This window comes from Streptomyces sp. NPDC043996 (genome assembly GCF_056435225.1).
The window spans coordinates 286,949-344,619 of the sequence record NZ_JBWKEY010000004.1 but is presented as its reverse complement, the minus strand read 5'-3'; the positions used below and the strand labels follow the sequence as shown (position 1 = coordinate 344,619).

General features: G+C 72.5%; 49 protein-coding genes (1 of these 49 cut by a window edge). 37 read left to right on the top strand and 12 right to left on the bottom strand.

Annotation, left to right across the window (positions count from 1 at the left end; all coding sequences use genetic code 11):
* The 3 genes from AC07A4_RS12360 to AC07A4_RS12350 all read left to right on the top strand — a co-directional run.
* A protein-coding gene (locus AC07A4_RS12360) for a trypsin-like peptidase domain-containing protein (RefSeq protein ID WP_478596595.1) crosses the window boundary here: on the top strand, positions 1-4,209 show its 3' portion. It extends 996 nt beyond the left edge of the window; the window shows 4,209 of its 5,205 coding nt (coding positions 997-5,205); the start codon falls outside the window, past its left edge; it ends in the stop codon at positions 4,207-4,209.
* Positions 4,210-4,405: 196 nt separating this feature from the next.
* Entirely contained in the window at positions 4,406-4,714 is a 309-nt protein-coding gene (locus AC07A4_RS12355; RefSeq protein WP_478596593.1) for a hypothetical protein, read from the top strand.
* Positions 4,715-4,932: 218 nt separating this feature from the next.
* Positions 4,933-5,460 carry an EF-hand domain-containing protein gene (locus tag AC07A4_RS12350; RefSeq protein WP_478596591.1) on the top strand — a complete coding sequence of 176 codons (528 nt, stop codon included), beginning with the start codon at positions 4,933-4,935 and terminating at the stop codon, positions 5,458-5,460.
* A 17-nt stretch (positions 5,461-5,477) separates the two neighbouring features.
* Here the strand turns inward: AC07A4_RS12350 and AC07A4_RS12345 are convergent, their stop codons facing one another.
* On the bottom strand, positions 5,478-6,032 hold the full coding sequence (locus tag AC07A4_RS12345) for a DM13 domain-containing protein (protein ID WP_478596588.1): 555 nt from the start codon (positions 6,030-6,032) through the stop codon (positions 5,478-5,480).
* A gap of 308 nt (positions 6,033-6,340) precedes the next feature.
* Between AC07A4_RS12345 and AC07A4_RS12340 the strand changes: the two genes are divergently transcribed.
* From AC07A4_RS12340 to AC07A4_RS12325, 4 genes are all read left to right on the top strand, one after another.
* Positions 6,341-8,248 (top strand): LamG-like jellyroll fold domain-containing protein, encoded by a 1,908-nt coding sequence (locus AC07A4_RS12340; protein ID WP_478596586.1) that lies wholly within the window; start codon positions 6,341-6,343, stop codon positions 8,246-8,248.
* A gap of 10 nt (positions 8,249-8,258) precedes the next feature.
* On the top strand, positions 8,259-9,947 hold the full coding sequence (locus tag AC07A4_RS12335; protein ID WP_478596584.1) for a PHP domain-containing protein: 1,689 nt from the start codon (positions 8,259-8,261) through the stop codon (positions 9,945-9,947).
* Positions 9,948-10,091: 144 nt separating this feature from the next.
* The gene (locus AC07A4_RS12330) at positions 10,092-10,520 is read left to right on the top strand and encodes a hypothetical protein (protein WP_478596581.1); all 429 of its coding nucleotides are present in this window, start codon (positions 10,092-10,094) and stop codon (positions 10,518-10,520) included.
* A gap of 110 nt (positions 10,521-10,630) precedes the next feature.
* The gene (locus AC07A4_RS12325) at positions 10,631-12,325 is read left to right on the top strand and encodes a peroxidase family protein (RefSeq protein WP_478596580.1); all 1,695 of its coding nucleotides are present in this window, start codon (positions 10,631-10,633) and stop codon (positions 12,323-12,325) included.
* Positions 12,326-12,362: 37 nt separating this feature from the next.
* Here AC07A4_RS12325 and AC07A4_RS12320 read toward each other — a convergent pair whose 3' ends face one another.
* Positions 12,363-12,665: a carboxypeptidase-like regulatory domain-containing protein gene (locus tag AC07A4_RS12320; protein WP_478596578.1), complete on the bottom strand. Its 303-nt coding sequence runs from the start codon at positions 12,663-12,665 to the stop codon at positions 12,363-12,365.
* A gap of 10 nt (positions 12,666-12,675) precedes the next feature.
* Positions 12,676-13,608, bottom strand: coding sequence for a trypsin-like serine peptidase (locus AC07A4_RS12315; RefSeq protein WP_478596576.1), 933 nt, complete (start codon positions 13,606-13,608; stop codon positions 12,676-12,678).
* Positions 13,609-14,017: 409 nt separating this feature from the next.
* Between AC07A4_RS12315 and AC07A4_RS12310 the strand changes: the two genes are divergently transcribed.
* A complete protein-coding gene (locus tag AC07A4_RS12310) occupies positions 14,018-14,485 on the top strand; it encodes an AQJ64_40280 family protein (RefSeq protein WP_478597497.1) in 468 nt (155 codons plus the stop codon).
* Between the two features lie 17 nt (positions 14,486-14,502).
* On the opposite strand, the gene AC07A4_RS12305 is transcribed toward AC07A4_RS12310, so the two are convergent.
* Complete coding sequence (locus AC07A4_RS12305; RefSeq protein ID WP_478596574.1) at positions 14,503-14,817, bottom strand: hypothetical protein; 315 nt, start codon at positions 14,815-14,817, stop codon at positions 14,503-14,505.
* A gap of 288 nt (positions 14,818-15,105) precedes the next feature.
* Between AC07A4_RS12305 and AC07A4_RS12300 the strand changes: the two genes are divergently transcribed.
* Positions 15,106-15,981 (top strand): NAD(P)-dependent oxidoreductase, encoded by an 876-nt coding sequence (locus AC07A4_RS12300; RefSeq protein ID WP_478596572.1) that lies wholly within the window; start codon positions 15,106-15,108, stop codon positions 15,979-15,981.
* A 111-nt stretch (positions 15,982-16,092) separates the two neighbouring features.
* Positions 16,093-16,863, top strand: coding sequence for a methyltransferase domain-containing protein (locus AC07A4_RS12295; protein ID WP_478596570.1), 771 nt, complete (start codon positions 16,093-16,095; stop codon positions 16,861-16,863).
* A gap of 8 nt (positions 16,864-16,871) precedes the next feature.
* Here the strand turns inward: AC07A4_RS12295 and AC07A4_RS12290 are convergent, their stop codons facing one another.
* The 4 genes from AC07A4_RS12290 to AC07A4_RS12275 form a co-directional block, all read right to left on the bottom strand.
* Positions 16,872-17,741, bottom strand: coding sequence for a hypothetical protein (locus AC07A4_RS12290; protein ID WP_478596569.1), 870 nt, complete (start codon positions 17,739-17,741; stop codon positions 16,872-16,874).
* Positions 17,738-19,603, bottom strand: coding sequence for an FAD-dependent oxidoreductase (locus AC07A4_RS12285; RefSeq protein WP_478596568.1), 1,866 nt, complete (start codon positions 19,601-19,603; stop codon positions 17,738-17,740). The genes AC07A4_RS12290 and AC07A4_RS12285 overlap by 4 nt, the downstream gene beginning before the upstream one ends.
* A complete protein-coding gene (locus AC07A4_RS12280; protein ID WP_478596566.1) occupies positions 19,600-20,034 on the bottom strand; it encodes a hypothetical protein in 435 nt (144 codons plus the stop codon). The genes AC07A4_RS12285 and AC07A4_RS12280 overlap by 4 nt, the downstream gene beginning before the upstream one ends.
* A 90-nt stretch (positions 20,035-20,124) precedes the next feature.
* Entirely contained in the window at positions 20,125-20,853 is a 729-nt protein-coding gene (locus tag AC07A4_RS12275) for a TetR/AcrR family transcriptional regulator (protein WP_478596564.1), read from the bottom strand.
* Positions 20,854-20,937: 84 nt separating this feature from the next.
* On the opposite strand from AC07A4_RS12275, the gene AC07A4_RS12270 reads away from it, so the two are divergent.
* The 23 genes from AC07A4_RS12270 to AC07A4_RS12160 all read left to right on the top strand — a co-directional run bounded on the left by AC07A4_RS12270 (position 20,938) and on the right by AC07A4_RS12160 (position 50,292).
* Positions 20,938-21,675, top strand: coding sequence for an SDR family NAD(P)-dependent oxidoreductase (locus tag AC07A4_RS12270; protein ID WP_478596562.1), 738 nt, complete (start codon positions 20,938-20,940; stop codon positions 21,673-21,675).
* A 29-nt stretch (positions 21,676-21,704) separates the two neighbouring features.
* Positions 21,705-21,938 carry a carbamoyltransferase C-terminal domain-containing protein gene (locus tag AC07A4_RS12265; RefSeq protein WP_478596559.1) on the top strand — a complete coding sequence of 78 codons (234 nt, stop codon included), beginning with the start codon at positions 21,705-21,707 and terminating at the stop codon, positions 21,936-21,938.
* Between the two features lie 791 nt (positions 21,939-22,729).
* Positions 22,730-24,208 carry a sugar transferase gene (locus tag AC07A4_RS12260; protein ID WP_478596556.1) on the top strand — a complete coding sequence of 493 codons (1,479 nt, stop codon included), beginning with the start codon at positions 22,730-22,732 and terminating at the stop codon, positions 24,206-24,208.
* Positions 24,209-24,281: 73 nt separating this feature from the next.
* Positions 24,282-25,598 carry a nucleotide sugar dehydrogenase gene (locus AC07A4_RS12255; protein WP_478596554.1) on the top strand — a complete coding sequence of 439 codons (1,317 nt, stop codon included), beginning with the start codon at positions 24,282-24,284 and terminating at the stop codon, positions 25,596-25,598.
* Positions 25,588-26,853, top strand: a complete 1,266-nt coding sequence (locus AC07A4_RS12250; RefSeq protein ID WP_478596551.1) for a glycosyltransferase family 4 protein — start codon at positions 25,588-25,590, stop codon at positions 26,851-26,853. Before AC07A4_RS12255 ends, AC07A4_RS12250 begins: the two co-directional genes overlap by 11 nt.
* Positions 26,850-28,214 carry a Wzz/FepE/Etk N-terminal domain-containing protein gene (locus AC07A4_RS12245; RefSeq protein ID WP_478596549.1) on the top strand — a complete coding sequence of 455 codons (1,365 nt, stop codon included), beginning with the start codon at positions 26,850-26,852 and terminating at the stop codon, positions 28,212-28,214. Before AC07A4_RS12250 ends, AC07A4_RS12245 begins: the two co-directional genes overlap by 4 nt.
* A complete protein-coding gene (locus AC07A4_RS12240) occupies positions 28,211-29,740 on the top strand; it encodes a Wzz/FepE/Etk N-terminal domain-containing protein (RefSeq protein WP_478596547.1) in 1,530 nt (509 codons plus the stop codon). The genes AC07A4_RS12245 and AC07A4_RS12240 overlap by 4 nt, the downstream gene beginning before the upstream one ends.
* A gap of 3 nt (positions 29,741-29,743) precedes the next feature.
* Positions 29,744-31,672 carry an asparagine synthase (glutamine-hydrolyzing) gene (asnB, locus tag AC07A4_RS12235; RefSeq protein ID WP_478596544.1) on the top strand — a complete coding sequence of 643 codons (1,929 nt, stop codon included), beginning with the start codon at positions 29,744-29,746 and terminating at the stop codon, positions 31,670-31,672.
* Positions 31,673-31,688: 16 nt separating this feature from the next.
* Positions 31,689-33,872, top strand: coding sequence for a bi-domain-containing oxidoreductase (locus AC07A4_RS12230; protein WP_478596541.1), 2,184 nt, complete (start codon positions 31,689-31,691; stop codon positions 33,870-33,872).
* Entirely contained in the window at positions 33,869-35,836 is a 1,968-nt protein-coding gene (locus AC07A4_RS12225; protein WP_478596538.1) for a heparinase II/III family protein, read from the top strand. Before AC07A4_RS12230 ends, AC07A4_RS12225 begins: the two co-directional genes overlap by 4 nt.
* Positions 35,837-35,850: 14 nt before the next feature.
* A complete protein-coding gene (locus tag AC07A4_RS12220; protein WP_478596536.1) occupies positions 35,851-37,377 on the top strand; it encodes a right-handed parallel beta-helix repeat-containing protein in 1,527 nt (508 codons plus the stop codon).
* Position 37,378: 1 nt separating this feature from the next.
* Positions 37,379-38,653 (top strand): O-antigen ligase domain-containing protein, encoded by a 1,275-nt coding sequence (locus AC07A4_RS12215; protein WP_478596534.1) that lies wholly within the window; start codon positions 37,379-37,381, stop codon positions 38,651-38,653.
* An 8-nt stretch (positions 38,654-38,661) separates the two neighbouring features.
* Positions 38,662-39,936, top strand: coding sequence for a glycosyltransferase (locus tag AC07A4_RS12210; protein WP_478596533.1), 1,275 nt, complete (start codon positions 38,662-38,664; stop codon positions 39,934-39,936).
* Between the two features lie 3 nt (positions 39,937-39,939).
* Positions 39,940-41,193, top strand: a complete 1,254-nt coding sequence (locus AC07A4_RS12205) for a methyltransferase domain-containing protein (protein ID WP_478596531.1) — start codon at positions 39,940-39,942, stop codon at positions 41,191-41,193.
* Entirely contained in the window at positions 41,190-41,984 is a 795-nt protein-coding gene (locus AC07A4_RS12200) for a glycosyltransferase family protein (RefSeq protein WP_478596529.1), read from the top strand. Before AC07A4_RS12205 ends, AC07A4_RS12200 begins: the two co-directional genes overlap by 4 nt.
* The gene (locus tag AC07A4_RS12195; RefSeq protein WP_478596526.1) at positions 41,981-42,631 is read left to right on the top strand and encodes a PIG-L deacetylase family protein; all 651 of its coding nucleotides are present in this window, start codon (positions 41,981-41,983) and stop codon (positions 42,629-42,631) included. Before AC07A4_RS12200 ends, AC07A4_RS12195 begins: the two co-directional genes overlap by 4 nt.
* 3 nt (positions 42,632-42,634) lie before the next feature.
* Positions 42,635-43,660 carry an NAD-dependent epimerase/dehydratase family protein gene (locus AC07A4_RS12190; RefSeq protein ID WP_478596524.1) on the top strand — a complete coding sequence of 342 codons (1,026 nt, stop codon included), beginning with the start codon at positions 42,635-42,637 and terminating at the stop codon, positions 43,658-43,660.
* Positions 43,648-44,931 (top strand): DUF4910 domain-containing protein, encoded by a 1,284-nt coding sequence (locus tag AC07A4_RS12185; RefSeq protein WP_478596521.1) that lies wholly within the window; start codon positions 43,648-43,650, stop codon positions 44,929-44,931. The genes AC07A4_RS12190 and AC07A4_RS12185 overlap by 13 nt, the downstream gene beginning before the upstream one ends.
* A gap of 5 nt (positions 44,932-44,936) precedes the next feature.
* The gene (locus tag AC07A4_RS12180) at positions 44,937-46,247 is read left to right on the top strand and encodes a hypothetical protein (RefSeq protein ID WP_478596519.1); all 1,311 of its coding nucleotides are present in this window, start codon (positions 44,937-44,939) and stop codon (positions 46,245-46,247) included.
* Entirely contained in the window at positions 46,244-47,191 is a 948-nt protein-coding gene (locus tag AC07A4_RS12175) for a glycosyltransferase family 2 protein (protein WP_478596516.1), read from the top strand. The genes AC07A4_RS12180 and AC07A4_RS12175 overlap by 4 nt, the downstream gene beginning before the upstream one ends.
* Positions 47,188-48,411, top strand: coding sequence for a polysaccharide pyruvyl transferase family protein (locus AC07A4_RS12170; protein ID WP_478596514.1), 1,224 nt, complete (start codon positions 47,188-47,190; stop codon positions 48,409-48,411). Before AC07A4_RS12175 ends, AC07A4_RS12170 begins: the two co-directional genes overlap by 4 nt.
* Complete coding sequence (rfbC, locus tag AC07A4_RS12165; protein ID WP_478596512.1) at positions 48,408-48,959, top strand: dTDP-4-dehydrorhamnose 3,5-epimerase; 552 nt, start codon at positions 48,408-48,410, stop codon at positions 48,957-48,959. Before AC07A4_RS12170 ends, rfbC begins: the two co-directional genes overlap by 4 nt.
* Before the next feature lie 7 nt (positions 48,960-48,966).
* The gene (locus AC07A4_RS12160) at positions 48,967-50,292 is read left to right on the top strand and encodes a glutamate-1-semialdehyde 2,1-aminomutase (RefSeq protein WP_478596511.1); all 1,326 of its coding nucleotides are present in this window, start codon (positions 48,967-48,969) and stop codon (positions 50,290-50,292) included.
* Positions 50,293-50,323: 31 nt separating this feature from the next.
* Here the strand turns inward: AC07A4_RS12160 and AC07A4_RS12155 are convergent, their stop codons facing one another.
* The gene (locus AC07A4_RS12155; protein WP_478596508.1) at positions 50,324-51,031 is read right to left on the bottom strand and encodes a phosphatase PAP2 family protein; all 708 of its coding nucleotides are present in this window, start codon (positions 51,029-51,031) and stop codon (positions 50,324-50,326) included.
* A 411-nt stretch (positions 51,032-51,442) separates the two neighbouring features.
* Between AC07A4_RS12155 and AC07A4_RS12150 the strand changes: the two genes are divergently transcribed.
* The 4 genes from AC07A4_RS12150 to AC07A4_RS12135 all read left to right on the top strand — a co-directional run bounded on the left by AC07A4_RS12150 (position 51,443) and on the right by AC07A4_RS12135 (position 53,681).
* On the top strand, positions 51,443-51,787 hold the full coding sequence (locus tag AC07A4_RS12150) for a peptidase inhibitor family I36 protein (RefSeq protein ID WP_478596506.1): 345 nt from the start codon (positions 51,443-51,445) through the stop codon (positions 51,785-51,787).
* 77 nt (positions 51,788-51,864) lie between these two features.
* The gene (locus AC07A4_RS12145; RefSeq protein WP_478596504.1) at positions 51,865-52,785 is read left to right on the top strand and encodes a hypothetical protein; all 921 of its coding nucleotides are present in this window, start codon (positions 51,865-51,867) and stop codon (positions 52,783-52,785) included.
* Positions 52,782-52,913: a hypothetical protein gene (locus AC07A4_RS12140; protein ID WP_478596501.1), complete on the top strand. Its 132-nt coding sequence runs from the start codon at positions 52,782-52,784 to the stop codon at positions 52,911-52,913. The genes AC07A4_RS12145 and AC07A4_RS12140 overlap by 4 nt, the downstream gene beginning before the upstream one ends.
* A 168-nt stretch (positions 52,914-53,081) precedes the next feature.
* On the top strand, positions 53,082-53,681 hold the full coding sequence (locus AC07A4_RS12135) for a lytic polysaccharide monooxygenase auxiliary activity family 9 protein (protein ID WP_478596499.1): 600 nt from the start codon (positions 53,082-53,084) through the stop codon (positions 53,679-53,681).
* Between the two features lie 437 nt (positions 53,682-54,118).
* On the opposite strand, the gene AC07A4_RS12130 is transcribed toward AC07A4_RS12135, so the two are convergent.
* The 3 genes from AC07A4_RS12130 to AC07A4_RS12120 form a co-directional block, all read right to left on the bottom strand.
* Positions 54,119-54,595: a (2Fe-2S)-binding protein gene (locus AC07A4_RS12130; RefSeq protein ID WP_478596496.1), complete on the bottom strand. Its 477-nt coding sequence runs from the start codon at positions 54,593-54,595 to the stop codon at positions 54,119-54,121.
* 14 nt (positions 54,596-54,609) lie between these two features.
* Positions 54,610-56,946, bottom strand: coding sequence for a molybdopterin cofactor-binding domain-containing protein (locus AC07A4_RS12125; RefSeq protein ID WP_478596493.1), 2,337 nt, complete (start codon positions 56,944-56,946; stop codon positions 54,610-54,612).
* Positions 56,947-57,088: 142 nt separating this feature from the next.
* Positions 57,089-57,628, bottom strand: a complete 540-nt coding sequence (locus tag AC07A4_RS12120; protein ID WP_478596491.1) for a hypothetical protein — start codon at positions 57,626-57,628, stop codon at positions 57,089-57,091.
* Between the last annotated feature and the right edge of the window lie 43 nt (positions 57,629-57,671).

Sequence of the window (57,671 nt, the reverse complement as noted above, 5' to 3'; positions counted from 1 at the left end):
GGGATGGTCCCGCGGCCCGCCCAACTGGCCGCGCCGATGGCCTGGATCGGCCCGCTGACCGACGCGCTGGAGGCACTGGACGAACCCGCCTTGCTCATCGTCGACTACGGGGAGGACCATCCGGCGCTCGTGGCGCTCACCACCGCCCTGGCTGCGGCCGCCGAGCGCACCCGCCGCCCGGTCCGGCTGCTGGTCCTCGCCCGCCAGGAACGGCACCTGCTCCGGGAGCTGAGCGAGCAGCTGGACTCCGCGCTGCGCCCGCTGACCGCCCTCGACACCGACGGGCGGCACATCCGCCTCGGCGCGCTGCCGCCCCTCGTCGACCCGCGGCGGGAGTACGAGCGCGCCGTGGCCGTCTTCGCGGACCTGCTCGGCCTGCCCGCGCGGCCGGGCCCACTCGCGCCGCCGACCGAGGGGACCACCCTGCTCCAGGTGCACGCGGCCGCCGTCGTCCGGGTGCTCGGCTGGGACGGGCCGGACGTGGGCGGCGCGCCCGGCAACGCCTTCCGGGAGCTCCTCGCCCACGAGGCGGCCTACTGGGCGTTCACCGAGCGCACCCTGATCGGCGCGGAAGGCACCCCGCTGCCCGCCGGACTGCGGCGCACCGCTGTCGCCCTCGCCGCGGTGACCGGAGCCCGCGACCGCGAGCAGGGCGCCGCCCTGCTGCGGGCGGCCCTGGACCTCGGACCCGGGCGCGCGCGGCGCACGGCCCGATGGCTGCACCAGCTGTACGAGACCGGCGCGCGCGACGGCGACGACCACTGGCCCGCGATCCAGCCCGACCCGGTCGCCGAGCTCCTGGTGGCGGACCTGTGCCGTGACGACCCTGAGCCGCTCGTGGCCGCCCTCGCGGCCCTGCCCAAGAAGCGCCTGGGACGCGCGCTCGGCGTCCTGGGCCGCAGCGCCGAACACGCCCCGGAGGCCCACGACCTCCTGGTGGAGCTCATCTGCCAGGACCCCCGACGGCGGCTGCCGCTGGCCGTCCACGAGGCGGCGCGCTCCGGCGCGGCCATGGGACGTGCCGTGCGCGACGCGCTCGAACGCACTGACGGCCGGGGCCAGTTCGACCTCCGCGTCTTCCGCCGCATCACTCGGGCCCTGCTGCGCTACGACGAGCCGAGCAACCTGCTGGACGCGTGCCTGTGGACGCACGCCACGTCCCTCCGGCTGTGGCGGGAGAACCTGCTGACCCTGACGCCGGAACAGGTGTCGGACCACCTGCTCCAACTGGTGCGCCTCGCCTGCCTCACCGGCGAGGACGAGCTGGCCGAGGCCGCGCGGGCGCAGTCGCTCGCCCTGCATCTCGCCTGGTACGACGAGGATCCGGAGACGGCGGCCCCGCACCTGGTGGGCTGCCATCTGTCCCAGGTCCGCCTGTACCTGCTCACCAACCGCTCCGCCGACGCCCTCACGGCCGCACGGGCGGCCCTGGACGTATGGCACAGGCACCCCGGCACCGCCGTACACCCCTCGGCGCTGGAGCGCCTGTACGAGTTCGCGGCCGTCCTGCCGTACCTGGGACTCGCCGACCAGGCCGAGGAGTTCACCGCACAGGCCGCCGCGGACCTGTCCGCCCTGGCGGCCACCGATCAGGTCGCCCGGGTCAACCTCGCCGTCCTGCGCGCGGCCAGTGTGGAGCGGTGGGCACTCGAGGGCCGTCCAGCGGCGGCCCTGGAGGTGCTCGACGAGAGCCTGCGCGTCCTGCGGGACACCGAGGTCCTCAACGAGCAGGAGATCCTCCTGCCGCTCGCCTTGGTGCTGGGGTCCCGGGTGGGCGCGCGCATGCTGACAGGACCCCCGCACCTCGCGCGGGAGTCCGCGCTGGAGGCGGTCGAGACGGCTCGGCGGCTGCCCCGCACCGTGGTCGCACGCCCCCTGCTGCTGTCCAACGCCCTCCAACAGGCCGCCTTGTGCGAGCAGATGGCCGAGGGCAGCCGCGAGCTGGCGCTGCGCCTTTCGGAGGCGGCCGTCGCCGTGGCCTCGGAGACGTCACAGGACGGCGCCGCGCGTCCGCTCGCGACGGCCGCCCTGGCACAGGCGCTGCACAGCCGCGCCGACGTCCTGAAGGACTACGGGGATCTGGACGGCGCGCTTCAGTGCGCGCTCACGGCGGTCGAGGTGGCCGAGTCCCTCGACGGCGGCTCCGCGGCCGGACCGGTGCTGAAACTCACAGGGCACTACGAACTCGCGCGGATCCAGCTCGCGCGCGGCGCCCCGCGCGAGGCCGGGGCCGCCGCGCAGGTGGCCCGGCGGCTGATCGACGAGGGCGGAGCGGCGGCAGCGCTGTTCGCCCCGGAGACCGACCTGGTGCTCGCGCAGGCCATCGACCGGAACGGGGAACCGGCGCGGGCGCTGCCCTACGCCGTCCGCGCGGTCCAGGGGCTGCGGGACCTGACGGCGGGGGAGGCGCTGCACGGCGCGCGTCACGAGCTGGCCCGGACGCTGTCCGTGGCCGCCACCGTCGCCTTCCGCTGCTTCGACCCCCCGTCGACGCTGCGGTACACCGAGGAGGGCCTGCCCGTGCTGCGCGCGGAGCGGGCCGCGGCGCCCGGCGACCCAGAGGTGCGGGCCTGGCTGGGACGGCTCCTGGCGCAACGGGCGTTCGCGCTGTGCGGCACCGACGACGAGGCGGCGCTGGCCTGCGCGGCGGACGCCGAAACCGAGCTCGCTGGCCTCGGCCCCGGCGAGGAGTTCACGGCGTACTGGACGACCGTGCGCCTGGTCGTGCCCTACGGCGTGTGCGTCGCCCACGGCGAGAAGGCGGCGGACGAGGCGCTGACGGCGTGCCGGGCGCACTGGGAGCGGGCCACCGGTCTGACCGGCGAGGCGGAACTGGGGCATCTGCTGGGCAGCCTGGGCCTTCAGTACGCCCGCACGCGCCGGTACGTGGAGAGCCTGCGCCTTGCCCAGGCGTCGGTGGCCGCCTACGACCGCCATCCCGTGGCCGACCTCCCGGCGCGCGGCGTGACCAAGGCACGGGTGGAAGTGGCGAGCGCGGCGCTCGCGCTGGAGCGGCCGGAGGTGGCCGAGGAGGCACTCGCGCGGGCCCTGCCCGCGGCCCGCGCCGCCTACGCCGACGACCGGACGTGGTGGCTCCAGCTGTCCCTCGCCCTCGCCCACACCGGGCAGATCCGCGAACTGCGCGGGGACTTGGCAGGCGCGGACGCGATGTACCGCGAGTACGGCGACGTGGTGGCCCATCTCGCGGACGCGGAGTGGTCGGTCCAGCACGTGCTCGCGGTGCAGGGGATGCGCCGACACTCCCTCGTCCTGGAGAAACTCGGCCGCAGGGCCGGGGCGCTGGCGGTCCTCGACCGGCTGATCGCCTGGGACCGTCGTTCGCTCGCGGCGGCCCCGGACCGGCGGCTCGCCCACGTCGCGGACCTCCATCGCCGGGTGTTCCTGCTCCTGGGCGACGGGCGGTGGCGCGCGGCCATGGCGGCGGCGGAGGACCTGGCCGAAGCGGCCCGGTACGCCGGGCAGGTGGACGGGCTGCTGCCCGACACGGCCGCCTACCTCCGCTTCCAGACCGAGCGGGCCCGCGGCCTCGCCCGGATGCACGTGCCCGGCCTCGCCACGGAGGCCCAAGACGCCTTCACCCGGGCGCTGAAGGCCCTGAAGGGGATGTCCGAACGCACGGCCGCGCTGCTGTTGCCGCAGCGGGTCGGCGCCCGCATGAGCCTGTCCAGCTGCCTCGGACTCGCCGGTGACTGGGAGGGAGCCCTGCGCCACGCCCGCAAGGCCCTGCGGGAGTGGGACGGCCGCGACCCGGGAACCCACCACGAGGCGCTGGCCGACGGCGTCGAACTGCGCGTGCAGCGGGGCTGGGTGCGCTGGCACCTGGGCGATCTGGACGGCGCCGTACGGGACACCGAGCGGGCGACGGCCGAACTGCGCGCCCTGGAACCGCCGGACAGGACCCGCCTGGCCCGCGCCCGGGCGGTGCGGGCCCTGATCCACCTGGAGCGGGGCGAGGCCGCTGAGGCACGCGAGACCGCCGAGGAAGCCGTACGCCTGTGGGAGACCGCCCGGGCCGAGAACCCGGCCCTTGAGTCGCTGCCGTACATCGGCTGCTTGCTGATCCGCGCCGCCGCGGCACCGGAGCGGGCGGCGGCCGACCGCGCCCTCGCGGCCGAGCTGACCGAGGCGCAGCACCTCGAGGAGCACCCGGGGGCGGCGGAGGTGCGCTGGGCGCTGCGGCACCGGTGACCGCCTCCGTCGGCGCGGCGCGCGGGCGTCGTACGCCGCGGACTCGGTGCTGTCCGGCGCGCGGAGGAGTTGGACGAGCGCCTGGAAGTCGCCCTGCTGGCGCGCGCCTTGGGCGATTTGGTCGTGCTCACCGCCGATCTGCCGCCCGTGCCGACCACGGTCGGCGGGACCGGAGCTCGCGGTGACGTTCTGCGACGTGACGCTCGATTTTACGGACGCGGTGATCACGCACGACACCCTGCGGATCGACGTGGGCATGGTCGGCAAGACCCTGACGCTGGTCACGAGGCCGGGCGTCGTGGTCGATGCGGACGGCCTGCGGCTGGCGCACCGCGAGCTCACGCACCGTCAGGCTCCGGCGGACCCCGGCCCGCGGATGGCCTTGCGCGTGGAACTGGTCGGCCAGAAGGCCCACGGCCGCGTGGTGGTGCGGCCCTCGCGCCGGACGCTCGGCCAGTGGCTGCTGCGCAGGCCCGCGTCCCCTTCCCCCGCCACGGGGGCCTGACACCCGCGCGGCGCGCGGACGACGTCACACCCGTACGGCGCGCGCACGACGTACGCGAAGCCCGCTCATCCCCCCTCACCGGGCCACCCTGACGGGTGAACCTTCCACGCCGTGCGTGCTCATCGAGCGCCGCGTGTGATCCGATCGGCCGCGGGCGACGGGGTCGCACGAGAGCGTGAGCGAGCACGAGAGAGCACGGGTGATCAGGGGTGAGCGGGATGGCAGAGGCGAGTGTCGCCGCGGCGTCCGACGCGGCGAAGCGCCGCATCTTCGCCATGTTGGACGTGGACGGTGACGGGGTGATCTCCCCAGCGGAGTACCTCGCCAGGGTCGACCGCGTGGCCGCGGCCCTGGGCCGCGACGCCCACCACCCGGTCGTCACCGCCGCGCGGACCGCCCATGAAGACGTCTGGCACGACATGGACGGCGACCACGACGGCCGCGTGACCTTCGAGGAGTACCGGACGTGGGCGGGCCACGACAGCTTCGAACGGTCCTGTCGGCCCGCCCTGGGCTCGCTGTTCGACATCGCCGACTTCGACGCCGACGGACGTTTGGACAAGGACGAGTTCGTACGCCTGCGGGTGGCGGCGGGCAACGCGGGCACGGACGTCGGCGCGGCCTTCGACGCCCTCGACGCCGATCACGACGGGTACGTCGACCGCGACACCTACCTCACGGGAATCCGTGACTTCGTCACCACGGGCACCTCGACGATGGCCGCGGCGTACGGAGCCGTTGAGTAGCCCGACAGGGATCACCGTCAGACGCGGGTCAGCTCGGCGGCGCCGAAGGACACGTCGAAGCGGTCGCACCAGATGGAGACGCTGCGGTAGCGGTCGAGGTCGACGTCGGCGGGCAGCGTGTAGTTCTGGTCGCCCTTGTTGCCCTTGAGCTCGCCCAGGTTGACGTACCGGCCGTCGTCGAAGACGCGCCAGCCGTCCTTGCCCGGCTTCACCTCCGCGTCGGAGAGCCACACCCGCAGGGCGGGCCCGTTGCTCGTGTCGAGGTCGGTCAGACGCAGGACGCGGGTGCCGTCCGCGAGGCGCAGGACGCTGACCTTTCCGCTGGTCTCGTGCTCGTGGCTGATCAGCTCGCCCTTGGCCAGACTCTCCGTTTTGGTCGGCGCCGACGCCCCGTCCCGGCCGGGAGCCGAGGGCGCCGAGGACGCCGCCACGGGGAACGGGTCCCGTACGGTCTCGTCCACCCACAGCTTCCACGGCTGGAACCAGTACAGGCCCGCTCCCGCGATCACCGTGGCCGTGAGCAGCACGGTGATCACCCACCGCTTGCCGAGTGCGCTCCGTACGCGTCCCATGCCGTGCCTCCGTACCGGTCGAGTGTGCTGTCGTCCTGTACGACGGCTGACCGGGTGTCCGGCACTCCCGGAATCTGATGACGAAAGTCTTACGTGGCGAGGGGCGGCGATCGGGCCGGGGCGGGTCCGCGGCCGAAGCCGGGTCCGAAGCCGGGTCCGGGGCCGGGTCCGGGGCCCGGATTCGGGGGGCGTCCCGTTCACGCAGTCTTCTTCCAGGTGTCGCCAGTGCGGAGGCATGGGGCGTGTGGGGCCCGCATAGCGTGCGGGCGTCATGCGTCAGGGGGGGGACGAGGGGTGGGGAAGTGGACATGCTCGGTTCAGAACGTACGGGAGGTACGGGCCGTCGCACGGTGCTGCGCGCCGCCACCGTCGCCGCCGCGACGGGCGTCGCGGGCACCGGCGGCACGGCGAGCGCGGCCGGGGACGCCGACCGGGCCGTACGCGCCGACAACGTTGCCGGACCACGCCACCGGCCGCGTTCCGACGAGCCGCGGTTCACGCTCGCCGTCATGCCCGACACCCAGTACCTCTTCGACGGCGCGAGCATCCACAAGGAGCCGGTCGAGGCGGCCCTGCGCTACGTGGCCGACCGCGCCCGCGACGAGAACATCGTGTTCCTCTCCCACCTGGGCGACCTCGTCGAGAACGGCCGCCCCGAGGAATTCGCCCCGGTCAGCGACGCCTTCCGCATCCTCGACCGGCGCGGTATCGGATACGGCGTCCTCGCGGGAAACCACGACATCGACGCCCGCACCGACGACCAGCGCGGCCGCACCCCCTACCTCGACGCCTTCGGCCCCCGGCGCCTGCGCGGAAAGCCCACCTTCGGCGGCGCGTCGCCGGACGGCTACAACACCTTCCACCTGTTCCGCGCCGCGGGCCGCCCGTGGCTGCTCCTCGCCCTCGACTGGCGGCCGTCAGCGGCCGGGATCGCCTGGGCGAGGAACGTCATCGCCCGGCATCCGCGCACGCCCGTCATCCTCACCACCCATGACCTCGTGTACGCCGACGCGGCTGCCGGTGCGGGTGGCGCGGGCGGCGGGGCGCGGCTCTCCGAGCACGGACAGCGCCTGTGGGACAAGCTGATCGACGGCAACGACCAGATCTTCCTCACCCTCAACGGCCACTACTGGCCCGCCGGGCGCACCGTACGCAAGAACGCGGCGGGCCACGACGTCCATCTGCACCTCACCAACTACCAGGACCGGTACTTCGGCGGCAGCGCGATGATCCGCCTCTACCGCTTCGACCTCGCCCGCGACACGATCGACGTCTCCACGTTCTCCCCCTGGCTCCTCGCCAAGGACGCGGCGGGCCGCCTCAACGCCCTGGAGCGGCGTGAAGTCGAACTCACAGGGCCGGACGACTCCTTCTCCGTCCCGCTCGACTTCGCACGACGCTTCGCCCGCTTCGCGCCCGTCGCCCCGCGACCGCCCCGCCCCGCCGCCCGGATGCTGCTCCCCGGCACGCTCGCGTACTGGCGCTTCGACAGCGGCCGCGAGGACGGCACCCCGGCCGACGACACCCTGCGCGTGCGCGACCTGTCCGGGCACGGCAACGACCTCATCCGCGTCCCCGTCCCGGGCAGCCCCGCCGACGCGCTGCGCTGGTCCGACGAGCACCACCCCGACCAGCCCGGACACGGCAGCCTCCGCTTCGACGGCGGCAGGCCCCCGCTGCGCGGGGCCTTCCTGCGCACCGTGAAGGGAGCCCCGCTGGACACCGCGACCTTCCGGTCCGGCTTCACCGTGGAGGCGTTCTTCAAACTCCCCGCCGACTGGTCGAGCTCCCGCAACGCCTGGTCGGCGATCCTCAGCCGCCAGGGCACACTCGCCGCCGCCGGAAAGCAGGGCGACCCGGCCGAACCCGTGGTCACCCTCTCGCTCTCCGACGGCCACGCCCTCCAGTGGGCGGCGGCGCCCCTCGACCAGGACCGCGTCGTCACCAACTGGAGCCACGAACTCCCGCTCGACACCTGGTGGCACACCGCCGTCGTCAACGACGGCCGCCGCACCACGCTGTACGTCGACGGCTGCCCGGTCGCCCGCAACCCCGCCACGCGCGCGGGCGGCCTCACCACGCTCGGCCTTTCCTGGCTGCTCGCCGGATACGCGTACGACGGCGACCTCGACCAGCTCTTCAGCGGCTGGATCGGAGACGTACGCGTCACCGCGCGCGCCCTGCCCGTCCGCGCGTTCATGAACGCCCACCCCTGAGGAGACCCCCGTGCACCGCCCCCAACCCCTGCCGCGCTGGGCCGACCCCGACGTGCCCGCCGCCGCCCTCGACGCACAGGGCGTCAGCCGCCGTGGACTGCTGCGCCGCGCCGGGCTCTACGGCGCCGCCTTCGCGGGCGCGGCCCACACGCTGGGCGCCGCGTCCGCCCCCGCCGAGGCGCTCCCGTACCGCCACCCCGGCGGCAACGACCCGCACCTCGTCTACCTGGTCGGGGACCACCACATCCACTCCGTCTACAGCCACGACGCCAAGTACACGTTCTCCCAGCTCGCCACCGCCGCCTCGCGCTACGGCCTGGACTGGATGGTCCTGACCGAGCACAGCAACATCGGCCACCACCAGGCGGGCGGCGCCCAGGCCGAGCACCGGGAGATCCGCAGGGCCCGCGCCGAGAACCGCCGCATGCTGATCTTCCAGGGCCTGGAGTGGTACATCCCCGGCGCCGAACACGCCACCGTCTTCGCGGCCCCCGGACGCCACGAGGTCGACCTGCTCACCCGCTTCGAGCAGGACTTCGACGGCAAGCTCCTCGGCTACACCGCGGGCGGCCCCGACCACCCCGACACGCCGCGCAACGAGGCCCACGCCGTCAAGGCCCTCCAATGGCTCGACCGGCAGCGCCGCCGCGGCTACGTCGACGACGTCCTCGTCCTCGCCAACCACCCGCTGCGCCTCGGCATCAACTCCCCGCACGAGATGCGCGCCTGGCGGGACGCCGCCCCCGAGGTCATGATCGGCATGGAGGGCGCGCCGGGCTCGCAGGGAGCGGCCCACCCCGGCCGCGGCGCGTCCAGCATCCGCGGCGGGTACGAGAACAGCCCCTCCGCGAACTCCTTCCCCGGCTATCCGCTCGACGCGTACGTCACGTACGGCGGCTTCGACTGGGCCACCGCGACCGTCGGCGGCCTGTGGGACGCGATGCTCGCCGAGGGCAAGCTCTTCTCGGTCACCTCCAACTCCGACGTCCACCGGGTGGTGTTCGACACCTGGCGCAACGGGGACTGGCCGCCCGGCCGGAACTTCGACAACACCGGCCGCCTCCCGGACCCGGTCGACACCACGGAGCCGCAGCCCGGCAGCGACCTGTGGCCCGGCCAGTTCAGCCGCACGCACGTGGGCGTCACCCGCTACGGCTACCGGCACGTCATGGCGGGGCTGCGCGCGGGCCGGGTGTGGGTGGACCACGGGCAGCTCGTCGACGGCATCGACGTCCGCGTGAGCCGCGCGCACGGCGGCGGCGGACGCGGCGTCACACTCGGCGGCCGCCTGCGCGTCCACCGCGGCGAGCGCGTGACACTGACCGTCACCGTCACCACCGCGTCCCGCCCCAACCACCACGGCCACGTGCCGCGCCTGGCCCACCTCGACGTCATCCGCGGCGCGGTGAAAGGCCCCGCCCGCGACCGCGACGCGTGGCGCGCCCCCGACACCCGCGTCGCGCACACCACCGACGTCTCCGGACGCACCGGCCGCTACACGCTGCGCGTCCCGCTCGGCAGGATCGAGGAGTCCTGCTACGTACGCCTGCGCGGCAGCGACGGCAACCGCCACGGCCCCGGGCTCCTCGGCGCCACGATCGACCCACACGGCCCGATCCGCCACAAGCCCGGCGACGGCGACCCGTGGGCCGACACATGGCTGTACACCAACCCCGTGTTCGTGGACGTCGTGCGCTGACTCCTCCGACAGCCGTCGTCAGCTGGTCCGGGCGGCCTGATCCATCGCCGAGAGCGCAGGCGTCGTACGCATGCAGCGCACGGCGGTCAGTCCGCCCCCGCCACGTCGGCGTCGGCGGTGCTGACCCTGTCCACCCTGTACCCGGTGCCGGGGCTGGAAGGGTTCACCATCCGGCCCGCCCGGGCAGAGAAGACGGAGGCCGCCCAGCGTGCTTCGCAGCGCGGCATGGGGCCCCGCACGGTGTTCCAGATCGTCGACAACGCCCTGATCCCCGCTGGGACGGTCCTCACCTTCCGCCCGTACGGCGGAACCGGCCTCGGTCCCGAAGGGGCGCTGGAAGCTTGGCTCGCGGAGGATCCCCAACGCGGCCGGGCGGTGTGGGTCGAGGACCGGAACAAGCCCCTGAAACGGGCGCTCGACGGCCGTCAGTACTCCCCGACGACCCTGGCGAAGGAGATCGCGGAACGGGTCTCCGGCACGCGCCCCGGCAACCTCTACGGCACGCGGTTCTGGGTCGACGCGGAGGGACGCGACCTCGTGGACATCGTCGGAGGAGGAGCTGACGGCGGGTGAGGGCCGCGTCGACCCGGTGCCGCGGCTGTTCTGCCTTTCCGCCTTCGGGGATTTCTCCGGCGCGCTAGAGTCCGAGACCGCCTACTCCTCGTATTCCCGGAGGATTCCTGATGGAAAGGCCCAACCCGACGAACGATCGTCCTACCGTCCCGCCGTCCGGCGAAGCCGCGACCGCTGGCGCCGAGAGCCCCGCCGCCGAGAGCACCGCCGTCGAGCCCGGGGGCGACGCGGCCGAGGCCGTCGACGGCAGACCCTCGGCGGCCAACCCGCCGGTGTACCGGTCCGTCACCGGCTACGGGAACAACCTCAGCCACCCCGCGCGCGGTGCCGCCGGATCGGTCTTCCTGCGGCGCACCCCCATCGGGTACGCCGACGGCGTGAGCGCCCCGGCGGGCGCGGACCGCCCGAGTGCCCGGGTGGTCAGCAACATCGTCTGCAAGCAGGAGACCGACACCCTCAACGCCCAGCGCCTGACGGACCTGACCTGGATGTGGGGTCAGTTCCTCAACCACGAGTTCAACCTCATCGCCGCCGCGGACCCGCTGGAGACCATCGGCATCCCGGTCCCCGCCGACGACACCGCGTTCCCGCCGGGCAGCCAGATACCGCTCACCCGCTCCGCGTACGACCCCTCCACGGGCCGGAGTCGACGCAAGCCGCGGCAGCAGCTCAACAGCTTCGGCTCGTACATCGACGGCAGCCCGGTGTACGGCCCGGACGAGGGACGGGCCGCGGCGCTGCGCGCCCTCCGGAACTTAGGGCCGGTGGCGGCCTACACCAGCGCCCTGAAGACCGGCACCGGCGTCGACGGGCCGGTCATGCCGCTGAACACGGCCGGGCTCTTCAACCAGACGGTCGGACCGGCGGCCGGGTTCTTCCTGGCCGGCGACGAGCGGGCCAACACCGGATACGGCCTGATGAGCATCCACACGCTGTTCGTCCGGGAGCACAACCGGCTGGCCGCGCAGATCGCCGCCGAGCGCCCCACCGCCAGTGCCGAGCAGGTCTTCCAGCACGCACGCAAGTGGGTCGGCGCGCTGATCGGGTCGATCACCTTCCAGGAGTTCATCCCGGCGATCCTCGGCCCGGACGCGATCGGCCCCTACGACGGCTACGACCCGCACACGGATCCGACCATGAGCGCCGAGTTCGCCACCTTCGGCTTCCGGTTCGGCCACTCGATGCTCTCCCCGGACCTGCTGGTCGTCGACAACGACGGCCAGGTCCTGCAGTCCGTGCCGCACGAGCAGGCGCTGCTGAACATCGGGATCGTCAACAAGTACGGCATCGGCCCGGTCCTCAAGGGCTTCGCGTCACAGGTCATGCAGGAGATCGACGTCTCGGTGATCGAGGCGATGCGCAGCATCCGCTTCCCCGGCGCGCCGCCCCTTGACCTGGTGGCCGTGGACATCCAGCGCGCCCGCGACCACGGCATCCCGGACTACAACCAGTGCCGCGAGGCGTACGGGCTGCCCCCGGTCCGCACCTTCGCCGAGCTCACCCCCGACCCGGCGGTGCGGGCGAAGCTGGCCACCGCGTACGGCGACATCTGCCTCCTCGACCCGCTGATCGGCGGCCTCGCCGAACCCCACGTCCCGGGTACGGCGTTCGGCCCGCTCCTCACCGCGGTGATCGTCGAGCAGCTCACCCGGACCCGGGCGGGCGACCGCCTCTGGTTCGAGAACGACCCGGCCCTCACCCCCGCCGAGGTCGCCGCGGTCAAGAGCACGAGGATGTCGGACGTGATCAGGCGGAACACACAGATCACGAACATCCAGGACGACGTCTTCCACTTGCCGCTCTGACGCCGTCCGTGTCCCGGGCGGGAGCCTTCCGGGCCGGTCAGCCGAGCGTCAGCTCGACCCAGGCGGGCCCCGCGGCGGTGGCCGACGTCGCCGGTTCGACGTAGACGGTGGCCTCGGCCGTGCCGGGCGGGCCCGTGAGGGGGTCCGCCCGGCAGGTGAGCGTGTACCGGCCCGCCGTGGGGGCGCCGAGGGAGAAGCGTCCCTCGGCGTCCGTCACGGCGGCGATGTCCGGCAGCGGCCGGGGCCCGGCGGTGAACAGGACGTGCGCGCCCGCCACCGGTGCGCCCGAGGCGCCACGGACGACACCGGTGATCTCCACTGCGGGACTGCCGTCGCTCATGAGGTCGTGCTCACGCCTTCCAGGCCACGTAGTTGTTGAAGACGGGGGTGGTGAACCGGGTGCCCGAGTTCACCCGTGCTCCGCCGTAGGCGTGGATGGCGAAGCCGTAGCGGTTGTTGTTGTCGATGCGGTAGACGGAGCTTCCGCTCTGCCCGCCTGCCGTGTCGATGTCGTAGTACACCTTGCGCGCGGCGACCGAGTCGATGCCGCGCGCCGCGTACCAGAGTGTCCCCGGCGGCTTGTCGCCCGGATAGCCCGCGATGTTCCCCGTGGTCTTGAGCAGGTCCGAGTCCGACCATACGCCGAAGCCGAACCAGCCCGTGGTGGAACCGATGTTGGAGGGCGTGATGATGGCGCCGTAGTCGAAGTTCTCGTCGCCGTCCCGGGTCCAGCCGAGCACGGAGCGGAAGCTGGTGCAGGTGATGCTGCCGTAGGGCAGCGAGCCGCCGTTGCGCCCGGGCATGACCTGGATGCTCTTCACCCAGCCGTCCCGGCCCGCCACGCCGCTGCCCTTGATGTAGACGCAGTGGCCCGCGGTGGCGAGGGTGTGGGGTCCGAGCAGCCAGCCGGTGCCCTGGTAGCGGGCGTTGTCGCGGGCCGTGATCAGCAGGTAGCAGTGGACGCGCCACGGGTACACGCTGGTGTTGGTGATCTGTACGCGGTCATCGGGCCCGTGCACCGTCTCCGGGGCCGGAGGCGGGGGGCCGAACGACGCCTCTCCGATGTCGGGCAGCACGGCGGTCGGGGCCGTCCAGGCCTCCGGCCCGAAGTGCTCGGGGCGCCGATAGCCCTCGATGTGCTCCAGGCCCTCACCGGTGGAGTGCTGGGGCTCGCCTTCCGTGCCCTGGGAGGGCGGTTGCAGGACCGTCTCCTGTTCGGCGGCCAGCGTGACGGTCGCTTCGTCGGGTTCGTTCGTCACTGCGGTGTGCGGGTCTTGCGGCATGCTGGATCACCCGGCTTCCCTGAGAGGTGCGCTGTGATGCCTTCCTGGACGCCGCGGCCGCAACGTTTCGGGTCAATGCCCCTTCTACTGCCGCCGGACAAGTGCGGCAATGAGCCTTTTGCGCCGACCACTCGTCGGCGCGCGTCCGCCGCCCGGCGCACGCCGCGTACGCCGGTGGCGGACTCCCGGGGCCCATGTGGCGGCCACCGTGCCGCACGCCTCCGCACTCCCACGACGAACGCCCCGGGCCGGGTCCCAGAGGCACCGCTTCGTCCCGGGCGTCCCATGGGTGGCGGGGGCGGGTGGGGAGATCTGTCCGTGGGCCGCGGGCTACCGTGGCGTGGTGGCCTTCACCCGGGGCGAAGGCCTGGAGGGCTGGAGGGGCTGGACGGCCGGAGCGAGGGTGGAGATGACGACGCGTCTGAACGCGGTGGTGACATGGGTCGACGCACGCGAGCGACTGCCTCGCGCGGGTGCGCCGGTGGCGGCGGCGATCACGGGGCGGTATCCGGCGGAGAGCACAGCCGAGTCAGATGAGTCTGCCGAGTCTGATGAGCCTGCCAAACCCGGTGAGCCCTGCGAGCCTGAAGAGTCCAGTGATCCCAGTGACTCCGGCGAGGCGCTGGGTGAGGAATTCTGGCTGGTGCGGCCGATGGTCTTCATGACGCTGTACTGGAGTGAGAGCGGGACGGAACACAGAGACTGCTTCGTCGACTCCGACGGGGTCGTCCGGCTGCCGTACGGCCTCAACAGCGAGGAAACGGTGACTCACTGGGCGGAGCTGCCTACGCTGCCGGGCGGGCGGACGCATGGCGTCCTGGGGGACGACGTCCGGCCGGGTCTCGAAAACGCGTGGGGCCTTCGCCCGCCTTCCTGACCCCCAGCCCGCCGCCGTCAGTCGATGATCGGGCCGCCCGCCGACCAACGCTGGCCAGGAGGCCGCTGATGACCGGACTCCAGCGGCTTGCCGTCCGCGTCGACGACCGCGTAGTCGGCGACGAACTTGAACGGGTCACCGTCCTCGTAGAGCCACACGGTGACGCAGCCCTTCGCGACCGCCGTCTCGAACAGGACGCCGACCCCGTCCACCTCGGAACGGACGGTGAACGCCTCTCCGGGCCGCATCCAGAAGTCCTCGAGGTACGGCTCGATGAAGAGACAGAGCGCGATGTCGCCTTGGTTCTCTATCGACATGCTGCTGCGACCCATCGGCCCCTCCCCAAGATCGCCATCCCCCGTACGCCGACACCTTAGCCGCCGCGGTCTCCCGCGCGGATCGTTCGGGCGGCGCTCGCGAGCGGCTGCCGCGAGAGTGCCCAGAGGCGTCGCCCTGCCAGGCGCCGAGGCAGTGCGGAGCCTGTTCCGCGCACCTTTAGGTAACCACTCACTATTTAGTGCGTACTTGAGAGATGGTGCGACGGACATGAAGGTGAAGGGGACGGCACATCCGCGTACGCACGGCACATCCGAGTACGCGGCGCACGAACAGGAGCAAGGGTGAACAACGCGGCAGCAGTCACCGTTATCGGCCTCGGTGAGATGGGACGGGCCCTGGCGGACGCGCTCATCTCCACGGGGTATCGCACGACCGTGTGGAATCGCAGCGCCGCCAAGGCCGACGAACTGGTGGCACGTGGTGCTCTGCGCGCCGAGACGGTCGAGGAAGCCCTGCTCGCCAGCCCGCTGTCACTGGTGTGCCTGCTGGATTACGACGTCGTGGACTCGGCTCTCCGGCCCGCTGCCAAAGCCCTGCGCGGTCGGACCCTGGTCAACCTCACCAATGGCACACCCGCCCAGGCCCGGGAAACCGAAGAATGGGCGGTGAGCCAGGGCGCGGCGTATCTGGACGGCGGAATCATGGCCATTCCGACGACTGTCGCGACGCCGCAGGCATTCGTTCTCTACAGCGGCCAGAAAGCACCTTTCGACACGCACAAGGAGACCTTGAGCGCACTGGGGGCGGCCACATATCTGGGCGCCGACGCCGGGATAGCCGCGCTGTACGACCTGGCGCTGCTGAGCGCGATGAACGTGATGTTCGACGGCTTCTTCCACTCGGTCGCGATGGCCACCTCGCACAAGGAAGGCAGCGCGGCCGGTTTCACGGAGCTGCTGGTGCCGTGGCTGACGAACATGGCCCAGGTGATGCCCGCGTTCGCCGCCGACATCGACTCCGACGCGGAGCCGGTGCTTTCCCAGGGCCTCGACGTGGTCCTGGCGAGTGTGCGCAACATGGCACAGGCCTCCCGCGACGCGGGCGTGCGCGCCGACCACTTCGAGCGCTCCGTGGCGGCGCTGGAGCGGCAGCGGGCCGAGGGGGTGACGGCCTACACGGGTCCGGCGGCGGTGCGAGTTCTCAGGAGCTCCCACTGACCGTGGGCCGCTGTGTCCGCCTCGCGGCGAATTCGCCGTCCCGCTGCGCGCCCGCGTCCGTGTCCCTAGGCTGACACCGAGGGCAAGACGACCTGGGGGAGGGCGTGCCTCATGGGGGCAGCGGGCAGGGGAACGTCAGTATGGAAGGCGGGAGTCAAACGGCTCCTGGGACGTGTGGGATTCGACATCGTGCGCAGCACCAACAACCGGGGCGGCGTCGACGACTTCATCCCGTTCGAGGCGACGATGCGGGCCGCGCGGGCGGCCGGGCTCTCGGTCGGGGACCATATCGACACGGTCATGAACGGGACGCCTGGCGCGACCCAGTCCACCATCGACGAACTGCGCGCTCTGGGCGTGTTCGCCGACGACCCGGACACGGTCCTTGAGATCGGCCCCGGGTCCGGACGGTATCTGGAGAAGACGCTGAAGGAATGCTCACCAGGCCGCTACGAGATCTATGAGACGGCGCAGCCATGGGCGAACTACCTGGTGGACGAGTTCAGCGTGATCGCCCAGCCGACCGCGGGCTGCAGTCTCGCGCCCACGCCCGACGGCAGCGTGGACCTCGTCCAGGCCCATAAGGTCTTCAACACCGTGACGTTCCTCTGCGCCTCCCGCTACTTCTTCGAGATGGCGCGCGTGACACGACCTGGTGGCCGGATCGTGTTCGACGTCATGACGGAGACCTGTCTGGATCCGGCCGCGGTGCGCGCCTGGGCGACGGAGGGCGAGGCGGGGCACGGCTCCTATCCGGCCGCCATGCCCCGCGGGACCTGCGTGGACCTCTTCGCGACCCTCGGCTGCAGCCTGGAGGGCAGCTTCCTGGCGCCCATGGGCGTCGCCTCCACGGAGGTGCTCGTCTTCGCGAAGGCCGCTTGACGCCAAGGTCAGGGGCGCTGCCCTGGCGGCAGGTAGTACGGGCGGTTGTGGGCGGCCACCGGGGGAGACTGGTAGGTCCAGGCGCCGACGGCCGGTGTCGCGTCGCCGAGGAGGGTGTGGAGGTCGCGGCCGAGGCCGTCGAGCGGGCTGTGGGGCGTGAGGCGCGTGCGAGCGGAGTGTGCGGAGGCGGCCAGGTCGTACCAGCGGTAGGGCTGGTAGACGTTCATGGGACCGGCGAGCAGGCGCCCCTCGCTGTCCGTGCCGTAGCCGGTGATCGGGGCGGAGTTGGCGGCGACGGCGGTGAGGCCGTCCAGCTCGGCGGTGAGGTCGAGCAGCGGTCGCGGGTCCCTCTCCAGGGTGTCGTCCGGGCCGATCGCGGCCGCCTTGCACCGCACGGTCCAGGTCTCGCCCGCCGGTCCGTTGAGGGACGGCAGGCCGACCTCGAACCAGCCGGGGTGCTTCGGTTCGGCGTAGAGCTCCTGCCCTGCCCTGATGGCGAACGGGTTGTCGCACACGACGTGGAGGCGGGCGATGCCGAGGAGCTTCGTCTGGTCCCAGCCTTGCGCGTACTGGGCGTAGGTCAGCCGCGGCAGCCGGTCGGCCTCCGCCGTCGGGAACGCGATGACGTTGAACTCGATCTCCTGGGTGACGCCGCCGCCGAACGCGTACTGCGCGAAGTACAGCTGGTAGTTGAGCGAGACCAGGGCCCGCCCGTCCTCGAAGGCGGCCGCGGTCAGGTCCGGGTGGTGCTTGGCGAGCAGGTCGCGGACCGGGCCCGGGTCGGCCAGCCAGTCGATGCCGAGCTGGTGCAAGGCCCCGTAATGGAAGGGAAGTTGGAACGGGGCGGGTACGGGCGGCAAAGGCAGGGGGGCGGTCATGCTGAGGCTCCTGGGGTCGGGGGCGTCCCGTCGGTCGCGGGGGGTGCCGGGGGCGGGGCGAGGGCGGCCGGGCGGTCGCGGGCCGCGAGATCCGCCTCGACGCGCTCCGCGCTGCGCAGGGCGAGCGCGGCCATCGTCAGCGTCGGGTTGGAGGTGGCCACCGAGGGCATGCTGCCGCAGCCGACCGCGTACAGACCGGGGTGGTCCCAGCAGCGCTGCCACGCGTCGACCACCGACGTGGCCGGGGAGTCGCCCATGATGTGGGTTCCGGCGGCATGCCCGGCGCCGCGGTAGCCGTACGTACGGCCGCCGTGCTCGAAGCGGCCCGGCCAGGCCGCCACCGGCGCGTAGTCCGTGTGGTCCTCGGCGCCGAGCAGCGCGAAGATCTGGTCGGAGACCGCGCGGGCCGCCGCCATCCCGTCCTTCACGTGCGCGTCGAGGTCGTACGTGACGAGGGGGCGGGGCAGGCCTAGGCGGTCGCGCTCGTGCGGGTGCAGGGTGACCCGGTTCGCGGGGTCGGCGCCCTGTTCCATCTCGAACTGGAGGGCGAACTGGCGGCGGACCCGGTCCCCGACCGCCCGCCGCAACTCGGTCCCGAACAGGCCCCGTTCGGTGAGGAAGTGGTGCACGTCCGCGTCGACGGACCCCTTCGCCCAGACCCAGCCCCACGCCCCGAGCTCGACGCGGAACGGCGCCCGGAGGCGGCGCGCCGCGCCGCCGCGGAAGCCCTCGAATCCCGAGACCGAGCCGGGGCCCCGGTACGGCCCGGCGTCCTCGGGCAGCAGGCCCCAGGTCAGCAGGACCGGATGGTCCATCAGATTGCGGCCCACCTGGCCGCTGCGGCCGCCGAGCCGGGACAGGAGCAGGAGCCGGGCGTTCTCCACGGCGTGCGCGGCGAGCACGACGACATCCGCGTGGGCGACGGACACCTCGCCGTCGTGGGAGTGGTACTCCACGCCCGTGGCGTGCCCCCGCCCGTCGACCAGAACGCGGCTCACCACGGACTGGTCCCGGAGCGTCACGGTCGCGCTCCAGCGGCCCTGCGTCTTGAGCGGGGTGTACTTCGCGTACGAGGGGCAGTGCGGGACGCAGCTCGCGTTGCCCACGCACCGGCTGTCCGGGGCGTCCCGGCCGTCCCGCCCGCGCGGCACATAGCCCCGGCCACCGTCGTAACGGGGATCGGGGACGCCATTGCGCGCGTGCGGGGTGCCGACCACCCTCAGCTCGACCTCGTCCAGGGAGACCGGGTCCTTGACGCGGCGCCCGTCCAGGCGGGCCGAGAGGAGCCGGTCCACACGTGAGGCGGGCAGGGCGCGCATGGGGAACACATAGCCCTCGGGGAAGGGAAGGCCGACGTGCTCGCGCTGTTCGCCGGCATCGGCGGCCACCCCCAACTCCTCCTCCGCGGCCCGGTAATGGGGCTCAAGATCGGCGTACGAGAGCGGCCAACGGCGTCCGTACCCGAAGGACTCGGTGTCGAAGTCCTCCGGGAGCATGCGGGGCGCGAGGCCGGTCCAGACGTTGCCGGTGCCGCCGTTGACGCGGACGTAACCGCTTGCGTACGGGAGCGGGCCGTCCTGCAGCAGATGGCCGGCCGCCCGGAAGGCGGGCGTTCCCTCCGTGCCGGAGAGGTCCGTCACCTCGGGCCAGGGGGCCGCCGGATCGGCGCGGTAGGGGGAGCCGGGCACCTTGGCGGCGGCCGTGAGGTAGGCGGCGAGGCGGTCGGTGGCCGGTTCGTGAGCGCCCTCGCCTGCCGCACCGGCCTCCAGGACCAGGACCCGTCGGCCGTGCCCGCCGAGCCGGTGCGCGACGAGCGAGCCCGCGACACCGGCGCCGACGACGATCACGTCGTACCGCGTCACGCGCCGCTCCCCACGGCCCAGTCGCCCGGCCCGGACCGGTCGCCCGCCCCGCTCCAACTCCCGTACCCGCCAGGCGCCGTGGCGGGCGCCTTGAGACCGGCCGCCTTCCACACCAGGCCCTCGGCGTACGCGCGCGCGGACACCACGACGGGCGGCGGGCCCGGCCAACTGCCCGTGTACCAGAGGTACGTCACCGCCCGGGCGGCCGCCCGCAGCTCGGCGTCCATGGCGTCATCGGGATCCCCCAGCTCGCACAGCAGCCGCGCGTACCGCTCTAGACCGAGCTGTTCCGCGGCGACCGTCCGGTACGCCTCCGTCAGGCCGGTGGCCTCCAGGGCGGCCGTGTCGAAACCCGTCAGCCGCGCCGACAGGGCGGTGAAGCAGGGTAAGTCGTCCGCGCTGGAGCGAGGTGAGTCGTCTGCGGTGTGCACGCGATCATCGGTGCCCAGCGGTCCGCCGGTCCATGCGTGGCGCCTGGGGAAGGGCTTGATCGCGACTGCGCGCTGGCGCCGCGCTCGTCGTTAGGCCTCGCGGGCCGGACCGCGTCCAGTCGCAGGGCCTTTCCGCCCCTCGGGCCTGGGCAGGACCGCCAGTGCGGTGTCCGCGATGTTCCGCAGCATAGCGCTTGTGCGGGGAGCGGCCCATGGCGACGATCTGGCGGAGACGTCGGCGGACGGGGACAGGCGCGGCAGGCGCACCAGCGGCGTCTCCGGGGCCAGGCCGGCCTTGCCGACCGCCTCGATGCCGCGGACCACCGTCAGCAGCAGTTCCGCCAACCGCTCCGGATCCGCGGCGCTGTCGATGTCGCCGTGGCGCTGGGCGGCGCTGATCTCCGTCCGCAGCAGCGTCAGCAGTGCCGTCATGGTCTCGGCCGACCGTTCGGCGACCGTCGGATCGTGCTGGGCCAGTTCCGCCGCGCCCTTGGCCAACAGGCACCCTCGGCGCTCGGTGTCGGAGGCGGTGTTCTCCGCCATGAGGTGTACGTATCCCGAAAGCCGGGCCATGGCCTGCGCGTCCGGGCCGCCTGTCAGCCGCCCCTCGGCCACCTCGACGACCGCGGTGCACCAGTCGCCGAACACCCGGTGGAACAGCTTGCCTTTGTCGCCGAACGCGCCGTACAGGCTGCCCTTGCCCAGGCCGGTCGCCCGGGCGATGTCGTCCATCCGGGTGCCCGCGTAGCCAGTCGCCCAGAACTGTTCCCGGGCCTGCTCCAGGACGTGGCGTTCGTCGAATGCGCGTGGTCTCGGCATGATCTCAGCCTAGCCATTCTTGACTCGATCGTCCATAACTGCCTACGTTGTGGACGATCGATTCCATAACCGAAGGGGTCCGACATGGCGGGCGTGCTGCACGAGAAGGTGGCCGTGATCACCGGAGGGACCAGCGGGATCGGGCTTGCCATCGCCCACCGCTTCGTCCGGGAGGGCGCACGGGTCTTCGTGACCGGCCGGGACGTCGGCCGTCTCGAAGCGGCGGTCAAGGAGTTGGGCCCCGCGGCCACCGGCGTACGGTCCGACGTCTCGGTCCTGGCCGACCTGGACGCGCTCTACGCGCGGGTCCGCGAGCAGGCCGGACGCATCGACGTGCTGGTGGCCAACGCGGGAATCGTCGCGGACGCCGCGCTGGGCGATCACACCGAGGCGAACGTCGACCTGACGCTCGCCGTCAACGTGAAAGGCCCGCTCTTCACCGTTCAGAAAGCGCTTCCGCTGCTGGCGGAGAACGCCTCCATCCTGGTCATCGGCTCGAGCAACAGCGTGCGCCCCAACGGGCATCTGGAGGTGTACAGCGCCTCGAAGGCGGCGGTGAGCAACCTCGTGCACAACTGGGCCCGGCAGTCGCGGGAGCGCCGATTCCGGGTCAACGTACTCAGCCCGGGGCCCACACGGACCCCTGGCCTGCTGGGCGCCGCGGGGCCGGACGTCGACCAGTTCGCCGAGGCCGCCGTACCCCTGGGGCGGCTGGCCGACGCCGAGGAAATCGCCGAGGCCGCCCTCTTCCTGGCATCGGACGCCTCGTCGTTCGTCACCGGCGCCGAACTCTTCGCCGACGGCGGCTACACGCGGGCCTGAACGACCCGGCGACAGCGGCTCCGCCATCGGTGCCGCCATCGACGGCTCGCGCCCAGACCATCGATCCGACGGCGCACCCGGCAATTGTCGAACTGCTGACGAAAGTCGGTGAGTTGACCGGCTTCAGTGTCCTCTGCAACACCTCGCTCGACTATTCAGGGTCCGGGTTCATTAACCACGGCAGTGACCTGACCGCGTACGGCGAGCGACACGGTTTTGATGGATGCGCCGTGAATGACGCCTTCGTTGCCCCGCGACGGTAAGGGGCCCGCCGCCGCTGCCGTGCGTGCGAGTGGGCCCCAGGCGGGTGTGCCGAACTGGGCTCAGTAGGCGGTCTGTCACGGTCGGCTGGGCGCTGCCGCGTGCGGGCCGCCCGCTGGGCGGTGGACCGGTGCGGTGTGGCCCGTTAGCGGTAGCGCGCGGTCCGCTCGGCGTAGACGCGCTCCGTCACCCTGCCCCGCCGGAGGGCGTCAATCGGGCCTGGGAGCGGTTCGGTTGCCAGTTCGGACGGGCCTTGGGGAGCCCGGTGTCAGTCACCCAGAGAGCATGCATCGTCACAGGTCACACGGTGTGTCCCTGTCGTTACGTCAGCTGTGGGCGGTGACCGGCTGGTGGATCAAGTCTCAAAGCTTGGGCACGAATTGCACACACCCCCTCTACATACTGACCTCGATGGTCTAAATTGACCGTGCTTCAGCTGCTCGTACGCGAAGCAACCAATGATGATCTATGGGTTCGGCGCTGCGGACAGCTGGCGGCGGCGTCCCTGGCGCCATATGTGGGGGTGATCATTCCTGGGGCCCGAGCAAGGGCTTCGGGCGCGGGGAGCGCCCGGGGTTCGACGGGTTTCCGCGTGCCTCGAGAGTCCGGCAGGACCGCGCGTCCGCCGCGACCGGGGTGGGGTGTTCAACCAGCGCTGAAAGAGCGGGACGTCATGCGCGGAGGGCGCGGACGTCCCGGGGGGAGGAACGGCGCGGCGCGGGGGGCTTGGCCTCTCGCGGAAAGCACAGTGTGACGCGAGCACGTCGAGCTACTGGTGACCTGGGGGGGTTCTGTGCAGCAGGGGGAATTAGCGAGCCCGTTTCCGTCGGCGCGCGGGCGTCTGGCGAACGGGGAGATCAGCCAGCCCGCAATTGACTGGGAGCAGCGGTACCGTCGTACCGTCATTATCAGCGATACCGTGGCCACGGCTTTTGTCGTGGCGTCGATCGGCATTTTCTTCGGGGCCCGGGACGCGGCCAACTGGCATGAGAAATGGGGAATTCTCGCATTCGGCACCGAGCTCCTCGTCTTGGGAGCACTCGCGGTGAGCCGGGCGTGGGCTCCGGCCGTGCTCGGCCAGGGCGCCGAGGAATTCCGTCGGCTCGGACGTTCACTGTTCACGGCGGTCGTCGTCCTCGCGCTCGGCGGGATCGCCCTCACCTCGCGCAACATCAAGCTCTGGATCTTCGTCGCGATCCCCGCGATCGCGCTCACCACCATGACCGCCCGGTATCTGCTGCGCCTGTGGCTGCACAAGCAGCGGAAGGAAGGCCGGTGCCTGAGACCGGTGCTCGCCGCCGGGAGTCTGGCCACCGTGCTCGACCTGATCACCCGGGCCCGCAAGTTCCCGCACCTGGGCTGGCGGGTGGACGCGGTGTGCACGACGGACGGTCACGGTCTCGACGGCGACCAGCTGGACGGCGTTCCGGTCGTCGGCCAGCTGGCCGACGTCGCCAGCCACGTCCGTCGCGACGGCTACCGCGTCGTCGCGGTCACACCGGACCCGCACTGGTCGCCGGACCGCCTGCAGCGCCTTGCCTGGAACCTCGAGGGCAGCGACGCCGAGATGGTCGTGGCCCCCGTCCTGATGGAGGTGGCGGGGCCGCGGCTGCACGTCGACGCGGTCCTCGGGATTCCCCTGCTGCGGGTCAGCATGCCGACGTTCACCGGGGGCCGCAGGGTGGTCAAGGCGGTCGTCGACCGCCTCGGCGCGGCGATCCTGCTGGTGCTGTTCGCGCCGCTGATGGTGCTCGTCGGGCTGCTCGTCCTCGTGGACAGCCGCGGCGGGGCGTTCTACCGCCAGCGCAGAGTCGGCAAGGACGGCCGCGAGTTCACCATCTACAAGTTCCGCACCATGGTCTCCGGGGCCGACCGGGCGCGGGCCGAGCTGGCCCACCGCAACGAAGGCGCGGGACTGCTGTTCAAGATGCGCAGGGACCCGCGGGTCACCAGGGTGGGAAGCGTGCTGCGCCGGTACTCGATCGACGAGCTGCCGCAGCTGTTCAACGTACTCACCGGATCGATGTCGCTCGTCGGTCCGCGGCCGCCGCTGCCGGAGGAGTCCGCCGCCTACGGCCCGGACATCCGCCGACGGCTCCTGGTCAAGCCCGGGCTCACCGGCCTGTGGCAGATCAGCGGGCGCAGTGACCTGCCGTGGGAGGAGGCCGTCCGCCTCGACCTGCGGTACGTGGAGGACTGGTCGCTCGCCCTGGACACGGTGATCTTGTGGAAGACGCTGCGTGCGGTGCTCCACGGACAGGGGGCGTACTGATGCGCGGGGGGACGACGTCCGGCCGGCGCGCGGACCGCGGGCCGACCGGGCCCGCCTGGGGGAGGGGAAGGGCATGAGAGTCAGCGTCTTCGGGCTCGGCTACGTGGGCTGCGTGTCGGCCGCGTGCCTGGCCAGCATGGGGCACGAGGTCATCGGGGTGGACGTGAACCCGGTGAAGGTCGACCTGGTCAACGACGGCAAGGCCCCGGTGGTCGAGGAACGGATCGGCGAGCTCATCGCCGACGTCGTGCGAACCGGTGCGTTACGCGCCACCGACGACGTCCGCGAGGCGATCATGGGCAGCGATGTGTCCCTGGTCTGCGTGGGCACGCCGTCGGAGCCCAACGGCAGCCTGTGCACCACGTACTTGGAGCGGGTCACCGAACAGATCGGCGCCGTGCTCGCCGAGGGCGGTGAGCGGCACACCGTCGTGTTCCGCAGCACCATGCTCCCGGGCACCTGCCTGAACCTGCTCGTGCCGATCCTGGAGAAGTTCGTCGGCGGCACGGCCGGGGTGGACTTCGGGGTCGCGGTCAACCCGGAGTTCCTGCGCGAGGGCACGAGCGTGCGGGACTTCTTCGACCCGCCCAAGACCGTCATCGGCGAGCTCGACGCGGCGAGCGGCGACGCGGTGCGGGCGCTGTACGACAGCCTGCCCGGCGAGGTGTTCCGGGTGCCGGTCCCGACCGCCGAGGCGATCAAGTACGCGGACAACGCGTTCCACGGCCTCAAGATCGGCTTCGCGAACGAGCTGGGCGCGGTGTGCCAGGCGCTCGGCGTCGACTCGCACCAGGTCATCGACGTGTTCCTGGCCGACCGCAAGCTGAACATCAGCCCCGCCTACCTGCGGCCCGGCTTCGCCTTCGGCGGCTCCTGCCTGCCCAAGGACCTGCGCAGCCTGGTCCACGCGGCGCGGCGGGCCGACGTCTCGGTGCCCATCCTCGCCCACGTCCTGCCCTCCAACGCCGACCACCTGCAGCGCGCGGTGGACCTCGTCGAGCGCACCGGCAAGCGCCGCGTGGGGATGTTCGGCCTCTCCTTCAAACCCGGCACCGACGACCTCCGCGAGAGCCCGCTCGTCGAACTGGCGGAGAGACTCTTCGGCAAGGGGTACGACCTGCGGATCTACGACCCCAACGTGAACGTATCGCGGCTGCTCGGCGCGAACCGCGAGTACATCGAGACCCGTCTTCCGCACCTCGCGCAGCTGCTCGCGGACTCCGTCGACGAGGTGCTCGCACATGCCGAGGTGTGCCTGGTCGGGACCAGGGAGCCGGACGTCATCGCGGCACTGCCGCATGGCGAAGGACCGGTGATCGTCGACCTCATCCGCCTTCCCGACGCCGAGGCGCGTCGGACTGAACCGGGGTACATGGGACTTGCTTGGTAACACGACCAGCTCAGACCGGCCGGGCCGGAGCGCGCTGATCCTAGTGGAGAACCTGTCGGTGCCGTTCGACCGGCGGGTGTGGCAAGAGTGCACGACGCTGCGCGACGCGGGCTGGACGGTGCACGTCATCTGTCCCCGGGGGGAGAAGCGGGACACGGAGCCGGAGGCGGTGATCGACGGGGTGCGGATCCACCGCTACCCGTTGCGCGCGGCCACCGGAGGACCGGCCGGCTACCTGCGGGAGTACGGATCGGCGCTGTGGCACACGGCCCGCCTCATCCGCAAGGTCGGCCCCGTACACGTGGTGCACGCCTGCAACCCGCCCGACCTGCTGTTCCTTTCGGCGCGGTGGCTCAAGCGGCGCGGCGCGCGGTTCGTCTTCGACCAGCACGACCTGGTGCCCGAGCTGTATCTCTCCCGGTTCGGCCGCGGCGAGGACCTGCTCTACCGCGCCGTGTGCGCGCTGGAACGCATGACCTACCGGGCCGCGGACGTCGTGCTCGCCACGAACGAAAGCTACCGGGACGTCGCGGTGCGCCGCGGCGGGCGACGGCCCGACGACGTCTTCGTGGTGCGCAGCGCGCCCGCCATCGAGCGGTTCCAACCAGTGCCGCCCGAACCGGAGTTGAAGCGCGGCAAGCCCCATCTGCTGTGCTACCTCGGCGTCATGGGACCCCAGGACGGCGTGGACTACGCCCTGCGGGCCCTGGCCAAGCTGCGCGACGAGCTCGGGCGGAGCGACTGGCACGCGGTGTTCGTCGGCGCGGGCGACGCCTTCGACGCGATGGTGGAGCTGTCCCGGACCCTCGGGCTCAGCGAGCGGGTGCAGTTCACCGGGCGCGTCCCCGACGCCGACCTGGTGCGCTACCTGTCCACCGCGGACGTGTGCCTTTCCCCCGACCCGCGCAACCCGCTGAACGACGTGTCGACCATGAACAAGGTCCTGGAGTACATGGCGATGGGCCGCCCGATCGTCTCGTTCGACCTGAAGGAAGCGCGGGTCTCCGCCGGTGACGCCGCCGTCTACGCGCCCGCCAACGACGAGGCCGCGTTCGCCCGGCACATCGCGCGGCTCCTGGACGACCCCAAGGAGCGGGCCCGGATGGGCGAGATCGGCCAGGAGCGGATCAGCGGGCCGCTGTCCTGGCGGAACTCGCAGGCGGCGCTGCTCGCCGCGTACGCCGCGGCCTGCCGTGAGCGCACTCCGGTGGCCGCGGGCGGCCGGGCCCGCACAGGGTGGAGGCCGCGCGGTTGAGCGAGGACACGATTCGCCTGGTCACGATCGGGCGGATTCTCCATCGGAGATGGCGGCTGCTCGCCGTCGTCACTGTCCTTGGCGCGCTCGTCGGGTACGGCGTCTCGGTGCTGTTCCCACCGCGCTACACGGCGTCGGTGTCGGTGCTGCTGCCGGGGCAGTGGGAGGAGCGCGAGCTGCTCACCCAGGCGGAGATCGCGACCAGTTCGTCGGTGGTCGACCGCGCGGCCACCTCGCTCGGCTGGAAGGGCGTCAGCGGCGCCGACCTGCGCGAGCGCGTGAGCGCCAAGGCCACCGACGGGAACATCATCAAGATCTCGGGTACGGACCACACCCCGGACGGCGCGCAGCGGCTCTCCGACCGGGTGGCACAGGAATTCGTCACCTTCTCCGCCCGGATCGCGGGCGACGGCAGCGACTCCGACGCGGCCACGGGGCCCGAGGCCCTGCGCAAGAAGGTGGCGCAGACCAACCGCCGCATCACCGAGCTGGCCAACGCGGCCGACCCGGGGCGGACCGTGGAGAGCGTGCAGGCCCGCACCGAACTGGAGAAGCTGCGCACCGCGCTGCAGGAGGCCATGAAGAAGCTGGACGAGACCGGGGGCGCGACCAGCAAGGCGGGCATGGTCGTCATGGGCCCGGCGCCCCGGCCGACCGGCGAGGCGCCGCCGACCAGGACGCACCTCGTCGGCGGCGGGGCGGCGCTGTTCCTCCTCGTCGCGGTCATCGGCCATCTCGCCGCGGCCCGGGTCAACCGCCGCCCGCGCACCGAACCGGAGATCGCCGCCGCCCTTGGCGCGGAGGTCCTCGGCACCGTCGACGTCCCCGACGAGCGGTCCGCCCGCCCCCGAGGCGGTGGCCCGCGGGCCTGGCTCCGCTGGCTGCTCGGCGTCGACACCCGATGGGACCTGCCGATGCCGCGGAGCTCCGGCGACGAGGCCAGCAGACGCGTCCGCTACCGGCGGGTGTGCGCGCGGCTCCGGGAGGAGCTGGCGGCCCCTCGGCGGCTGCTCGTCGTCGTACCGGACGGCGACGGCATCGCCCGCCGGGCCGCCGGGCAGCTCGTCACGGAGGCCAACAGCGATCCGGTGCTGCGCCTTGTGGACGTCTCGCTGTCCCAGCCGATGGTGCCCGACCGCGACACCGAGTCCGGTGCCCTGATCGTGCTCAGCGCGGGCAGCTGGACCTCGGGGGAACTCGCCGGGATCGCCGAGGCGTGCGCCGACGGCAGACATGAGGTCGTCGGCGTCGTCATCGCCGGCACGGTCCGGGCCCGTACGACGAAGGCCGCCGGCCAGCCTCCGGAGAACGCCGACCTGGCGCTCGCGGGGCGCGGCCAGGCGACAGGAGGTTCTGTGTGACGACGAGCACGACTTCGGAGTCGACGGCCGCGACTCCGCTGCTGGACCTGCAGGCGCTGGTGGTGGCGGTGCGCAGACGCCGCCGTCTGTGGTGCCTGCTGGCGCTCCTTGGATTCATGGCCGGTGCGGCGCTCGCCGTCCTGAAGCCGCCGCCGCCGACCGCGATGACCAAGATCCTCGTCGCGCACCAGGAGGACCAGCCCAACGACACGGGGACCCTGATCCGCACCGACGCCGAACTCCTGAAGACCACGCGGATCGCGAGCCAGGCCCTGCGGGCCCTGAAGTCAGGGGAGAACCCCGAGGACTTCATGGGGGACTACCGGGGCAGTGGCGTGACCAACAACCTGCTGCGGATCGATGTGACGGCGGACAGCGACGCGCAGGCGGTGGCCCGGGCCAAGGCGCTGGCCGACGCGTTCGTCGCCGACCATGTGCGGCGGATGCGGGAGACCGCGAAGGCCGAGGCCAAGGCCCTGCTCGAGCAGCGCGACCGCATGCGCAAGGAACTCGTCCAGGTCAACGAGGAGATCGGAGGCGGACCGCAGAGGAGCGGCCCGAAGGAGTCGGCGCGAACGGAGTCGCTCTTCGCCCGCAGGGCCGAGCTCAGCTCGCGGATCGCCGACTTCAACCAGCGCGCCGAAGAGGCACGCGTCGGCACGCCCCGGCTCATCGCGGGCACCCAGATCGTGGACTCCCCGCGCGCGGTGCGCCACTCCGTGGCCAAGGCCGCCGTGACCAACTCCGGGATCGGGCTGGTCCTCGGGCTCGTCCTGGGGATCGCGGTGGCCGCGGTCGGCTCGGTGGTGGCGGACCGCCCCGTGCTGCGCCGCGAGATCGCGGCGAACCTGGGCGCCTCGGTCATCGCGGAGCTGCGCCGGGTGTCCCGCCGACCGGCCGGGCGGTGGCAGCTCAGACGGACCCGGGCGGCAAGGACGCGGCTCACCACCACCCTGGCCCGCGCCGTGCGCGGCTCCGCGGAACCGGTGTCGCTGCTCGAACTGGGCTGCGCGCGCGCCGCGAGCGCGATCGCCCTGGACGTCGCCAGGACACTGGCGGAGGACGGGCCCGTGGTCATCGTCGACGGTCTGCCCGGCGCGCACCTCGCGGGCCGCCGCGAGCGGCCGGGAGACCCGGACGTGGTCGACGGCGAGGCCGCCGCGGCCCTGCCGCAGCAGACGCGCAGGCTCGGCGTCGGCTCGGTCGCGCCCGGCACGGCCTGGACCGACCTGCGGTTCCTCGGCGGCCAGACCGTGCTCGTCGTGCGGGCCGGGCACGGCAGCGCCGCCTGGCTGCACACCGTGGCGCGGCAGCTGGCGGAACAGGACATCCCCGTGATCGGTGTGGTGCTGATCGAACCCGATCCGCGGGACCGGACCGACGGCACCCTGTGGGACGGGCCGCACACCGCGCTGCGCGGCCCGCACCAGCGCCTCGCCCGGCAGAACGGCACGGGCCAGCGGCGCACGGAGCGGCCGCCGGTGCCGGCCGCACGGGTACCGAACAGCGACCAGGAGGCGCGGTAGCACATGTGTGGCATCGCAGGCACGTACCGATGGCCGGACGGGAAGGTCGTCACCGACCGGATCACCGAGACCCTCGCCCACCGCGGCCCGGACGGGGCGGGCCGCTACAGCCACCCCGCCGGCGACGGCGAGGTGCACCTCGGGCACCGCCGCCTGGCCATCATCGACCTGTCCGAGACCGGCGCCCAGCCGATGGTCTCGGGCGGTCTGGCCCTGACGTACAACGGTGAGCTGTACAACGCGCCCGAACTGCGGGCCGAACTGGCCGCCGCCGGGGTGCGCTTCCGCGGCACCTCCGACACCGAGGTGGTCCTGGAGGCCTGGCGGCGCTGGGGCACCGACTGTCTGCCCCGCCTTCGCGGCATGTTCGCGTTCGGGATCTTCGACGAGCGCACCGGTGAACTGGTCCTGGCCCGGGACCAGTTGGGCATCAAGCCGCTGTTCCTGCTGCGGCGCGGCGGGGGCCTGGTGTTCGCCTCCGAGCTCAAGGCGCTCGCCGCCGCCACCGGCGGGACGCTGGAGGTGGACCACGCGGCGCTGGTGGCCTCGCTCCTCTACTACTGGGTGCCGGACTCGCGCTGCGCGTACCGCGAGGCGGAGAAGCTGCCGCCGGGGAGCTGGCTCAGGTGCCGGGCCGACGGCCGGGTGGAACGCGGCCGGTACTGGCACCTGAAGGACGTCGCCGCCGAGGGCCGGGAGCGGGCCCGCGACGGCGAGCTGCCCGATCTCGCGGCCATCGTCGAGGAGTCGACGCGGCAGCACCTGCTGTCCGACGTGCCCGTGGCGACGTTCCTTTCCGGCGGTCTCGACTCCAGCTATCTGACCGCCCTCGCCGCCCGCCACCAGCCAGGGATCTCCGCTTACACGATCGGATTCCGCGCCGAGGACGCCAAGTTCGAGGCGATGCCGGACGACCTGCGCTACGCCCGGCAGGTGGCCGAGCGGTTCGGCGTCGACCTGCACGAGATCGAGATCGCGCCGAACGTGCTCGACCTGCTGCCGCACATGACGTACCACCTGGACGAGCCGATCGGCGACCCCGCCGCCATCAACACCTATCTGATCTGCCAGGCCGCCCGGGAGGCCGGGGTCAAGGTGATGCTGTCGGGGATGGGCGCCGACGAGCTGTTCGCCGGATACCGCAAGCACCTGGCCAACGTGCTCGCGCTGCGCTACCAGCGCGTCCCGCGGCCCCTGCGGCGCGGGCTGTCCAGGGCCGTGGACCGGCTGCCGGTCGCCACGGCACGGCGGGGGTACCGGTCGGTGCGCTTCGCCAAGCGGTTCCTCTCCTTCGCCGACCTGCCGGAGGAGACCGCGTTCCGGCGCAGCTACACCATGTACGACCAGGACGAACTGCTCGCCCTTGTCGATCCGGACCTGGCGGGCACGGTCGATGACGTACTGACCGAGCACGCCGACGTCTACCAGGACAACGACCTCGACGACTTCGTCAACCGCATGTGCCTGGGCGACGCCCGGATGTTCCTGCCGGGCCTGAACCTCACCTACACCGACCGCTCCAGCATGGCCGCCTCCACCGAGGTGCGGGTGCCGTACGTGGACGTCGAGGTGGTCAGGGCGGCGTTCGCCGTGCCCGGCGAACGCAAGATCGTCGGACGGCAGGGCAAGGCCGTCCTGAAGGAGGCGGCCACGTCGGTCCTGCCCCGGGAGATCGTGTACCGGCCCAAGGGCCTGTTCAGCGCTCCGCTGCGGGCCTGGATGAGCCGGGACCTCGCGCCGCTGGTGCGCGAGGTGGTCAACGACGGGGTGCTGGTGGGCTCCGGTCTCCTCCGCCGCGACGCGCTCGCGCGCATGGTCGCCGAGGACGCCGCCGGGCAGCGGGACTTCTCCAAGCACCTGTGGCATGTGCTGACGCTTGAGTACTGGTATCGCGGCGCGACCTCCGGGTCCGGGCAGAACGCTACGGCGTAGAAACAAGGGGACTTCGGTGAAACAGGTTGTGCAGAACTACAAGAGCGGCGAGTTGGCGGTCCTCGACGTGCCGGTGCCGGGGTGCAAGCCGGGCGGCGTCCTGGTCAGGACCGCCTACTCGCTGATCTCCACCGGCACCGAGATGATGAAGGTGTCCGAGGCCGGGATGTCGATGCTCGGCAAGGCCCGCTCCCGTCCCGACCAGGTGGCCAAGGTCATGCAGAGCGTGGCCACCAACGGGCTGCCCGCCACCTACCGCAAAGTGATGGGCAAGCTGGACTCCTACACGCCGCTCGGCTATTCGCTGTGCGGGGTCGTGGAGCAGGTCGGCGCCGGGATCGACGACGTGGCGGTCGGTGACCTGGTGGCCTGCGCGGGCAACGAGCACGCCCTGCACGCCGAGCTGAACTGGGTGCCGAAGAACCTCTACACCCCGGTGCCGGACGGCCTCGCGCCGGGGCACGCCGCGTTCGGCACCGTCGGGTCGATCGCGCTGCAGGGCGTCCGCCAGGGCGAGCCGCAGCTCGGCGAGGTGGCCCTGGTCATCGGCCTCGGCCTGATCGGGCAGCTGGTGGCGCAGCTCCTGACCGCGTCGGGCGTCCGCGTCGTCGGGGTCGACCCCGACCCGGCGCGCTGCGAACTCGCGCTCCGTCTGGGCGCCGCGGCCTGCGGCGATCCCGCCGACGCGGCCGTGGAGAGCGCCGTCGCCGAGCTCACCGACGGCCACGGCGTGGACCAGGTGTACTTGGCCGCGGGCGGCGCCAGCAACCAGCCCGTGGAACTGGCCGCCCAGCTCAGCCGGGACCGCGGCCGGGTCGTCGACATCGGCAAGTGCCGCCTTGACCTGCCGTGGAACGCGTACTACGAGAAGGAACTCGACGTCCGGTTCTCCCGCAGCTACGGCCCCGGGCGCTATGACCCGGAGTACGAGCTCCAGGGGCGGGACTACCCGATCGGCTACGTGCGCTGGACCGAGCGCCGCAACCTGGCGTGCTTCCTCGACCTCGCCGCGCGCGGCCGCGTCGACGTGGAGCCGCTGGTCTCCCACATCGCCGACTTCGACGACGCCGTCGAGACGTACCAGCGCCTGAAGGACGGCGACCTGAAGGCCGTGGCCGTGCTGTTCCGCTACCCCGAACACACGGAGGAGGCCAAGGCCCCGGAGGTGGCCGTGCCCGTGGTGAAGCCGCGCGTGCGCGGCGTGTCCACCCCGGCCCGGGCCAGCGCGGCGCCGGTGCGGCTCGCGTTCGTCGGCGCGGGCAACTACGCCACGTCGATGCTCCTTCCGCACCTGGCCGAGCGGGACGGCGTCGAGCTGTCGACCGTCGTCACCACGACGGCCCTCTCCGCGGCCAACGCCCAGCGGAAGTTCGGCTTCGCCGAGGCCACCACCGACCTCGACGCCGTGCTCGGCGACAAGTCCATCGACGCGGTGTTCGTGGTCACCCGGCACAGCTCGCACGCCGACCTGACCCGCAAGGCGCTCCTGGCGGGCAAGACGGTGTTCGTGGAGAAGCCCCTGGCCCTTGACCAGGACGATCTCGCCGGGGTGCTCGCGGCGGTGGAGGAGTCCGGCAACGACCGCCTCCAGGTGGGCTTCAACCGCCGGTTCGCGCCGCTCCTGCGCGAGGCCAAGCAGCGCTTCGGCGCCCGCAGCGGCCCGGCGAGCCTGCGCTATCTGGTCAACGCGGGCCGGTTGCAGCACGGCAGCTGGTACCTCCAACAGGGCACCGAGGGCTCGCGGTTCGCCGGTGAGGGCGGACACTTCATCGACACGGCGAGCTGGCTGCTCGGGGCCGACCCGGTAGCGGTGTACGCCACCGCCCCGTCCGGCACCGAGGACCTGCAGGTCGTGCTCCACTACCCGGACGGGTCCGCCGCCACCATCAGCTACGTCACCAGCGGCCCGGCCAGCCTCCCCAAGGAGACCCTCGACCTGGTCGCCGACGGCCGCGCCCTGCGGCTCGACGATTTCGTCCGCGCCTCGGTCTACGGCCGCAAGCGGTGGGTCAGCTCGCGCCTGCCCAAGGCCCGGGACAAGGGCCAGAACGCCGAACTGGCCGCGTTCATCAAGGCCGTGCGGACCGGCGGGCCGATGCCGGTGCCGCTGGACTCCCTGGTCGCCACCACGGCCGCCACCCTCGCCGTCCAGACCGGGCTTGCCAGTGGCACGCCGGTGACGTTGGCGAGGACGCGATGACGGTGAGCTCGGGGAGCGCGGGCTGGTACCTGCGGCGCTTATCCCGCATGGGACCGCGGGAGATCGGCGGCCGGGTCAGCGACACGGTGCGCAGACGGCGGTGGCGGTCGGCGCGGCCCCACTGCCCGACCGTGAGCGGCGCCCGGTTCACCGCGGTGCTGCCCGCGGGCACGCTCGCCGCCGTGCCCCCGGACGCCGCGAAACGCCTCGTCGCCGAGGCCGACCGGCTCCTTGCCGGGCACGTCGAGTACTTCGGCGTCGACCGCGACGACCTGGCCGACCCCGACTGGTGGCGCGACCCGAAGACGGGGCGCCGCGCCCCGTGGGGCTACGCCTTCGACGTGCCCTACCGCGACGAGGACGCGGTCGGGGACATCAAGCAGATCTGGGAGCTGTCCCGGCACCAGTACCTCACCGTGCTCGCCGCCGCCTACGCGGTCACCAGCAACGAGCGGTACGCCGAGCGCGTGGCCGCGCACCTGCGGTCGTGGTGGGCGGCCAACCCGCCGCTGCGCGGCGTGCACTGGATCAGCGGCATCGAGCTGGGCATCCGGCTGCTGTCCTGGGTGTGGATCCGCCGACTGCTCGACGGCTGGCCGGGCGCGGCCGCCCTGTTCGAGTCCAACCCGGTGGCGCACCACCAGATCTGGCACCACCAGCGCTGGCTCGCCGCCTTCCCCAGCCGCGGTTCCTCGGCGAACAACCACGTCATCGCCGAGGACGCCGGGCAGTTCGCCGCGGCCTGCGCGTTCGGCTGGTTCCCGTCCTCGGCGCGCTGGCGGGACGACGCGCTGCGCTCCCTGGAGCGGCAGCTGCGCGCCAATACCTACGCCTCCGGCCTCAACCGCGAGCTGGCCACCGAGTACCACGGACTCGTCCTCGAACTCGGCCTGGCCGCGGTGGCCGAAGCGGACGCCGCCGACGTGCCCGTGCCCGCCTCGCTGCGCCTGATGCTGCTTCGGATGACCGACGCGCTCGCGGCCATCGTGGACAACCGGCTGCGGCCGCCGCGCCAGGGAGACGCCGACGACGGCCACGGTCTGGTCGTGGACGGCACGGGCACCAACCGCTGGGCCTCGCTCCTGGCCACCGGTGACGCCGTGTTCGGCCGACTCGACTGGTGGCCGGACGTGACCGGCGGCGATGTGCGCACCCCGCTGCTCGCCGCGCTCATCCGCCCGTACGGCAAGGACGCGACCGCGTCGGGCACACGGCGCCCACCGAGCCGACCAGGGCACTTCGCGGACGCGGGCATGACGATCCTGCGCGGTCCGGGGGAGATCTGGTGCCGCTGCGACGGCGGCCCGCACGGCTTCTTGTCCATCGCCGCGCACGCGCACGCGGACGCGCTGTCCGTGGAGGTCCGCCACGACGGCGTCGAGGTGCTCGCCGACCCGGGGACGTACTGCTACCACGGGCAGCCCCAGTGGCGGCAGTACTTCCGGTCGACGCTCGGCCACAACACCCTGGAGCTGGACGGCGGCGACCAGTCCGTCTCCGGCGGCCCGTTCCTGTGGACCCGGCACGCCCGCACCCGCGTCCTGGCCGCGGAACCGGACGCCGAGGGCGTGGCCCGCTGGAGCGCCGAACACGACGGCTACCAGAACTCCGTGCACCGCCGCCGGGTGGAGCTGACGGCCGCGAGCCACGAACTGCGGGTGGTCGACGAGGTGCGCGGGCCGCGCCGGGCCGTGCGCCTGGCCTTCCACCTCGGCCCGGCGATCGCCGCGGACCTGATGGGCGACTGGGCCGTGCTCACCTGGACCCGCGACGGCGAGGTCCGCTCCGCGGTGCTCGACCTGCCCGGGGAGCTGACCTGGCGGGCGCACCGCGGCGAGAGCGAGCCGCCGCTCGGCTGGTACTCCGCCGGGTTCGGGCGCAAGGAACCCGCCACCACGCTGGTCGGCACCGGCTTCGCCGACGGCGCGCAGGGGTTCACCACCGTACTCAGGTTCCGCGGCTAAGGGGGCGCGTGGTGATGACGTGGCGGCACTGGGGGGTACCGGCGGCGGCGCTGGCGCTTGTCGTCCTTGCGGCGACCGGCTGCGACCGCGCTCCGCAGGCGCGGCCGGAGCCGACCACCGGGCCGTCCACGTCCACGGCCCGGTCCCTGGCCCGGGTGTGCGCCAAGCCCGCGGCCGGTCCGGCGAAGGCACCGGCGGGCGCGGTGACCGTCGACCCGGCGGTGGTCGGCGACCTGGCCGAGAAGACCAAGGACAACCCCCCGAACACCACCTTCTGGCTGGCGCCGGGCAAGCACCGGCTCGAACCCGAGCGCTACGCCCAGGTGATGACCAAGCAGGGCAACCGCTACCTCGGCGCGCCGGGCGCGGTGCTCGACGGCCGCAAGATCAACCAGTACGCGTTCAGCGGCACCGCCCGCGACGTCACCATCCGCCATCTGACCGTGGAGCGCTTCGTCGCGCCGCACGACGAGGGCGTCGTCAACCACGACATGGCCGACGGGTGGGTCATCGAGCACACGAAGATCCAGTACAACTCCGGCGCCGGGCTGATGGCCGGGGCCCGCCAGCGGGTCCGCGCCAGCTGCCTGCGCGACAACGGACAGTACGGAATGAACGCGTACAAGACCGGTGACTCCATCCGCGGACTGGTCGTCGAGGGCAACGAGATCGTCGGCAACAACACCGACGACTGGGAGCGGCGGCGGCCGGGCTGCGGCTGCACCGGCGGCATCAAGTTCTGGGCCGTCAACGGCGCCGACATCCGCGGCAACTGGGTGCACGACAACCGCGGCGTCGGGCTGTGGGCGGACAACAACAACAACGACTTCCGCTTCGAGAACAACGTCCTGGAAGCCAACGACGGTGCCGCGCTGATGTACGAGACCAGCTACAACGCGGTCATCCGCAACAACACGATCCGCCGCAACAACTGGGTGCAGGGCCGCACCTCCGCCGACCGGGACGACGACTTCCCGCACGCGACCATCTACATCTCCGAGGCCGGTGGCGAACCACGGATCAACGCCCGCACCAGCAAGATCGAGATCTATCGGAACGTCCTTGAGGACAACTGGAACGGCATCACCCTGTGGGAGAACGCCGACCGGTTCTGCAACAGCCCGGCCAACACCTCCACCGGCTACTGCACCTTGCTGGTGAAGGACACCGACCGCTGCGCGCGCCCGGGCATCACCACCCAGCCGCTCTACGCCGACTGCCGGTGGAAGACCCAGCGCGTGGACATCCACGGCAACCGCTTCCTCCTGGACACTGCCGTCGTCAAGTGCGCGGCGGAGTGCGGCCGCATGGCGGTCCTCGCCAACTACGGCACCTATCCCAAGTGGTCGCCGTACAAGGGCAAGCGGGTGGCCGACGCGATCACCCACAAGCAGCGCAACCGCTGGCACGGCAACGTCTACCGCGGGCCGTGGAGCTTCGTCGCGGGCGACCCGGGCCGGAAGCTCACCTCCGGGCAGTGGCAGAGCACGCCCTACCGGCAGGACGCGGGCAGCACCTTCGACACCCAGGCCGGTGCTTGAGATGGCCCGAGACCTCGCGCGCGGCGCTCCGCCGGGCCGACCGGACACCGCGGACGCACACCCCGGCGCCACCCCGAAGGCCGTCGGGATCGTCTGGGCGCTCCTTGCCCTGAACACGCTCGGCTCCGCCGGGGCCAAGACCGTCATCCCGCTGCCCCGCTCCCTCATCCAGATGGCCACCATGGGCGCCCTGGTCAGCGCGTTCGCCCTGGCACTCGCGCTGAACCCGCGGCTGCGGGTGCGGCCCAGCGCCTTCGTGTTCCTGCTCACCCTGCTCCTGGTGCCGAGCGTGATCTCCAGCGCGAACCTGGAGGTCGGGTACGGCGCGCTGTTCCGCTGCACCCGGCTCGCGCTGTTCGTCGGCACGCTGTGGCTGCTCAGCCGCTGGTGGAACGGCGACCTGACGTTCGTCCGCTACCACATCCGGATGTACTTCGCGGTCCTCGTCCTGGTGGCCGCGGGCCTGGCCGTCGCGCCGGGCACCGCCATGCCCGAGTACTACGGCGGCCGCCTCGTCGGCGCGCTGTGGCCGCTGACCCCGCCGCAGATCGGACAGTACGCCGCGGTGATCATCGGGCTCACCGTGCTGCTCCTGCTCGGCCGCCACACCACCAAGGGCAGCGCGGCGCTGATCATCGCGCCGTCGCTCGTCCTGCTCGTCCTGACCCATACCCGTACGGCCACGCTCGGCCTGCTCATCGGGCTCGTCCTCGCGATCGGCTCGCTCGTCCTGACCAGCGCCGCCGCCCGCCGGTTCTTCGCCTGGACGGTGGTGTGCGCCGCGGTGGCCGCGGCGGCGTTCAGCTCCGCGCTGCAGTCCTGGTACCTGCGCGGACAGGACCAGGAGAGCCTGTCCAACCTCACCGGCCGCGCCAAGGTCTGGGACGCGCTGCTCGCCGCGCCCCGGTCCACCGGCGAGAAGGTCTTCGGCGTGGGCCTGAGCGACAAGTCGTTCGGCGGCCTGCCGATCGACAACAGCTGGCTGGCCGTCTACCACGAGCAGGGCCTGATCGGCGTCACCCTCGTCGCGGTGATGATCGCCGTCCTGGGCGGCGTCGCGCTGCTGCGGCCGCCGTCGGTGCAGAGGGCCTGCGCGATCTTCCTGATCAGTTACTGCGCGATCTCGTCGTACACCGAGGCGGGTCTCGGCGACGCCTCGGCGTATCTGCTGCACCTGGCCCTGGCCGCCTCGCTGCTCGCGGCACCTGCCCAGGCCACGCCCCTGTCGACGGCCCTCGTGCCGCGACGACGTATCCCGCGATGGGCCCGGAGGTGACCCCCAGCATGCACGTGTGCGTCGTGCACAACCGCTATTCCTCGAAGCAGCCGAGCGGGGAGAACAGAGTCGTCGACGAAGAGGTGGGGCTGCTGCGCGCGGCCGGACACCGCGTCGACGTCTTCGAACGGCGCAGCGACGACATCGCCGCCCGCTCCCTGCTGGGCAAGGCCGCGGTGCCCCTGCTCGTGCCGTGGAACCCGGCGGTCCGCACGGAGCTCGCCGCCCGGCTGCGCGCCGAGCGGCCGGACGTGGTGCACGTGCACAACGTCTTCCCGCTCCTGTCGCCCGCGGTCATCGCCGCCTGCGCCGACGCCGACGTGCCCGTCGTCGCGACCCTGCACAACTACACCCAGGTGTGCCCGCCCGGCACCCTGCACCGCGACGGCAAGCAGTGCACCGAGTGCGTCGGCTCCGCGGCGTCGCTGCCCGCCGTCCGGCACGGCTGCTACCGCGACTCCCGCCTGGCGACGGTGCCGCTCGCGGCCAGCCTCCTCATCAACCGGCGGCGCTGGTGGACCGGCGTGGAGCGGTTCTTCTGCATCTCCGCGGCGCAGCGCGACGTCCTGGTGCGGTCCGGCATGCCGCCCGAGCGGCTCGCGGTGAAGCACAACTTCGTGCCCGACCCGGGCGCCCGCCGTAAGGGCGCGGGCGAGCACGTGCTGTTCCTGGGCAGGCTCGCGGAGCCCAAGGGCGTACGGCAGCTGATGGCCGCGTGGGACGAGGCCGCCGCGGCCGGGGGCGTGGGCGTACCGCTCATGCTCGCCGGTGCGGGGCCGCTGGAGCGGGAGGTGAGTGACTGGGCGGCGGGCCGCGACGACGTGCGGTACGCCGGACTCCTTGACCCGCGAGAGTGCCGCGAGGCCGTCGCGCGGTCGGTCGCCGTGGTGGCTCCGTCGATGGCCCTGGAGACGTTCGGCCTGGTGGTCGCGGAGGCGATGGCGGCGGGGGTCCCGGCCGTCGCCGCCGGTCACGGCGCCTTCGTCGAACTCATCGAGGACGGCGTGACCGGGCTGCTCCACCAGCCGGGCGATGTCACCTCGCTCGCGTCCGGGATGCGCGAGCTCGCGACCGATCCCGGCCGCAACCAGGAGATGGGCCAGGCGGCGCGGCGCCGCTACGAGCGGGGCTTCAGCCCGGCCGTCGGCCTGGAGCGCCTGGAGGAGGGGTACCGCGCCGCGATAGCGGACCGGTGGGGCGGCGCGGACGGCGCGCCGCCGGCAAGGAACGGAAACACGCGCTCGCGGTGGGGCACCCGCGCGAGCAGATCTGGGGGGAAGTAGCAGATGACAGGATGCAGACTCTGCGGCTCGGCGGCGCTGGCCAGCGTCGTCGACCTGGGGGCGACCCCGCCGTGCGAGAGCTTTCTCGCCGCGGACCAACTGGACGAGGCCGAGCCCGCGTACCCGCTGCACCTGCGGGTCTGCACGGACTGCTGGCTCGCGCAGATCCCGCCGCTGATCACGCCGGAGGAGACGTTCAAGGAGTACGCGTACTTCTCCTCCTTCTCGACGTCCTGGGTGGAGCACGCGCGGACCTTCGTCGCGGACGCAGCGGCGCGCGTGGGCCTTGGCCCCGACGCCTTCGTGGTGGAGGTCGCGAGCAACGACGGCTACCTGCTCAAGCACGTGGTGGACCGGGGGATCCGCTGCCTGGGCGTCGAGCCGTCGGTGAACGTGGGCGCCGCCGCGCGGGAGGCGGGCGTGCCCACGCTCACGGAGTTCCTGACCCCGGCCACCGGCGCTGACGTCCGCGCCGAGCACGGCCCGGCGGACCTGGTCGTGGCCAACAACGTGTACGCGCACATCCCCGACGTCGTCGGGTTCACCCAGGGGCTGCGCTCCCTGGTCGCCGACGACGGCTGGGTCTCCATCGAGGTGCAGCACCTGCTGACGCTGATCGAGCAGAACCAGTACGACACGATCTACCACGAGCACTTCCAGTACTACACGGTCGCGGCCGCGATCCGGGCCCTGGCGAGCGGCGGACTCGCCCTCGTGGACGTCGAGTTGCTGCCCACGCACGGCGGCTCCATCCGGCTGTGGGCCCGGCCCGCCGAGGCCGCGGGCGAGCCGTCCCAGAAAGTGGCCGACGTGCTGGCGCGGGAGAAGGCCGCAGGGCTGCAGGAGCTGTCCGGGTACACCGAGTTCTCCGCCCGCGTGGCCAAGGTGCGCAGGGACCTCCTGAAGTTCCTCATCACCGCGGCCGAGCGCGGCCAGACGGTCGTCGGCTACGGCGCCCCCGGCAAGGGCAACACCCTGCTGAACCACTGCGGCATCCGGCCCGACCTGCTCGCGTACACCGTCGACCGCAACCCCTACAAGCACGGCAGGTTCACCCCGGGCACCCGCATCCCGATCCTGCCGCCCGAGCGGATCGCCGCCGACAAGCCCGACTACGTCCTCGTCCTGCCGTGGAACCTGCGGGACGAACTGGTCGAGCAGCTGTCGTTCGTGCACGACTGGGGCGGCCGCCTGGTCTTCCCCATCCCGGAACTGAGCATCGTCGAGGCCGGCGTCGCGAGAGAGGTCACAGCATGAAGGTCGTCCTGTTCTGCGGCGGTTACGGGATGCGGATGCGCAGCGGCGCCGCGGACGACGTGCCCAAGCCGATGGCGATGGTCGGCCCGCGCCCGCTGATCTGGCACGTCATGCGCTACTACGCGCACTTCGGGCACAAGGAGTTCATCCTGTGCCTGGGCTACGGAGCCCACCACATCAAGGACTTCTTCCTCCACTACGAGGAGACCACGTCCAACGACTTCGTGCTGCGCGGCGGGAGGACCGAGCTGCTCTCCACCGACATAGCCGACTGGACGATCACGTTCGCGCAGACCGGCATCGAGTCACCGATCGGGGAACGCCTGCGCCGGGTGCGCCACCACCTGGACGGCGACGAGATGTTCCTCGCCAACTACGCCGACGTCCTCACCGACGCCCCGCTGCCCGAGATGATCGAGCGGTTCTCCCAGCGCGACGCCGGGGCGTCGATGATGGTGGTGCCGCCGCAGTCGTCGTTCCACTGCGTGGAGCTCGGCGAGGACGGCCTGGTGGGCGGCATCACCGCGGTGAGCGACATGCCCCTGTGGGAGAACGGCGGCTACTTCGTGCTCCGCCAGGAGGTCTTCGACCACATCCCCGGGAACGGGGACCTGGTCGCCGACGGCTGCGCCCAACTCGCCAAGCAGGGACGGCTGGTGGCGCATCAGCACCGGGGCTTCTGGAAGCCGACCGACACCGTCAAGGAACGCGCCGCCCTCGATGCCGCCTACGCCCGGGGCGACCGCCCCTGGGCCGTGTGGGAGCGCGACGGCGCGGGGGTGAGCGCGTGATCCGGCTCGGCGCCGGGCGCCGCCTGGACCAGATCGTCGCCGTGGGCGCGCACTGCGACGACATCGCCATCGGCGCGGGCGGCACCCTCCTCGCGATGTGCCGCGCGCGGCCGGGCCTGCGCGTCGACGCGCTGGTGCTCTCCGGCGGCGGCAGCGAGCGCGAGCAGGAGGAACAGGCCGCGCTCGCCGCTTTCTGCCCCGGCGCCGACCTGCGCCTGACCGTACTGAAGCTGCCCGACGGCCGGATGCCCGCGCACTGGGAGGAGGCCAAGGCCGCCGTCGAGGAGCTGCGGACGCGCACCGAGCCCGACCTGGTGCTCGCGCCGCGCACCGACGACGCGCACCAGGACCACCGCGGCCTGGCCCAGCTGATGACCACCGCGTTCCGCGACCACCTCGTGCTCGGCTACGAGATCGTCAAGTGGGACGGCGACCTCGGCCGCCCGTCGGCGTACCAGCCGCTGTCGACGGAGATCGCCGAAGACAAGGTCCGGCTGCTGCAGGAGCACTACCCCTCGCAGCGGCACCGGCCCTGGTACGACCGGGAGGCCTTCCTCGGCCTCGCGCGGATCCGCGGCATCGAATGCCACGCGCGCTACGCCGAGGCGTACGCCGTCACCAAACTCACTCTGAACCTGGGGAACTGAACCATGCGCGTACTGCTCACCGGACACCAGGGCTACCTGGGCACCGTCATGGCCCCGGTCCTGAAGGCCGCAGGACACGACGTCGTCGGCCTCGACTCCGGCCTGTTCGCCGACTGCGTCCTCGGCCCGGCCCCCGCGGACCCGCCCGGCCCCCGCGTCGACCTGCGCGACGTCACCGCCGAGCACGTGGCCGGGGTGGACGCCGTGATCCACCTGGCCGCGCTCTCCAACGACCCGCTGGGCTCCCTCGCGCCGGAGCTCACCTACGACATCAACCACCACGCGTCCGTGCACCTGGCCCGCCTCGCCCGCGACGCCGGAGCCAAGCGCTTCCTGTACGCGTCGACCTGCTCCGTGTACGGCGCCGCCGGTGGCGGTGACCTGGTGGGCGAGGACGCCCCGCTGCGCCCGGTGACGCCGTACGCGGAGTCCAAGGTGCGCGTCGAGGACGACCTGCACGCCCTGGCCGACGGCGACTTCACCCCGGTGTTCATGCGCAACGCCACCGCCTTCGGCTACTCGCCGCGCCTGCGCGCCGACATCGTCCTGAACAACCTGGTGGGCCACGCCCTGCTGTCCGGCGAGGTCCTGGTGATGTCCGACGGCACCCCCTGGCGCCCGCTCGTGCACGCCGCCGACATCGCACGGGCCTTCACGGCCGCTCTGACCGCGCCTCGCGATGCCGTGCACGACCGGGCGTTCAACATCGGCAGCGAGACCAACAACGTCACCGTCGCCGAGATCGCCGAGCAGGTCGCCGAGGCGGTGACCGGCGCGAAGGTGGTGATCACCGGGGAGACCGGCGCCGACCCGCGCTCGTACCGCGTGGACTTCTCCCGCTTCCGCGCCGCGATCCCCGGCTTCGACTGCGAGTGGACGGTCAAGCGCGGCGCCCTCGAACTCGCCGACGCCTACCGGAAGTTCGGCCTGACCCGGGAGGACTTCGAGCGGCGCTTCACCCGCCTGGCCGTGCTGCGCGCGGCTTCCGAGAACGGCGCCGTCGACGACACCCTGCGGTGGCGCCGATGACCGCCCTCGGAGCGCGGATGCACCAGCTGGTGGAGCGGCTCTACCCGCTGTGCCGGAGCATCACCGGCGACGGCGTCCGCGCCACCTTGGACATCGTCGGCGAGTACGTCCCGCTCCAGGTGCACGAGGTGGCCACCGGAACGCAGGTCCTGGACTGGACGGTGCCCCAGGAGTGGAACATCCGCGACGCGTACATCGCCGACGCCTCCGGCCGCCGCGTCGTCGACTTCGCCGCGTCGAGCCTGCACGTGCTCGGCTACAGCGTGCCGGTGGCGCGGACCATGCCGCTGTCCGAGCTGCGCGCGCACCTGCACACGCTGCCGGACCACCCGGCCTGGGTGCCCTACCGCACCAGCTACTACACCCCGGAATGGGGATTCTGCCTGGCCCAGGAGACCCTGGACGCGCTGCCGGACGGCGAGTACGAGGTGCGCGTCGACTCCACCCTCGCCGACGGCCACCTCACCTACGCCGAGCACGTGGTCCCCGGGCAGGTCTCCGACGAGGTGATCGTCTCCTGCCACGTCTGCCACCCGTCGCTGGCCAACGACAACCTCGCCGGCATCGCCGTGGCCACGTTCCTGGCCCGGGCCCTCGCCGAGGAAACGCCGTACTACACCTACCGGTTCATCTACGCGCCCGGCACCATCGGGGCCATCACCTGGCTGGCCCGCAACGCGGAGCGCATCGAGAAGGTCAAGCACGGCCTGGTCCTGGCCTGCGCCGGAGACAAGGGTCAGCTGACGTACAAACAGAGCAGGCGCGGCGACGCGGACATCGACCGGGTCCTCCGGCACGTCCTGGCCACCTCCGAACGCCCGCACCGGATCACCGAGTTCACCCCGTACGGCTACGACGAGCGGCAGTACTGCTCACCCGGGTTCGACCTCGGCGTGGGCTCGCTCAGCCGCACCCCGTACGCGGGCTACCCCGAATACCACACCTCGGCGGACAACCCGGACTTCGTCTCCCCGGAGGCGATGGCGGACACGCTCGCCGTCTGCCGCGAGGCGTTCGCCGTCCTGGACCGCGACCGCCGCTACCGCAACCTCAGCCCGTACGGCGAACCCCAGCTCGGCCGACGCGGTCTTTACGACTCGCTCGGCGGCCGCAGCGACGCGAAAGAGGCCCAGATGGCCATGCTGTGGGTGCTCAGCCTCTCCGACGGCGAGCACAGCCTCCTGGACGTCGCCGAGCGGTCCGGGCTGCCGTTCGGCGCCGTCGCCGCCGCGGCCGACGCCCTGGACGCCGCCGGACTGATCAAAGCGTGACGCCGATGTCCACCGAGGGCGAGCAGCCGACGACACCGGCGGAGGGGGCCGCACCCGCCCGGCGCACCGCCAAGCGCGCCATGGTCGGACGGCTGTCCTGGGGCCTCGCCGACCAGGCGGTCTGCAGCATGACCAACTTCGCGGTGGGCATCTACGTGGCCCGCTCCCTCGGCCTGTCCGCGTTCGGCGTGTTCAGCCTGGCCTGGGTGACCTACGGCGTGGTCCTCAGCGTCTCCCGCGGCCTGGCCACCGACCCGCTCGTGGTGCGCTTCAGCGGCGTGTCGACCGCGTCCTGGCGCGCCGCGACGGCCCGGGCGTCGGGGACCGCGCTCGGGGTCGCCGCCGCCGTCGGCGCCGCGTGCCTCGTCGTCGGCCTCGCCATCGGCGGCAGGGTGGGGCCCGCCTTCGCCTGCCTCGGCGTCGTGCTGCCGGGGCTGCTCCTTCAGGATGCCTGGCGGTTCTCGTTCTTCGCCGCGGGAACCGGGCGCAAGGCGTTCCTCAACGACCTCCTGGGAGGCCTCGCGCTCATCCCGGCCATGGTCGTCGCCGCCCGCGTGGGCAGCGTGGCCGCCTTCGTGCTCGCCTGGGGCGCCGCCGCCGCGGTGGCCGCCGCCTACGGCTGCCTCCAGTCCGGCATCCGGCCCCAGCTGACCGGAGCCCGCGCCTGGCTGCGCGAGCAGCGCGACCTCGGCTCCCGGTACCTGGTCGAGAACGTCGGCGTCAGCGGCGCGGCCCAGCTGCGGGCCTACGGCCTCGGCCTGATCGTCGGCGTCAGCGCGGTGGGCGTGGTCCGGGGCGCCGAACTCCTGCTCGGCCCCTTCCTCGCCGTGCTGATGGGCCTTTCCCTGGTCACCGTCGCGGAGGCGGCCCGCGTGCTGCGGCGGGCCCCGCACCGGCTGCGCGCCTTCTGCCTCCTGCTCGGCGGCGGGCAGGCCGCCGCCGCGCTGCTCTGGGGCGCGGCGCTGCTCCTGGTCCCCGACCGGGCCGGAGAGCTCGCGCTCGGCGACGTCTGGCGCTCCGCCTCCGAGCTCATCGTGCCCGCCACGCTCGGTGTCGCGGGCGCGAGCCTGGGCGTCGGCGCGGCGGTCGGCCTGCGCGCCCTCGCCGCGGCCCGGCGCAGCCTGCGCTGCCAGTTGTTCGCCTCCCTCTGCTACGTCGGCGGCGGGCTCGGCGGTGCGGCCCTGGGCGGCACGGTCGGCTCCGCCTGGGGCGTCGCCGCCGCCACGCTCTGCGGCTCCGCCGTGTGGTGGCTGCAGCTGCGCCTGGCCCTGCGCGAGTACCACCACCACACCATCCCCGAAGTGAGGACGTCATGACCGCTCCACCCCGGCTGAGCATCGGCCTGCCCGTGTACAACGGCGAGGAGTACCTCGCCGAGGCGCTCGACGCTCTGCTCGGCCAGACCTACGAGGACTTCGAGCTGGTCATCTCCGACAACGCCTCGACCGACGGGACCCGGGACATCTGCCGCCGGTACGCCGAGAAGGACTCGCGCATCCGCTACCTCCGGCTGCCCCGCAACATCGGCGCCGCGCCGAACCACAACTACGTGTTCACCCAGTGCCACGGCGAACTGTTCAAGTGGGCCTCGCACGACGACCTGTACGCCCGGGACCTGCTGCGCCGTTGCGTGGCGGCGCTCGACGAACGGCCCGAGGTGATCCTCGCGCACGCCGACCAGGCGGTCATCGACGAGAACGGCCAGGTGAAGGTCCCCTACGAGTACGGGCTCGCCACCCACTCGCCGAAGGCGCCGGAGCGGTTCCGCAGCATGCTGTTCGAGCCCGGCGGCGACGACTTCTACGGCGTCATGCGGGCCGACGTGCTGCGCCGGGTCAAGCCGCACGACAGCTACCACCACGCGGACCGCACGTTCGTCGCCGAGATCGGCCTGCACGGGCCCTTCCACCAGGTCCCGGAGCTGCTGTACTTCCGCCGCGACCACCCCACCCGCGCCGAGCGCGCCAACCCCTCCAAGCGCTCGCGCTGCGTCAACCTGGACCCGCGCAGGGCGGGCCCGCTGCACCCGACGCCCCGGCTGCTCGCCGAGTACGTGTGGGGCTTCGTCTCGGCGATCCGGCGGGCGCCGCTGTCCTCGGCCGACCGGCGCGCCTGCTACCGCCACCTCGCCGCGTGGGCGGCCAGCCGGGCCCGGCCGGGCGCGGGGGAGCGGGTCGAGGACCGCGCCCCGGTCGACCCGTCCCGGCTCACCGTCTCCGTGGACGCCCTCGTCGCCGGACGCGAGGGGCGACAGCCGTGACTCCGGTGCGGGTAGGGGTGTTCGGCCTGCTCGGGTCCGGCAACCTCGGCAACGACGGGTCGCTGGAGGCCGTGCTCGGCTACCTCCGCGCCCAGCATCCGGAGGCGGCCGTGGACGCGCTGTGCGGCGGACCCGAGGTCGTCACGGCCCGGTACGGGATTCCGGCGACGCGCCTGCACTGGTACCGGGGGGAGTACCGGACCGCCTCGCGCGCGGGCGCCATCGCCGGGAAGGGCCTGGGCAAACTCGTCGACGTCTTCCGCACCGCCGCCTGGGTGCGCCGGCACGACGTGGTGATCGTGCCAGGCATGGGCGTCCTGGAGGCCACACTGCCGCTGCGGCCGTGGGGCTTCCCGTACTCCCTGTTCCTGCTCTGCGCGAGCGGCCGACTGCTGCGCACCCGGGTGGCGCTGGTCAGCGTCGGTGCCGCAGCGATCGGCGAGCGGCCGACCCGGGCCCTGGTGCGCTGGTCGGCACGCCTGGCCGCGTACCGGTCGTACCGGGACGCCCCCTCGCGCGACGCGATGCGGGACATGGGCGTGGACACCGCGCGCGACGAGGTCTACCCGGACCTGGCCTTCGCCCTGCCGACGCCGCGGTCGAGCGCGTCCGAGGGTCCGCCCGGCCGGGTCTGCGTCGGCGTCATGGCCTTCCACGGCGGCAACGACGACCGCGCCCGGGCCGAGGAGATCCACCGGCGCTACCTCGAGGGAACGACCCGGTTCGTGCGCGCGCTGGTCGAGGACGGCAGGCCGGTGCGGCTGCTCACCGGCGACGCGTGCGACGCGCCGGTGGTCGCCGCGATCCTCGACGCGGTGGACTCGCCCCTGGTCACCGCCGCCGAGGCCACCTCGCTCGCCGACCTGATACGGGAGACGGCGGCCGCCGACACCGTGGTGGCGACCCGCTACCACAACCTGGTCTGCGCGCTGAAGGCCGGAACGCCGACGCTCGCCCTCAGCTACGCGGCCAAGAGCGACGCGCTCATGGAGCGGATGGGGCTCGCCGCCTACTGCCACCCGGCCCGCGAGGTCGACGCCGACCGGCTCCTGGAGCAGTTCCGGGATCTCGAGCGGCGCTCGGCGCGGCTGCGACAGACCCTCGCCGAACGCAACGAGGACGCCGCCCGGCGCCTGGAGCACCAGTTCACCGCCCTGACCTCGGCCCTGTTCCCGGCGGCCGACCCCACCCACGCCCACGCCCTGCGGGAGGCTCCATGAAAGCGACCGAAGTCCCGGAGATCGCCGGGGCGTACCTGTTCGAGCCGACGCCCTACGCCGACGAACGCGGCTTCTTCTGCCGCACCTTCGACGCCGACGTCGTCCGCTCGGTGGGGCTCGACCCGGACGCCTTCATCCAGGACAGCGTGTCCCGCTCCGTCCGGGGCGTGCTGCGCGGCCTGCACCTGCGCTCCGGCGCGGGCGAGGCCAAGCTCGTGCGCTGCTCGTACGGGAAGGTCTTCGACGTCGTCGTGGACCTGCGGCCGGACTCGCCGACCTACCTGCGCCGGGCCTTCTTCGAGCTGTCCGGCGACACACAGGCGACCGTGTACATCCCGGCGGGCTGCGCGCACGGCTTCCAGGCGCTGACGGAGACCGCCGACACCTCGTACCGCATCGACCGGCCGCACGATCCGTCCGAGGACGTGACGATCGCCTTCGACGACCCGGAGCTCGCCATCCCCTGGCCGCTTGAGGCCACGTCGATGTCCCAGCGGGACCGGGAGGCACCGAGCCTCGCCGAGGTCCTGAAGCACTTGGAAAGGTGAAGTCGGCGTGGACAGCGAAGAGTGGGAACTGCCCCGGTCGCGGCAGGCGAACGAGCGGCTGCACTCCCTCATCCCCGGGGGCGCGCACACCTACGCCAAGGGCGACGACCAGTACCCCGAGCACCTGGCTCCGGTCATCAGCCACGGCCACGGCGCCCACGTGTGGGACGTCGACGGCAACCGCTACCTCGAGTACGGGTCCGGGCTGCGGTCGGTGAGCCTCGGCCACGCCCACCCGCGCGTGCTCGAAGCGGTGCGGCGGGAGCTCGGCCGCGGCAGCAACTTCGTGCGGCCGTCCATCGTGGAGGTCGAGGCCGCGGAGCGCTTCCTGGCGACGGTGCCGACCGCGGAGATGGTGAAGTTCGCGAAGAACGGCTCGGATGCCACCACGGCGGCGGTGCGCCTCGCCCGCGCCGCCACCGGGCGCCCGAAGGTCGCGCTCTGCGCCGACCATCCGTTCTTCTCCGTCGACGACTGGTTCATCGGTACGACACCGATGTCCGCCGGTATTCCGGCGGCGACCACCGACCTCACCGTGGCCTTCCCCTACGGCGACCTGGCCGCCACACAGGAGGTGCTCAGCCGCTACCAGGACGAGATCGCCTGCCTGATCCTGGAACCCGCCACCCACACCGAGCCTCCGCCCGGCTACCTCGCCGGTCTGCGCGAGCTGGCCGACCGGCACGGCTGCGTACTGATCTTCGACGAGATGATCACCGGTTTCCGCTGGTCCGAGGCGGGCGCCCAGGGCCTGTACGGCGTCGTCCCCGACCTGTCCACGTTCGGCAAGGCGCTGGGCAACGGGTTCGCCGTCTCCGCGCTCGCCGGGCGCCGCGACCTGATGGAGCGAGGCGGCCTGCGCCACTCCGGCGACCGGGTGTTCCTGCTGTCGACGACGCACGGCGCGGAGACGCACTCCCTGGCGGCGGCGATGGCCGTGCAGAGCACGTACGTCGAGGAGGGCGTCACCGCGCGGCTGCACGCCCTCGGCGAGCGGCTGGCCGCCGGTGTCCGTGACGCGGCGGCCACCATGGGCGTCGGTGACCACCTCGTCGTGCGGGGCCGGGCCAGCAACCTGGTCTTCGCCACCCTCGACGACAAGCGGCAGCCGTCGCAGGGGTACCGCACCCTGTTCCTGCGTCAGCTCCTGGCGGGCGGGGTGCTGGCCCCGTCGTTCGTGGTGAGCAGCGCGCTCGACGACGCCGACATCGACCGTACGGTCGACGTGGTGGCCCAGGCGTGCGCGGTGTACCGGAAGGCGCTGGACGCTGGTGACCCGACGCCTTGGCTGGCCGGGCGGCCGGTGCGACCGGTATTCCGCCGCTTGGCGTGACGTAGGGGACGCGGTGTGACGAGGCGCGGTGTCAGCGGCGTTGCCGCTGACCGGCGTCGGTCGTCCGGTCGTTCGTACGGTCGGCCAGCCGGTCGGCCGTACGGTCGACCAGCCACGCGCTCGCCGGGACGACCGCAAGGGCGGTGCACCACCCGCCGAGGACGTCGGTCGGGTAGTGCGCGCTGAGGGCGACCTGCGCCCAGCCCATGGCGGCACCTGACACCAGCGCCACGCCGAGCACGAGGACCGTCCCGGCCGTTCTGCCGAGGCCGAGCAGTGCGGCCGCGAGGAGCGCCAGCGCGAGGGCGAGCGCGGTGATGAAGGCGGTGTGCCCGCTTGGGTAGGACAGGTTGTCGGGTCCGTGGATGGTGCGTCCCACCAGGGACTTGAGCAGCGTCTTCATCCCGAGGGTCAGACTGACGCCGACCACGACGAGCACCGCCGCGCGGGGGCGGCGCAGCAGCAGGCAGCCCGCCACGGCGGCCACGACCAGCGTCGCCGCCCCCGCGGGTTCCCCCAGGAAGTCAATGGCCAGGGCGACGCGCCGCCACGGCGGCCCCACGCTGTCCGCCGTCGGGTCGACGAACCACCTGTCCACCCTGCCGGGCTCGCTGTGGCCCGCGTACAGGGCCCCGATCGCGACGACCACCAGGGCGGCGAGCGCCGCGAACAGCGCGAGCGGCGCGCGCAGCGGCGCGGGCAGAGCCTCGGGGGCCGGTCGGCCCGTACCATTCCCCACCAACGCCCCCCGGCGTGTTGACGCGGCAGCTTGTCCCTCACATCGGCCAAGGGCGTCAACATCAGTCTGTAGGTGCCACCATAACGTCGAGATCGCGGGCGCCAGGGGGCTTTGCCGAAACCATGTTGTGCCGACACCGCGAACGCCCCGCAACCGTTGTCCCGCGGCTTTGTCCCGCAGCGTGAAACCGGGCTGCGGGACAACGTGTTGGCGCCCAGAGTCGACCCCGCACCGACGCACTCACACACCACTGTGGGCGTGCGAGTGCTCCATGAGCCGCACCGTGCGACTCATGGTCGAACGAGACGACCGGCCGGTTCACCACCTCGTATCGATGACCGCCTCACTTGGAGGGGGAGAACCTTGTCCATCCGCAAGCACCTGGCGCTAGCCGCCGCAGCAGGGGCACTTGTGAGCGGTGGAGTCCTCACCGCGCCGTCCGCGGGGGCCGCGGCTCCCGAAGCGCCCCAGTCGGCCGCGGCTCCGGGTAACTGCCGACCGGGGAACTACTGCGTCTACTGGGACGCGGGCTATCGCGGCCGTGTGTTCCACTTCGCGGGAGACAACCCGAGCTGGGCGCCCTGGCCGATCTTCAACGACGACTCGTCGTCGTTCAACAACGGCACGACCGGTAGGCCGGTCGCTCTCTTCGGCGAGGAGAACTACGTGCGCCGGCTGGGCTGTCTGCCGCGCGGCCAGGGATGGACCCAGCACCGTCCCAACGACGACGGCGAGAGCAACCGCTGGCGTTGCTGACGTCCTCAGTCACCACCACGTGCCTGGGCGGGTCGGCAGCGGCCCGCCCGGCGCACCACCGGCTCCGGAGGGATACCGTGCACCGTTCCGCGACCCTGGGCTGCGCGGCGCTCGCGCTCCTGATGACCTGCACCGCCTGCGCGGGCACGAGCGGCCGCGGCGGATCCGAACCGTCGGACTCCGCGTCCGCCGACGGTTCGGTCATCGCGGCTCTCAAGGGCACCCACGCCGAGCAGCGCCGACTCTTCGACGCGGAGGAACGGCTCACGGCGGCCTGCATGACCGAACGGCGCCTGCCGTACCGCCCCAACACATGGGAAGCACCCCTGAAGTCGACGGACGACCCCCGGCGCGGGGACGCGATAGCGCAGCGCCGCCGCGACGGCTACGGCGGTCGATCGGCCGCGGACGCCGATCACCCTGCACGCGACCCCAACGGCGCCTACGTACGGACCCTTTCACCCCAGGCGGGGAAGCGGTACATGTCCGCGCTGTACGGCACCGCCCCGCACAAGCTGAGCGCCGAACTCCCCGACGGAAGCGTGACGTTCATGTACGCGGACGGCTGCAACGCCCGCGCGCAGGAGCGCCTCTACGGCGACCTGAAGACGTGGATGGTCGCGAACCTCGTGGCGGCCAACCTCGCCGCCGACGTCGACCGCTACCTCCTCGCCGACCCCAAGGTCACCTCGGCGAACGCCGCCTGGAAGCGGTGCATGAGCGCCGCCGGGCACTCCTACCCCGACCCCGCCCGGGCGAGGTCGGCCGCCCTCGACGGCTATGCGCGCGGGCGCGGGAGCACGGGCGAGCTACGCCAGCGCGAACTCAAGATCGCTGTCGCCGATGCCACCTGCGACAAGAAGACCGGCCGGGCACGGCTGATCCGCGGCCTCGACCGGCGGTACCGGGAGCGGGTGGCCCGGGAGAACGCCCGGGAGATCGCCACGTATCGCGAACGGCGCGACGAGGCGTTGGCTTCGCTCAGGGAGGGCCGGTGAGGGGACCGGAGCCAGTACTGGAGCCGGAGCTGGAGCTGGAGCTGGAGCGGGAGCGGGAGCCGGAACTGGACCTGGACTTGGAGCGGGAGCGGCGCGATCCGACAGAGCCTCAATTGGTATGGACATGACCAACCCATAGGGCTACGCTCAGACTTGGTCTAGACCGCGCCGGGCGCGCGCCCTCCGGTTGGTTCCGTGCTGCCGCCACTTCCTCGCCGTTCGACCCGGCTTCGATCCGGCAGCGCATCCGAGGTGTGCGTCCCCCCACCCGCACCCTCGGACCACGGGAGCACACCATGCGCAAGCGCAAGAAGCTCACCTCGTTACTCCTCGGCTTCGGCCTCGCCGGATCGGCGGTGCTCGCCACCGGCGGCAGCGCCCAGGGCCACGGCTACACCGACTCGCCCGTCAGCCGCCAGCAGTTGTGCCGCAGCGGCGGCCCCGTCCGCGACTGCGGACAGATCCAGTGGGAGCCGCAGAGCGTGGAAGGCCCCAAGGGATTCCCGGCGCGCGGGCCCGCCGACGGCAACATCTGCTCGGGCGGCGTCGGACGCTTCCACGAACTGGACGACCCGCGAGGCGGGAACTGGCCGACCTCGAACCTGACGGCGGGCCAGAGCCACACCTTCGTCTGGCGGATCACCGCCCGCCACGCCACCACCGACTTCCGCTACTACATCACCAAGGACGGCTGGGACTCCACCAAGCCCCTGACCAGGGCCGACCTGGACCCGCAGCCGTTCCTCACGGTGGCCTTCGGCGGCCGCGTCCCCGGCTCGACCGTCTCTCACGCCGGAACCCTGCCCCAGAAGACCGGCAAGCACCTCATCCTCGGAGTCTGGACCATCGCCGACACCGGCAACGCCTTCTACGCCTGCTCGGACGTACGCTTCTGACCCCTGCCCGCGCCGAGGACCCGTACGCGGCCACTCCCTCCCCAGCGGGTAGGGGTGGCCCGACACTTCCAGGGGGCTCCGAGCGCGGCCGCTGCCTGGCTGGGCCGACCTCGTCACCCCGCCCGGACACGCCGACGGCCCGCACCTCTCGGGGGATGCGGGCCGTCCAGGCGAAGCGGGCCGGTACACAAGTCACCGGCTCGCGCCCTCCGGCCACAGGACCCGTACCGGAACGCCAGTACGCCGGGCGTAGTCAACGACATCCGCCGTCCCGCCGTACCCCCATGCCGGTTTCCTGCCCCACACCGCCACCAGTTCATCGACCAGGCCCACGAGGATTTCACTGCCCGCCTGGTGAGCCTCGCTCGTGCCCGGACAGGGCGTGCCGCCCAGCCCCGGGGCACGCGCAGGAGCGCCCCCACCCGGCAAACCCCCCGTCACATACGTTCGGCCCCAGCCCTGATGGCGTCCCGGATGCGGACGTAGGTGCCGCAGCGGCAGATGTTGCGGATGCCGTCGAGGTCGGCGTCCGTGAGGGTGCGGCCTTCCTCCGCGGCGCGGCGGACCAGGGCGACGGCCGCCATGATCTGCCCCGGCTGGCAGTAGCCGCACTGGGCCACGTCCTGGTCGAGCCAGGCCTCCTGCATGGGGTGCAGCTCGGCCCCGACGGTGGCGGGCAGGCCTTCGATCGTGGTGACCTCGTCGCCCGGCTTCAGGTTCTTCACCGGGATCGCGCAGGGGTTGACGGCCTTGCCGTTGAGGTGACTGGTGCACGCCTTGCAGACGTTGATGCCGCAGCCGTACTTGGGCCCGGTGACGCCCAGGATGTCGCGCAGCACCCACAGCAGCCGCACGTCGTCTTCCACCTCGACGGTGACGCGTTCGCCGTTGAGGCGGAAAGTGTGCTCGGGCACGGAAACTCCTTGAGTCAGCGGGCGTGGTCCAGACCGTCGGTCGGGGACGGGGGGATGGGCGGGACGGTCGGCTTGGGCTCGAAGGAGAGCGTGCCGTGGTTGATGGGGAAGGTGGTGGGCATCGTGCCCGTGGCGCGCGCGTACGCGCAGGCGACCGCGGCCATCGAGGCGGCGACGCCCAGTTCTCCGGCGCCGCCGGGCTTGCCGGTGGTCGTCGGCATGACGATGACCTTCAGCTCGGGCGGTGTGTTCCACTGCCGGGTGTAGAAGTAGTTGTCCCAGCTGGCTTCCAGGAAGTACCCGTCGCGCAGGTGCAGGCTTGAGGTCAGGGTGAGGGCGATGCCGTCCATGAGGCAGCCCATCATCTGCGCCTCGAGCCCCCGGGGGTTGACGGCGAGGCCCACGTCCACGGCGACGACGGCCTTGGTGACCCGCGGCCCGCCCACTCCGTCGCGGATCGGACGGTTGACGGTCTCGGGGCGGCAGTCGATCTCCACCAGGACCGCGCTGACGGCGTGGTACTCGGAGTGGAAGGCGATGCCCTGCGCCATGCCGTCGGGCAGTGACCGGCCCCAGTGACCGGCCTCGGCGGCCTTCTCCAGGACCGCGACCGCCCGGTCGTCGCGGAGGAAGTCCCGGCGGAACCGCAAGGGGTCCTTGCCCATCTTCGCCGCCAGCTGGTCGACGAGGAGTTCACGGGCGCAGGTGGCGTCGGGCGAGTAGACATTGCGCATGCTGCCCGTGTTGAAGCTCTTGTCGGTCTCGTTCAGCAGGCGGCTGTGGACGCCGAACTGGTAGGGCATCGACTGGGTGAGGTGGAAGAACGTCTGGGAGAACGCCATGTCACCCACCGGCAGCTTCGCGGCCATCGCGGTGAGCAGTTCGCCGAGCCCGTGGCCGAAGTCGGTGGACACACTGGTGTGCCGCTGCTTGTAGCTGACGACCGTGTCGCCGACGTAGTCGATGCGCACCCGGGACGTGGCCATGGGGTGGGTGCGCCCCTGCCGGGAGTCGTCGGCGCGGTGCCACATCAGCTTGACCGGCTTGCCGAACTTCTGGGAGGCCTCGACGGCTTCAAGCGCGGCGTCGAAGAACAGCTTGCGCCCGAAGGAGCCGCCGCCCTCGGTGACGTGCACCGTGACCGCGCTGAGTGGCAGCTTCAGCTTGGCGGCGATCGCCTCCTTCGCGACGATCGGCGCCTTGAGGCTCGACCAGATCTCGGCGCGGTCGGACCGCACGTCGGCGATCGCGCAGTTCGGTTCGAGCGCGCTGTTGCTGCGGAAGTGGAAGGTGAACCGGCCCTCCACGCTCGGAGTGAGCGGCGGCAGGCCCATCGGCGGCTCGGCGGCCCGCAACGCCTTGAGCACGGACGCGTCGGACTTGCCCTCCGCGCTGCCCGGCCGCCAGGACACCCGCAGCGCCCGCACCGCGTCGACGCACTGGCCGAACGTGCGGGCACGCACCGCCACGCCCGTGGAGATCACGGCGACGTCGGTGACACCCGGCATGGCGCGGACGTCGTCGGCGTTGGCCACCGACTCGACCTTGCCGTTGATCGTCGGCGGGCGGCACACCATCGTGGGCAGGGCGTTGGGAACGGAGAGGTCCATCGCGAACTTCTTGCGCCCGGTGACGGCTTCGAGCGCGTCGATCCTGCGCCGCGGCGTACCGATCACGCTGAACTCGTCCCGCCGCTTGAGGTCGACGGCGACTCGCTCCGTCCGGACGCTCGCGGCGCTCTCGGCCAGGGCGCCGATGCCGATGCTCCGGCCCGTGGGACCGGTGACGACTCCCGCCTTGAGCGTGAGCTCGCTGACCGCCGCGCCGAGCGCCGTCGACGCGGCCCGCAGCAGCCGCCCGCGCGCGACGGCGGCCGCGACCCGGACCGGGGTGTACGTCGAGATGGTCGTGTTCGACGCCCCGGTCAGCTGGTTGAAGAGCAACTCCGGCCGTGCGTCGGCCAAGGTGACCCGTACCCGCTCCAGCGGCACGTCCATCTCCTCCGCGATCAGCATGGCCGTCGAGGTGGTGATGCCCTGCCCCACCTCGGCCCGGGGCAGCGCCAGGGACACGGTGCCGTCGTCGTGGACCCGGACCGTGATCAGACCCGAGGTCGGCAGGGCCGCCGCGGTCATCACGTCGTTGAGGTCGAGCAGGTCGGTGATGTCCGCCGAGGGGATCTCCGCGGCGGCGACCTCCGCCGAGGCGACGTCGGCCCGGGCCGGTGCGGCCGGGAGGAGCTCGGCGGCGGCCACCAGGGTCGGGGCCGCGAGGACGTATCCGAGGAACCGGCGTCTGTCCAGGGCGGGTTCACCGGAGCGCGCCCGCGTCGGTCGCTCTGCGCCGTTCATCGACGGATTCCTCTCCCCGCTGCCTCATGGGCCGCCCGGGCCAGAGTGGCCACGCGCTGTCGCACAGTACGCGAGATGATCAAGACCTGCCAGACAGTCGTCGGCCACCCTCGCGGCCACCCGGCCACCCTGCCGGTCGCGCTCAGGAGCGGTGGCGGACGCAGCCGCCATCCACCCGCACCACCGGCTCGCCGCTGTAACTGTCCGGGGCGAGGACGAGGTCGACGCCGTCGTCGGTGGTCGCGATCCCAGGGAGGCCGTGGCCGGGTTCGCCCTTCCCCGGGGCGGGCACGGCCCGTACCGACCGGCCTTCGGAAACCCACTCCTCGCGCAGCCGCCGCACCGCCGCGCGGTAGTCGCCCGGGCTGTCGAAGGTCAGGTCCCAGGAGAAGGCCAGCTGCTCACGCGTGACGTCGCTGTCGTCGACGCCGAGATCGTCCACACAGGACGTGCTCGTGTCGGTCTCCGCCGTGTCCTCCGGCGTCGCGCCGGGCAGCGCGCCGGTCAACCGGGGCTCGGGCCTGAGCTGCCCGATGACGCGCACCCCCGCCTCCATCGTCACGCGTTTGCGTTCCTCGTACTCGTAGACCGACCGCACCGGACCGCCCGCCACGTCCTCCCAGGCCTGATACAGGGACACCCCACCGGCGACGGCCACGGCGCCGCCGACTACGGCCGCCACCAGGCAGCCGCGCCCACGAGGCCGCGGGGACGGAGGAGAGGGA

Coding starts and splice junctions, on each gene's coding strand:
- AC07A4_RS12350 (WP_478596591.1), top strand. CDS start 4,933: ATGGCAGAGGCGAGTGTCGCCGCGGCGTCCGACGCGGCGAAGCGCCGC.
- AC07A4_RS12345 (WP_478596588.1), bottom strand. CDS start 6,032: ATGGGACGCGTACGGAGCGCACTCGGCAAGCGGTGGGTGATCACCGTG.
- AC07A4_RS12340 (WP_478596586.1), top strand. CDS start 6,341: ATGCTCGGTTCAGAACGTACGGGAGGTACGGGCCGTCGCACGGTGCTG.
- AC07A4_RS12325 (WP_478596580.1), top strand. CDS start 10,631: ATGGAAAGGCCCAACCCGACGAACGATCGTCCTACCGTCCCGCCGTCC.
- AC07A4_RS12320 (WP_478596578.1), bottom strand. CDS start 12,665: ATGAGCGACGGCAGTCCCGCAGTGGAGATCACCGGTGTCGTCCGTGGC.
- AC07A4_RS12315 (WP_478596576.1), bottom strand. CDS start 13,608: ATGCCGCAAGACCCGCACACCGCAGTGACGAACGAACCCGACGAAGCG.
- AC07A4_RS12310 (WP_478597497.1), top strand. CDS start 14,018: ATGACGACGCGTCTGAACGCGGTGGTGACATGGGTCGACGCACGCGAG.
- AC07A4_RS12305 (WP_478596574.1), bottom strand. CDS start 14,817: ATGGGTCGCAGCAGCATGTCGATAGAGAACCAAGGCGACATCGCGCTC.
- AC07A4_RS12295 (WP_478596570.1), top strand. CDS start 16,093: ATGGGGGCAGCGGGCAGGGGAACGTCAGTATGGAAGGCGGGAGTCAAA.
- AC07A4_RS12290 (WP_478596569.1), bottom strand. CDS start 17,741: ATGACCGCCCCCCTGCCTTTGCCGCCCGTACCCGCCCCGTTCCAACTT.
- AC07A4_RS12275 (WP_478596564.1), bottom strand. CDS start 20,853: ATGCCGAGACCACGCGCATTCGACGAACGCCACGTCCTGGAGCAGGCC.
- AC07A4_RS12270 (WP_478596562.1), top strand. CDS start 20,938: ATGGCGGGCGTGCTGCACGAGAAGGTGGCCGTGATCACCGGAGGGACC.
- AC07A4_RS12255 (WP_478596554.1), top strand. CDS start 24,282: ATGAGAGTCAGCGTCTTCGGGCTCGGCTACGTGGGCTGCGTGTCGGCC.
- asnB (WP_478596544.1), top strand. CDS start 29,744: ATGTGTGGCATCGCAGGCACGTACCGATGGCCGGACGGGAAGGTCGTC.
- AC07A4_RS12225 (WP_478596538.1), top strand. CDS start 33,869: ATGACGGTGAGCTCGGGGAGCGCGGGCTGGTACCTGCGGCGCTTATCC.
- AC07A4_RS12220 (WP_478596536.1), top strand. CDS start 35,851: ATGACGTGGCGGCACTGGGGGGTACCGGCGGCGGCGCTGGCGCTTGTC.
- AC07A4_RS12215 (WP_478596534.1), top strand. CDS start 37,379: ATGGCCCGAGACCTCGCGCGCGGCGCTCCGCCGGGCCGACCGGACACC.
- AC07A4_RS12210 (WP_478596533.1), top strand. CDS start 38,662: ATGCACGTGTGCGTCGTGCACAACCGCTATTCCTCGAAGCAGCCGAGC.
- AC07A4_RS12205 (WP_478596531.1), top strand. CDS start 39,940: ATGACAGGATGCAGACTCTGCGGCTCGGCGGCGCTGGCCAGCGTCGTC.
- AC07A4_RS12200 (WP_478596529.1), top strand. CDS start 41,190: ATGAAGGTCGTCCTGTTCTGCGGCGGTTACGGGATGCGGATGCGCAGC.
- AC07A4_RS12190 (WP_478596524.1), top strand. CDS start 42,635: ATGCGCGTACTGCTCACCGGACACCAGGGCTACCTGGGCACCGTCATG.
- AC07A4_RS12180 (WP_478596519.1), top strand. CDS start 44,937: ATGTCCACCGAGGGCGAGCAGCCGACGACACCGGCGGAGGGGGCCGCA.
- AC07A4_RS12175 (WP_478596516.1), top strand. CDS start 46,244: ATGACCGCTCCACCCCGGCTGAGCATCGGCCTGCCCGTGTACAACGGC.
- rfbC (WP_478596512.1), top strand. CDS start 48,408: ATGAAAGCGACCGAAGTCCCGGAGATCGCCGGGGCGTACCTGTTCGAG.
- AC07A4_RS12135 (WP_478596499.1), top strand. CDS start 53,082: ATGCGCAAGCGCAAGAAGCTCACCTCGTTACTCCTCGGCTTCGGCCTC.
- AC07A4_RS12125 (WP_478596493.1), bottom strand. CDS start 56,946: ATGAACGGCGCAGAGCGACCGACGCGGGCGCGCTCCGGTGAACCCGCC.